At 40.6% G+C, this 57177-nt stretch carries 49 protein-coding genes, 1 tRNA gene and 2 pseudogenes; 22 read left to right on the top strand and 30 right to left on the bottom strand.

All coding sequences use genetic code 11. From position 1 onward, the window contains the following. Positions 1–659 (bottom strand): annotated as a pseudogene (locus H6G26_RS23130) (photosystem II D2 protein (photosystem q(a) protein)); the annotation flags it as partial. A 343-nt stretch (positions 660–1002) separates the two neighbouring features. On the opposite strand from H6G26_RS23130, the gene H6G26_RS23125 reads away from it, so the two are divergent. The 5 genes and pseudogenes from H6G26_RS23125 to H6G26_RS23105 all read left to right on the top strand — a co-directional run bounded on the left by H6G26_RS23125 (position 1003) and on the right by H6G26_RS23105 (position 4097). Further along, positions 1003–1275 carry a hypothetical protein gene (locus H6G26_RS23125; RefSeq protein WP_190731518.1) on the top strand — a complete coding sequence of 91 codons (273 nt, stop codon included), beginning with the start codon at positions 1003–1005 and terminating at the stop codon, positions 1273–1275. Between the two features lie 13 nt (positions 1276–1288). Then, complete coding sequence (locus tag H6G26_RS23120; RefSeq protein WP_190731516.1) at positions 1289–1966, top strand: energy-coupling factor ABC transporter ATP-binding protein; 678 nt, start codon at positions 1289–1291, stop codon at positions 1964–1966. Positions 1967–2257: 291 nt separating this feature from the next. After that, positions 2258–2809: an NYN domain-containing protein gene (locus tag H6G26_RS23115; RefSeq protein WP_190731514.1), complete on the top strand. Its 552-nt coding sequence runs from the start codon at positions 2258–2260 to the stop codon at positions 2807–2809. 144 nt (positions 2810–2953) lie between these two features. Further along, positions 2954–3025 (top strand) — tRNA-Asn (locus tag H6G26_RS23110). A gap of 24 nt (positions 3026–3049) precedes the next feature. Next, positions 3050–4097 (top strand): annotated as a pseudogene (locus H6G26_RS23105) (aminotransferase class V-fold PLP-dependent enzyme). A gap of 451 nt (positions 4098–4548) precedes the next feature. On the opposite strand, the gene H6G26_RS23100 reads toward H6G26_RS23105, so the two are convergent. Continuing rightward, positions 4549–5388, bottom strand: a complete 840-nt coding sequence (locus H6G26_RS23100) for a M56 family metallopeptidase (protein WP_190731530.1) — start codon at positions 5386–5388, stop codon at positions 4549–4551. Beyond that, positions 5388–5807 (bottom strand): BlaI/MecI/CopY family transcriptional regulator, encoded by a 420-nt coding sequence (locus tag H6G26_RS23095; RefSeq protein ID WP_190731512.1) that lies wholly within the window; start codon positions 5805–5807, stop codon positions 5388–5390. Before H6G26_RS23095 ends, H6G26_RS23100 begins: the two co-directional genes overlap by 1 nt. A gap of 334 nt (positions 5808–6141) precedes the next feature. On the opposite strand from H6G26_RS23095, the gene H6G26_RS23090 reads away from it, so the two are divergent. Then, positions 6142–6876, top strand: coding sequence for a 2-phosphosulfolactate phosphatase family protein (locus H6G26_RS23090; protein WP_190731510.1), 735 nt, complete (start codon positions 6142–6144; stop codon positions 6874–6876). 17 nt (positions 6877–6893) lie between these two features. Here the strand turns inward: H6G26_RS23090 and rfbD are convergent, their stop codons facing one another. The 16 genes from rfbD to H6G26_RS23010 form a co-directional block, all read right to left on the bottom strand. Further along, on the bottom strand, positions 6894–7814 hold the full coding sequence (rfbD, locus tag H6G26_RS23085; protein ID WP_190731508.1) for a dTDP-4-dehydrorhamnose reductase: 921 nt from the start codon (positions 7812–7814) through the stop codon (positions 6894–6896). A gap of 162 nt (positions 7815–7976) precedes the next feature. Continuing rightward, a complete protein-coding gene (rfbC, locus tag H6G26_RS23080) occupies positions 7977–8522 on the bottom strand; it encodes a dTDP-4-dehydrorhamnose 3,5-epimerase (RefSeq protein ID WP_190731506.1) in 546 nt (181 codons plus the stop codon). A gap of 114 nt (positions 8523–8636) precedes the next feature. Continuing rightward, positions 8637–9713, bottom strand: coding sequence for a glucose-1-phosphate thymidylyltransferase (locus H6G26_RS23075; protein WP_190731505.1), 1077 nt, complete (start codon positions 9711–9713; stop codon positions 8637–8639). 98 nt (positions 9714–9811) lie between these two features. Continuing rightward, positions 9812–10906: a glycosyltransferase family 1 protein gene (locus H6G26_RS23070; RefSeq protein ID WP_190731503.1), complete on the bottom strand. Its 1095-nt coding sequence runs from the start codon at positions 10904–10906 to the stop codon at positions 9812–9814. Next, entirely contained in the window at positions 10906–12066 is a 1161-nt protein-coding gene (locus H6G26_RS23065) for a glycosyltransferase family 1 protein (RefSeq protein ID WP_190731501.1), read from the bottom strand. The genes H6G26_RS23070 and H6G26_RS23065 overlap by 1 nt, the downstream gene beginning before the upstream one ends. An 8-nt stretch (positions 12067–12074) precedes the next feature. Continuing rightward, positions 12075–13046, bottom strand: a complete 972-nt coding sequence (locus H6G26_RS23060) for a GDP-mannose 4,6-dehydratase (protein WP_190731499.1) — start codon at positions 13044–13046, stop codon at positions 12075–12077. 354 nt (positions 13047–13400) lie between these two features. Next, the gene (locus tag H6G26_RS23055; protein ID WP_190731497.1) at positions 13401–13769 is read right to left on the bottom strand and encodes an EamA family transporter; all 369 of its coding nucleotides are present in this window, start codon (positions 13767–13769) and stop codon (positions 13401–13403) included. A gap of 40 nt (positions 13770–13809) precedes the next feature. Next, a complete protein-coding gene (locus tag H6G26_RS23050) occupies positions 13810–16125 on the bottom strand; it encodes a hypothetical protein (RefSeq protein WP_190731495.1) in 2316 nt (771 codons plus the stop codon). Between the two features lie 110 nt (positions 16126–16235). After that, positions 16236–17222, bottom strand: a complete 987-nt coding sequence (locus tag H6G26_RS23045) for a glycosyltransferase (RefSeq protein ID WP_242053835.1) — start codon at positions 17220–17222, stop codon at positions 16236–16238. A 460-nt stretch (positions 17223–17682) separates the two neighbouring features. Then, a complete protein-coding gene (locus H6G26_RS23040) occupies positions 17683–18987 on the bottom strand; it encodes a glycosyltransferase (protein WP_190731493.1) in 1305 nt (434 codons plus the stop codon). Then, positions 18984–20030 carry a glycosyltransferase family 4 protein gene (locus H6G26_RS23035; protein ID WP_190731491.1) on the bottom strand — a complete coding sequence of 349 codons (1047 nt, stop codon included), beginning with the start codon at positions 20028–20030 and terminating at the stop codon, positions 18984–18986. The genes H6G26_RS23040 and H6G26_RS23035 overlap by 4 nt, the downstream gene beginning before the upstream one ends. Further along, on the bottom strand, positions 20027–21577 hold the full coding sequence (locus H6G26_RS23030) for a methyltransferase domain-containing protein (RefSeq protein WP_347242495.1): 1551 nt from the start codon (positions 21575–21577) through the stop codon (positions 20027–20029). The genes H6G26_RS23035 and H6G26_RS23030 overlap by 4 nt, the downstream gene beginning before the upstream one ends. 30 nt (positions 21578–21607) lie before the next feature. Next, on the bottom strand, positions 21608–22123 hold the full coding sequence (locus H6G26_RS23025) for an acyltransferase (RefSeq protein ID WP_190731489.1): 516 nt from the start codon (positions 22121–22123) through the stop codon (positions 21608–21610). Then, positions 22111–23463: an ABC transporter ATP-binding protein gene (locus H6G26_RS23020; RefSeq protein ID WP_190731487.1), complete on the bottom strand. Its 1353-nt coding sequence runs from the start codon at positions 23461–23463 to the stop codon at positions 22111–22113. Before H6G26_RS23020 ends, H6G26_RS23025 begins: the two co-directional genes overlap by 13 nt. Positions 23464–23635: 172 nt before the next feature. Further along, positions 23636–24484, bottom strand: a complete 849-nt coding sequence (locus H6G26_RS23015) for an ABC transporter permease (protein ID WP_190731523.1) — start codon at positions 24482–24484, stop codon at positions 23636–23638. A gap of 375 nt (positions 24485–24859) precedes the next feature. Beyond that, complete coding sequence (locus H6G26_RS23010; RefSeq protein WP_190731485.1) at positions 24860–25102, bottom strand: hypothetical protein; 243 nt, start codon at positions 25100–25102, stop codon at positions 24860–24862. 254 nt (positions 25103–25356) lie between these two features. Here H6G26_RS23010 and H6G26_RS23005 point away from each other — a divergent pair, with 254 nt between their 5' ends. The 5 genes from H6G26_RS23005 (at position 25357) to H6G26_RS22990 (ending at position 28809) form a co-directional block, all read left to right on the top strand. Continuing rightward, a complete protein-coding gene (locus H6G26_RS23005; protein ID WP_190731483.1) occupies positions 25357–25548 on the top strand; it encodes a DUF2862 domain-containing protein in 192 nt (63 codons plus the stop codon). A gap of 120 nt (positions 25549–25668) precedes the next feature. Next, positions 25669–26769 (top strand): ArsA family ATPase, encoded by a 1101-nt coding sequence (locus H6G26_RS23000; protein ID WP_190731482.1) that lies wholly within the window; start codon positions 25669–25671, stop codon positions 26767–26769. Between the two features lie 84 nt (positions 26770–26853). Beyond that, entirely contained in the window at positions 26854–27900 is a 1047-nt protein-coding gene (gene chlG / locus H6G26_RS22995; protein ID WP_190731481.1) for a chlorophyll synthase ChlG, read from the top strand. Between the two features lie 81 nt (positions 27901–27981). Then, positions 27982–28269: a hypothetical protein gene (locus H6G26_RS42740; RefSeq protein ID WP_229560871.1), complete on the top strand. Its 288-nt coding sequence runs from the start codon at positions 27982–27984 to the stop codon at positions 28267–28269. 180 nt (positions 28270–28449) lie between these two features. After that, a complete protein-coding gene (locus H6G26_RS22990; protein WP_190731480.1) occupies positions 28450–28809 on the top strand; it encodes a cupin domain-containing protein in 360 nt (119 codons plus the stop codon). Positions 28810–28882: 73 nt separating this feature from the next. Here the strand turns inward: H6G26_RS22990 and H6G26_RS22985 are convergent. The 5 genes from H6G26_RS22985 to H6G26_RS22965 form a co-directional block, all read right to left on the bottom strand. Further along, positions 28883–29643, bottom strand: a protein-coding gene (locus H6G26_RS22985; RefSeq protein WP_242053834.1) for an IS5 family transposase whose coding sequence is annotated in 2 segments (ribosomal slippage) — positions 28883–29302 and positions 29305–29643 — 759 coding nt in all. Because the reading frame shifts where the segments join, the coding sequence is not laid out codon by codon here. 73 nt (positions 29644–29716) lie between these two features. Then, positions 29717–30256: a hypothetical protein gene (locus H6G26_RS22980; protein WP_190731479.1), complete on the bottom strand. Its 540-nt coding sequence runs from the start codon at positions 30254–30256 to the stop codon at positions 29717–29719. A gap of 218 nt (positions 30257–30474) precedes the next feature. Continuing rightward, on the bottom strand, positions 30475–31281 hold the full coding sequence (locus tag H6G26_RS22975; RefSeq protein ID WP_190731478.1) for an inositol monophosphatase family protein: 807 nt from the start codon (positions 31279–31281) through the stop codon (positions 30475–30477). 70 nt (positions 31282–31351) lie between these two features. Beyond that, positions 31352–32785, bottom strand: coding sequence for a BCD family MFS transporter (locus tag H6G26_RS22970; RefSeq protein WP_190731477.1), 1434 nt, complete (start codon positions 32783–32785; stop codon positions 31352–31354). A 140-nt stretch (positions 32786–32925) separates the two neighbouring features. Next, the gene (locus H6G26_RS22965; protein ID WP_190731520.1) at positions 32926–33543 is read right to left on the bottom strand and encodes a Uma2 family endonuclease; all 618 of its coding nucleotides are present in this window, start codon (positions 33541–33543) and stop codon (positions 32926–32928) included. Positions 33544–33992: 449 nt separating this feature from the next. Between H6G26_RS22965 and H6G26_RS22960 the strand changes: the two genes are divergently transcribed. Further along, positions 33993–34217 carry a hypothetical protein gene (locus H6G26_RS22960; RefSeq protein ID WP_190731475.1) on the top strand — a complete coding sequence of 75 codons (225 nt, stop codon included), beginning with the start codon at positions 33993–33995 and terminating at the stop codon, positions 34215–34217. Between the two features lie 383 nt (positions 34218–34600). Next, a complete protein-coding gene (locus H6G26_RS22955) occupies positions 34601–35548 on the top strand; it encodes an aldo/keto reductase (protein ID WP_190731473.1) in 948 nt (315 codons plus the stop codon). A gap of 9 nt (positions 35549–35557) precedes the next feature. On the opposite strand, the gene H6G26_RS22950 is transcribed toward H6G26_RS22955, so the two are convergent. From H6G26_RS22950 to rimO, 3 genes are all read right to left on the bottom strand, one after another. After that, positions 35558–36136 carry a Uma2 family endonuclease gene (locus H6G26_RS22950; protein ID WP_190731471.1) on the bottom strand — a complete coding sequence of 193 codons (579 nt, stop codon included), beginning with the start codon at positions 36134–36136 and terminating at the stop codon, positions 35558–35560. Positions 36137–36333: 197 nt separating this feature from the next. Then, positions 36334–37863, bottom strand: a complete 1530-nt coding sequence (locus H6G26_RS22945; RefSeq protein ID WP_190731469.1) for a DEAD/DEAH box helicase — start codon at positions 37861–37863, stop codon at positions 36334–36336. Between the two features lie 258 nt (positions 37864–38121). Continuing rightward, complete coding sequence (rimO, locus tag H6G26_RS22940; RefSeq protein ID WP_190731467.1) at positions 38122–39441, bottom strand: 30S ribosomal protein S12 methylthiotransferase RimO; 1320 nt, start codon at positions 39439–39441, stop codon at positions 38122–38124. A 677-nt stretch (positions 39442–40118) separates the two neighbouring features. On the opposite strand from rimO, the gene btpA reads away from it, so the two are divergent. The 4 genes from btpA to H6G26_RS22920 all read left to right on the top strand — a co-directional run bounded on the left by btpA (position 40119) and on the right by H6G26_RS22920 (position 45484). Further along, a complete protein-coding gene (btpA, locus tag H6G26_RS22935; protein WP_190731465.1) occupies positions 40119–40967 on the top strand; it encodes a photosystem I biogenesis protein BtpA in 849 nt (282 codons plus the stop codon). A gap of 91 nt (positions 40968–41058) precedes the next feature. Beyond that, a complete protein-coding gene (locus H6G26_RS22930; protein WP_190731463.1) occupies positions 41059–42042 on the top strand; it encodes a vitamin K epoxide reductase family protein in 984 nt (327 codons plus the stop codon). A 420-nt stretch (positions 42043–42462) separates the two neighbouring features. Next, entirely contained in the window at positions 42463–44673 is a 2211-nt protein-coding gene (locus H6G26_RS22925; protein ID WP_190731461.1) for a CHASE2 domain-containing protein, read from the top strand. Between the two features lie 652 nt (positions 44674–45325). Next, positions 45326–45484, top strand: coding sequence for a hypothetical protein (locus H6G26_RS22920; protein ID WP_190731454.1), 159 nt, complete (start codon positions 45326–45328; stop codon positions 45482–45484). A gap of 56 nt (positions 45485–45540) precedes the next feature. On the opposite strand, the gene nadB is transcribed toward H6G26_RS22920, so the two are convergent. The 3 genes from nadB to H6G26_RS22905 all read right to left on the bottom strand — a co-directional run bounded on the left by nadB (position 45541) and on the right by H6G26_RS22905 (position 49236). Further along, positions 45541–47217: an L-aspartate oxidase gene (nadB, locus tag H6G26_RS22915; RefSeq protein ID WP_190731453.1), complete on the bottom strand. Its 1677-nt coding sequence runs from the start codon at positions 47215–47217 to the stop codon at positions 45541–45543. Positions 47218–47439: 222 nt separating this feature from the next. Beyond that, a complete protein-coding gene (psbU, locus tag H6G26_RS22910; RefSeq protein ID WP_190731452.1) occupies positions 47440–47865 on the bottom strand; it encodes a photosystem II complex extrinsic protein PsbU in 426 nt (141 codons plus the stop codon). Between the two features lie 591 nt (positions 47866–48456). Beyond that, positions 48457–49236, bottom strand: coding sequence for a DUF3120 domain-containing protein (locus H6G26_RS22905; RefSeq protein ID WP_190731451.1), 780 nt, complete (start codon positions 49234–49236; stop codon positions 48457–48459). 457 nt (positions 49237–49693) lie between these two features. Here H6G26_RS22905 and H6G26_RS22900 point away from each other — a divergent pair, with 457 nt between their 5' ends. From H6G26_RS22900 to H6G26_RS22885, 5 genes are all read left to right on the top strand, one after another. Then, a complete protein-coding gene (locus tag H6G26_RS22900) occupies positions 49694–50518 on the top strand; it encodes an undecaprenyl-diphosphate phosphatase (protein WP_190731450.1) in 825 nt (274 codons plus the stop codon). A gap of 86 nt (positions 50519–50604) precedes the next feature. Continuing rightward, on the top strand, positions 50605–51945 hold the full coding sequence (locus H6G26_RS22895; protein ID WP_190731449.1) for a TIGR03279 family radical SAM protein: 1341 nt from the start codon (positions 50605–50607) through the stop codon (positions 51943–51945). Between the two features lie 97 nt (positions 51946–52042). After that, entirely contained in the window at positions 52043–54844 is a 2802-nt protein-coding gene (locus tag H6G26_RS22890) for a family 10 glycosylhydrolase (RefSeq protein WP_190731448.1), read from the top strand. A 464-nt stretch (positions 54845–55308) separates the two neighbouring features. Beyond that, on the top strand, positions 55309–55527 hold the full coding sequence (locus H6G26_RS42095) for a hypothetical protein (RefSeq protein ID WP_206757554.1): 219 nt from the start codon (positions 55309–55311) through the stop codon (positions 55525–55527). Between the two features lie 278 nt (positions 55528–55805). Beyond that, positions 55806–57002, top strand: a complete 1197-nt coding sequence (locus H6G26_RS22885; RefSeq protein WP_190731447.1) for an EAL domain-containing response regulator — start codon at positions 55806–55808, stop codon at positions 57000–57002. Positions 57003–57177: the final 175 nt, after the last annotated feature.

The raw sequence follows: 57177 nt of genomic DNA, 5'->3' as shown, positions 1-57177 counted from the left end.
GTATTTTCGACTGTGGCTCCGTGAATGGCACACAACAAAGCACCACCTAATACACCAGCAACACCCATCATGTGGAAGGGGTTGAGTGTCCAGTTGTGGAACCCTTGCAGGAATAGCAGGAACCGGAAGATTGCAGCTACGCCAAAGCTGGGTGCAAAGAACCAGCTTGATTGTCCCAAGGGGTACATCAGGAATACACTGACAAATACTGCAATGGGAGCGGAGAAGGCGAGAGCGTTGTAAGGACGGATACCTACTAGACGCGCTATTTCAAACTGCCGCAACATGAAGCCAATCAAACCAAAGGCTCCGTGTAGGGCAACGAATGGCCACAACCCACCCAATTGGAACCAACGGGTAAGGTTACCTTGAGCTTCTGGTCCCCACAACAGCAATAGGGAGTGTCCCATGCTATCGGCGGGGGTAGATACTGCCACTGTTAGGAAGTTAGCGCCTTCTAGGTAGGAGGAGGCTAACCCGTGCGTGTACCAAGAGGTGACGAAGGTGGTGCCAGTTAGCCAACCGCCTAGTGCTAGGAAGGCGCAGGGGAACAATAGTATCCCTGACCAACCTACGAATACGAAGCGATCGCGCTTGAGCCAGTCGTCTAGAACGTCAAACCACCCTCTACTGGGAGCGCGTCCAACTGCGATGGTCATTAGAGCAAATCTCCAAATGTTTATAAGTACAGGTTGTATCTGTATTATAGATGGCTAAATAAAAGCCTTCCATAATCAGAAAGTTAACCGGGTTATTAACCTAGTTTACAAATTTTTACACACCTTTAATCATATTAGGTGAAAATCGTTAATTTTTCCAGGGGTTTTGTAATAAAAATTATTTTTTGATTGAGATTGAGGTGGGGAGATGAGGGAGCAGGGTAGAGAAAAATTAATAAATGTTCCATGCCCAGTCCCCAATCCCCAGTTCTCAATGCCCATTTCCCTAGAATCAGTCAGCTGACGCTAAAATGAGTCCACAGTTAAATTTGATTATTGCTAAATGTTTACCATCGATTTAAGCATCAGAAACACTGCTTTCCCGATCTCAGTACAACGTAAGTCAGCAGAGGATGCTGAGGCTATCTATCAGCTAATTTTGGCAGCAATACGCTCTGGTAACCCTGACATTGTAGAACTCAAGTGTGAGGGCAAGACAGAGAAAAAAATTGCTGTTCGCGCTAGTGAAATTTCTGGGGTGCAGATTGTTCAGAAAGATGGTACAACCCCAGGTGGTGGCAGACCACCTGGCTTTTTTGCTGTAGCTGCTGAGTAACCAAGGTTGACAAATGGCTCAAGTGGGCATTGAGGTCAAGGATTTAAATTTCAGTTGGCCTAATGGAGAGAAGGTTATCGAATCTTGCTCTTTAGAAGTACCCAAGGGCGAGTTTTGGATGCTCTTGGGTACAAATGGCAGTGGTAAATCAACCTTACTTAGACTGCTGGCAGGGCTATTAGTTCCTGAATCAGGCGAAATTAAAGTTTTGCACCCCGTTGGCTTTGTCTTCCAGAATCCGGATCATCAATTGGTCATGCCAACGGTTGGTGCTGATGTGGCTTTTGGATTAGTGGAAGAAAAGTTGCCACCTGCTGCCACTAGAGCAAGGGTTGAGGAGGCGCTAGGAGCTGTAAATTTGCTTACCTTTCTACGACGTCCCATTTATGCGCTCTCTGGGGGACAGAAACAGCGAGTCGCGATCGCAGGTGCGATCGCCCGTCGCTGCGAAGTCTTATTATTAGATGAACCAACTGCTTTGCTAGATCCAGATAGCCAGTTGGATTTAGTTGCTAGTGTGCGCCGCCTTGTCAAAAGTCGAGGTATAACAGCTCTGTGGGTGACACATCGATTAGACGAGTTAAATTACTGTGACGGCGCTTTCTTGCTAGAAAAAGGCTCTCTGGTAGATAGGGGTGAAGCTCAACGCCTCAAAGAACGTCTAATGGAGGTACACAGTGAAGCTCCTTAATTGAGTGCTGAGTGAAGTAAAAAGTACTCAGCCTTTAATAGCCGTACATATTCCGCCCTTAATAGCTGATCTTTTAACTCAGCACTCTTCATTTTCATCACTAGTGAAAAAAACTAAAACGCGCCTTTTAAACAAAGGCGCGTTTTGAGTTGGTGCGTCTGTGTGAGGTTTTAATTTTGTGAGGCTGCCATATTTTTTATTCTATGTAGCATAGTGTTACATACAATGCATCAATTATTATAAAACTTATGAATGAATTTTGTTAACTCTAGAAAATTGTGATCAAAAACCATGCCCCGTTCCTTACTCCAAGCCGTTTTGTTAGTAGACGGCTACAATATAATAGGCGCTTGGCCTTGCCTTAAAAAAACGCGTGATAGTGTTGGACTAGAGGCAGCACGGGGTGAACTTGTGGAAGCGATGACTGGTTATAGTGCGTTTCAAGGTTATGCAACTCAAATAGTTTTTGATGCCCAATATCAGAACTCCTCTAGCAATAAAGAAATAATTACTGAGCTTTTATCAGTTTATTACACTGATTTTGGGCAGACAGCAGATACTTATATTGAAAAATCCTGTGCGTCTATGCGCCAGCAAATAGCCCAATCATTGATTTCGCGTGTGATTGTTGCTACATCAGATCGGGCACAGCAGTTGATGATACAGGGTTATGGGGCTGAATGGCTGTCGGCACAACAACTTTGTGGGGAAGTGGAAGCTACTGTCTGTCGAATGCGGCAAAAGTATCATACGCGCAAACAATCTAAGAGTAGGTTTTTAGCTAATGCCATTGATGCTAAGGCGCGACAGCGTCTGGCTGAATTACGAATGGGATTACAGTAAATAGTTAGTATTTAAGAGTCTCTGCCTAAGTTTTTGAATTGATTTTGGCTGTAAAAATTCTATTAATTAAGTATCTAAAAAAAATATTGGCGAAAGTACTTGCCAAATCCAATTTTTAGCCCTAAGATTATAAATCGTGAGTGGTCCTCAGTAGCTCAGTGGTAGAGCGATCGACTGTTAATCGATTGGTCGCTGGTTCGAATCCAGCCTGGGGAGTTTATCAGTTTTGGATTTTAAATTTTGGATTCTAGATTATCCATTAGAGACTTATGGTCGCTTGATTCGGCTGTGACGTTTCTGAATCATGGGTCTTTTGGTGCTTGTCCTAAACAAGTGCTGGAGTTTCAACAACGTTTGAGGTTGAAACTAGAACAAGAACCCCTACGCTTTTTTGGTAGAGAGTGGGAACCATTATTAGACGATGCAAAAAGTAAGCTAGCGGCGTTTGTGGGTGCTGATACCCAAGATTTGGTATTTGTCCCCAATGCAACCACTGGCGTTAATTCTGTGTTAAGGTCGCTGACGTTTTCACCAGAGGACGAAATACTTACAACCAACCACGAATATAATGCTTGCCGCAATGCATTTGATTTTATTGCCAGTCGTATTGGGGGCGGGTGGTAGTGGCAAAAATTCCTTTCCCCATTGACTCGCCATAGCAAGTAATCGCAGCAGTAATTAAGCAAGTTTCACCAAAAACCAGATTAGCACTTTTGGATCATGTTACCAGCCAGACAGGGTTAATCTTCCCGATTCAAGAGTTGGTAAAGTAGTTGCAACAACGGGGTATAGATACATTAATAGATGGTGCCCGTGCACCTGGAATGATCTCCCTTAATTTACGAGAAATTGGCGCTATTACACCGGGAATTGTCATAAATGGCTGTGTGCCCCCAAAGGGGCAGCATTTTTGTATGTGCGACGAGATAAACAGTTAGAAATTCGTCCTCTGACAATTAGCCACGGTACAAATTCGCCACGCACTGATAAAACCCGCTTTCAGCTGGCGTTGCAGGGAAGACGGCTACTTTGTGAAACGCTGGAAGTGCAGCCGCCTTGTCCAGAGGAGATGATTGGTTTAATGGCGGTTGTGCCATTGCCTACGATTTTGGAAAACCGCGATTTCATGTCTATACATGATGAGTTGTTTGATAAGTTTGGTATTCAAGTACAGGTGATGCCGTGGCAAGAACAACCTCGGCTGTTGGTAAGGATTTCGGCGCAGATTTACAATACTTTAGAGGAGTATGAGTATTTGGCAAAGGTGTTAAAGGGATTGTGCTGTTAATCTAGTTTAGGAAACTGGCGATCGCTCTCTCCTGCGCCAAATAATCCACGGGGAAACTCCCACGCAGCAAGACAAAGGTATTATCCGCAAACTAACGCGAAAAGAAATCTTGACTCAAGAAGGCAATGCTTTTCAAGTGCCTTTGGTGCAAAAATATATAGAACAGTTAATAGAAGAAGAATAAGCGTAATTCCTAATTCGTAATTACCGCTTGTTAATTTGTTCCGATCGCAATATTTGTTACAAACACTACGATTTTCGTTACAAACAATACGTTTTCATCACCAACGCTACGATTTTCGTTACAATCACTACGATTTCTGTTACAAACAATCTGATTTTTGTTACAAACACAATAATTTCGTTACAATCAATACGTTTTTATTACCAACGCTACGATTTTCGTTACAAACATCACGATTTTGTGCTGTAGTAGCTTGCTAAATTCAACTTAACTATGAAATATCACAGTCAGTAAAGGCAGGAACGCCAACAGAAAGCCATGCCAGGATTGTAATTGAGCTTCTGGTGTTGGTTCTGGTGGTGCTAATAGAGCTTCTACTCTTTGTTCTAAGCGATCTGCACCAGAGGAACCTAATGCAGCACAGCAAATTTCTGATAAGACGGGGCCGCTACTAACTACTAATAAAAGTGATTCTGCTAACACCAGAGGATCTACCTGCAATGCTGCATAACCATCAGCACGGAGTTCGCGCAAAGCTAAAAGTTCTTCCCACAAAGGCTCTGTATTTGGCAACCATGCAGTGCAAGAACGCACCCAACCCAGCCAGAAAAACCAGAATGTATCCCTGTAATAGTGATGCCCTTGTTCATGGGCTAAGACGCTTTCTAAATGAGCGGGTGAGAGAGTTTGCACTAATCCTTGGCTAACCACTAGTTCTGGTTGCCAAAAACCGATTTGACCTGCAAACAACGCGCCCGTTTGCAGCAGTCTGGCTCGTCTATCGCCAACAATCACTAAAGGGCAGTTACGGGCAGATTTTACAGACTGCCAACCCTGCAAGGCAAGTTTAATGCATGAAATGGCAAAAAATGCTAAATAAATTAATGCTAGTAAATAGCTAATTGAGCCTGTGTACATTCCGCCCATTTGTCCTTGAGGCCCCATGAACAGCACAGCGATCGCAGTCATGAAAATTAGCAAGGGCGGAAAGAGAAACAAAAATAGTGATCGCTGCCACCGCAGATTCCAATTACCTTGGCGTTGATTCCAAGCGGATCTTAACCACCAAGCAACTGCCAAAGCATTCAAAATCATTATCAGATGCATCATTTTTCCTCCCTAGCTTGGCGTGCAGATTGAATACGTTTGGCGATCGCTGCTATTTGCTCACTAGCTGCTTCATCTAGGCTATCAGCAAAGGCTGCGACAACATCGGGGTTACCCACCGCTAGAAATCGCTGTAACTGTTCGTGAGCTTTGATAACTTCTGATTGCTGCTTACTTAGCATTGGTCGCCAATAGAATGCCCGCTCTTTTTTGTCGCAAGCTAGCCAACCTTTATCAGTGAGGCGACGTAAGACGGTGGTGACAGAAGTATACGCTAATTCGCGGTTGGGATCAGCCAGAATGCGATCGTGTACATCCTTTACTGTGGCTGAACCAAGTTCCCAGATGATATTTAAAATTTCCGCTTCCAACGGGCCTACTGATAGTTGTTTAGGGCGGTAGTCGGGTAAAGGTGCCATAGCGATTTCGATTTGAGATTTTGGATAAGCAAAGTGGAGGTGAAAATTTCGGTTTTGTTTAGCAAACTTAGTCAGTATGCGTAGTGGTGCTAACTAAGCTTGCCAAATACAGCTTTGGAAAGCCTGTTCTTGTTTTAGATTACAGGATAGTGCAGCAAGTCTGAAAGTATAGAAGCATAAAAATGCACTTTTTGAATATTTATCTATTGAATGGGTTACATAATGCATTCTGATGATAAAAAAAGTTCTGGGAGTAATTGTAACTATAGTTAGTGACACCAACTAGGTAAAATGTTATTTGCGGCAGTAGTATTAAAGCAGGTGTATCCAGCGCGTGAAGCTATTCGTATACCACACTCCTGAATTGACTCCAACGGGTAAAGCGCCAGAATGTGCGATCGCAGTCGATGTCTTGCGAGCCACTAGCACAATTGCGACAGTTTTGGCAGCTGGAGGCGAAGCTGTACAAGTATTCAGCGATTTAGATCAGTTAATTGAAATTAGCGAAAAATGGCCCTCTGAAAAACGTCTGCGAGCTGGAGAACGCGGTGGCGCTAAAGTACCTGGCTTTGAGTTGGGCAACTCTCCCCTCGATTGCACACCAGAATTAGTGCAGGGGAGGCGTTTGTTTATCAGTACTACAAATGGCACTCGTGCCTTACAAAGAGTACAAGATTCCCCAAATCTATTAGCCGCAGCCTTGATTAACCGGGCGACGGTAGTGCAATTCCTTTTAGAGAAGCAACCAGAGACAGTGTGGATTGTCGGTTCTGGCTGGGAAGGCAGTTTCTCTTTAGAGGATACAGTTTGTGCAGGTGCGATCGCTCATAGTCTTGTACAACAAACCAAGCTATCACAAGAGGAATTAGCTGGTAATGATGAAGTAATTAGTGCGATCGCTCTTTACTCTCAGTGGCAAGATAATTTATTGGGATTACTTCACCAAGCTAGTCATGGCCAACGATTGTTGCGTCTTGACTGTCATGAAGATTTAAAGTATTGTTCCCAAACTGATATTTTAGATGTCTTGCCAATACAACAAGAGACAGGAGTTTTAAAAAGGGGATAGCGACTAGGGACTGGGGACTAGGGATTGGGGATTAAGGAAGAGTTTTCCCAATCCCCAGTACCCACTACCCTATCTTTAAGCATTTGCCGGAGTCTTTGTCGCCAATGGGGGGGATGTGTTTCTAGAACTGCTGAAATTTTTCCACAAGCAAGGACAGAATAAGCAGGGCGACGAGCTGGTGTTGGATATTCGGCAGTTGTAATGGGGACAATACGTTCAACTTTTAAAGGGAAGCCTAGCTGTTGGGCTTCTTCAAAAATGGCAACGGCAAAGTCATACCAGCTAGCAACGCCGCTATTTGTGTAGTGATAAGTGCCGCTAGTTTTTGGGGTTAACTGGGGAATTGCCTGGCCTATTACTGCGGCTATATCTTGCGCCCAAGTCGGGCTACCAATTTGATCGGCGACAACACGAATTTCTTGGCGTTCTGAACCTAGTCGCAGCATAGTTTTGACAAAGTTACTTTTGCCAAAGGTTCCATAAACCCAAGCGGTACGGAGGATGAGATGATGGGCGCAAGTTTCCCGAATTGCTTCTTCTCCAGCGAGTTTGGTTTTACCATAAATACTCAAGGGATTAGTCGCATCGATTTCCTGGTAAGGGCGATACCCATTACCATCAAAAACATAATCGGTCGAAATATGAATTAAGAAAGCTCCTAAGTTTTGGCTTTCTTGGGCAATAATTAGGGGTGCGATCGCATTAATAGCCCTAGCAAGTTCCGATTCACTCTCTGCTTTATCTACAGCAGTATAAGCAGCAGCGTTAATGATGATTTGTGGCTGCTTTGATCTGATAACGTTGCGGAGGGTATCGGGTTGAGCAAGGTCTACTGCTGGGCGTGCTACTGAGATAATATTGCCATAGGATGGAAGTATTTGTTGCAGTTCCTTACCCACTTGACCGTTGCTACCAATCAGCAAAATTGATTTAGTCATTTGTCATTTGTCATTTGTCATTTGTCCAAGAGAAGCCACGCCCACTCTTTAACTTGGTTTGGATTAGTTCGATGAAAGACAAAGGTTTTCCGCAGACTATAAAAGTAAGCTTAGGGTATAGCAAGAAGCTGGGTATCTGACAACGAATGACCAATGACTACGTTAATCAAATACTTCAGCAGTTCTCAAAGGTTTCCCGGCTTCGTCTTTAGCTGATAAAATCGGTAGCGTACTCAAAGGCCAATCTATAGCTAAATCTGGATCGTTCCATAGGATGGTGCGATCACCTTGCGGTGCGTAGTAATCTGTAGTTTTGTAGAGAACTTCGGCTATCTCTGAAAGCACAAGAAAGCCGTGAGCAAAGCCTGGTGGTATCCACAGTAGGCGTTTGTTCTCAGCACTGAGTTCAGAACCCACCCATTTACCAAATGTAGAAGAGCTTTTTCTAATATCTACAGCTACGTCAAAGATAGTACCAACAACAGCACGGATGAGCTTACCTTGAGGTTGTTGGATTTGGTAGTGCAATCCACGCAGAACGTTTTGTTTAGAGCAAGAGTGGTTATCTTGGACAAAGTTGGCAACAATACCAGTCTCTTGGGCAAATTTTCGATTGTTGTAAGCTTCAAAAAAGAACCCGCGATCATCTGCAAATACTTGAGGTTGAAATTGTAGAACTTCGGGAATTTTGCTAGGTACAATGCTCATTAATATTATAAGTAATCTGCCACAATGCTAATTGTGAGAATAATTTAATACTTGTATTTTACAGGTATTAGAATAATATTTTGACTGTGGTTTTTCTTGTTCTTAATAAGTAAATCACGTTAATTCAATTTGACAGTCATCGCCAATTAGAAATCGCAAAGCTTTGGGGCGACGGGGTGCAAGAGTTAATTGTGCCCGTTGTCCAATCACGCTATCAATAATGCGGTGATGGATTCCGGCAATTCTAGCACCTTCTAAAATGACACTGTGTTCTAAATCAGTATCAATGAGTGTCGCATTGTTGGCAATACTACTATAAGGGCCAATAAAGCAGTTTTCTAAATGACAATTGCTACCAATAATTACTGGTCCACGAATTGTGCAGTTAATTACTTTAGATTTTGCACCGATTTGGACTCGTCCTATAATTTGACTTTGGGCATCGGCTTCGCCAACAACTGATGCTGTCAGATAGGTGTCGAGAATCAATCGGTTAGCTTCTAATAAGTCATCTTTTTTACCAGTATCTAACCACCAACCTTGGAGATTGTAAGATAAAACTTGCTTTTCCTGATTAATTAGGTATTGAATAGCACCAGTAATCTCCAGTTCGCCTCTGGCGGAAGGTTGGATATTTGCAATCGCATCAAAGATGAGGTGAGAAAAGAAATAAACTCCTACCAATGCCAGGTTTGAAGGAGGAACTTTGGGTTTTTCAATTAGCTGTAATACTCGTCCTGTTTCATCTACCTGAGCCACACCAAAGGCGCTAGGGTTGACAACCGAACGCAAGAGAATCAGAGCATCTGGCTGTTGTTGGCTAAATTGTTGCAAAAAGTAACGTAACTCACCTAGTTGAATGAGGTTATCGCCCAAGTACATGACAAAGGGAGAATCGCCTAAAAAGGGACGGGCGATTTGGACTGCGTGAGCAAGTCCAAGTGGCTGGTCTTGTATAATGTAGGTGATGTTCGCTCCAAAGTATTCTCCATTTCCGGTTTTTCCTTGGACTTCTGCCCCAGTTTCTGGGCTGATGATAATGCCAATATCAGTAATACCAGCAGCGACCATTTCTTCAATGCCATACCATAAAACAGGCTTATTTGCAACTGGTACGAGTTGTTTTGCTCCGCTATAGGTGAGGGGACGTAAACGTGTACCTTTCCCACCTGAGAGAATTAGTGCTTTCATAAGGATTGAGGATTAGTTGTAAGTCATTAGTCAAGATAATCTGAAATCTTGACAAAATCCAAAATCCTTACATCTAAATTCTGGCGTTAGGTTATCTTTTACAGGTAGCGCGATAAAACTTCGCTGGTTGCTTTTCCTGTTTTTTCCCAACTGAATTGTTGAGAGTGAGTAATACCTTGGCTAGAAAGGCGCGATCGCAATGCCGAATCGGTAGCAATAGCTTGCATTGCCTCTGTAATTTCTCCGGTGTTGTAAGGATTGATCAGAATCGCCGCATCACCAGCTACTTCTGGTAAAGAGGAGAGATTGGAGGTAATGACGGGAGTACCACAAGCCATTGCTTCGAGAACAGGTAAACCAAAGCCTTCCCAGAGACTGGGGAAAACCAGAGCGATCGCTTGATTGATGATTTTTGGTAATTCGTTGTAGGGTACATAGTCAAGGAACTTTACCTGATTAGTTATACCTAGTTCTGCAACTTGGGTTTTTAAAGTAGGGGTGTAACGCAAATCACTTGGCCCTACTAACCATAGTTCATAGTCTTTGCAGTTAGGTAACGCAGCAAAAGCAGTGATCAGTGGCTGTATATTTTTGTAAGGGTCTTGGCGACCAATGTAGAGAAAGTACTTACGGGTAGGTAGATTTATAGGGAAGAAGTGAGTGCGATCATAAGCAAGGGGAATAGAGGTAATTTTGCTGGCGGGAATTTGGTAAAAATCGGTAATATCTTTAGCCGTAGTCTGAGAGATGCAAACAATGTGTTGTGCTTGTTTAAGAACTTGGGGAGTGTAGTAGCGGTGGTAGGCAGTGAGTGGTGAAAAGCTTTTAGGAAAGCGCAACGGTATCATGTCAAAACAAGTGACGACAAAACGACAATTGCTATAAAGGGGTGCTTCCGGTAACGGAGAGAATAAGAGACTAGATTTGAGGTTTTTATATATTTGTGGTAGTTTAAATTGTGTCCAAAGCAGGCGGTTAAAATGACCTTTTGTGCCGTGGTGTGGGGTTAAGTTTGGCGGGATTGAATAGCAATCAAAATCAGGATATTTTTGCGCTACTAACAGAGTAGGTTGGAAAGATTTTAAATAAGGAAAAAGGTTTTGAGCATAGTTGCCTATACCTGTTGGTTTAGACAAGAGAATAGATAAGTTAATAATTAATTGTTTGGCAGAGGTATTATCTATTATATTCATTAAATAATGGTTCTGTAAGCGTTTAATGTTTCTTTTGCTGTTCTTTCCCAGGAAAATAATTTTGCTCTGGCTTTCCCTTTATTAATTAATTCTTGGCGTAACTGGGAATTACTGATTACTCTCAGTATCGCTTCCCCTAACTCGATAGGGTTATTAGGGTCAACTAATATAGCAGCATCTCCTGTAACTTCTGGAATTGAAGAAGTATTGGAACTAATCACAGGAACACCTAGAGTCATTGCTTCCAATACGGGTAAACCAAACCCTTCATAGTGAGATGGATAAACGAAGACATCAGCTTTTGAGTAAAATAATGCAACTAATTCATTAGATAGGTAATTAAGATGATAAATTTGGTTTGCCCAAGGCGAATTTTCAATAGCCGCAAATATCGGTTCGTAATTCCATCCTTTCCTCCCAATCAATATTAATTGATGTTCAATTTTGTACTTTTCTTTTAAAAAATTAAAGGCTGTAATTATATTATTAATATTTTTTCTTGGCTCTATTGTGCTGACAAAAAGTAGATATGGCTTGGAAAAATCATAATTAGCTTGTTTTTCTAGAATTTGGGCAACTTCTTCAGACAAGTAATTAGGAGAGTAGCGACTAGCTAAAGGTGTGACATAGACTTTTTTGGGGTCTAGTTCCAAATATTCAATAATATCTTTTTTAGAGCTTTCTGAAATAGTTAAAACTAAATCTGTCCACTGTAAACATCGCTTTACCCTTTTTGTATATGTTTTTACGACTGAATCTGTATAGTTAGGATATTTAATAAAAGTTAGATCGTATATATTCATTACCTTTAAACTATTTTGACAAGGATAAACTGAGTAATTTGTACCATGTAATATATCCGGAGAACCAAAATATTTTTCCAAGTAAGATAAACTAGGTTTAAAAGCTAAATCTAATAATAAATCTGAGATTCTTACAGGTAAAGGTAAGAGATATTGTTGAGAAGAATTTTTAAAGCATTCAGGAAAAATGAAGTCACCCCGAAGCCAATTTTTTAACCCTGGTTGATAGACTACTCCTAACTGAAAACTTTCCTCTTTTTGTAATACATCAAGAGCGCGTATTAAATTAGTAATATAAAAGCCAACCCCACTAGGTTTTGAATCCACTGGGGTGGCATCAACTACAATTTTTAGCATTAGAATATTTAAGCTCCGCCGATGCTCAATTTTTTTAGATCGTAATCAACCATTAACTCAACCAATTGCTCAAAGGAATGCTGAGGCTGCCAACCTAACTCCGTCTTAATTTTATTAATAGAACCAACTAACTGCACAGGTTCATCAGAGCGATAAAAAGCAGGATCAACTGAGACATAATCTTGCCAGTTTAGACCAACGCTGTTAAAAGCACACTCAACGAGTTCTCTGACAGAGTGAGTTTCACCACTAGCGATGATATAGTCATCAGGTTGTGCTTGCTGCAACATCAACCACATAGCGTAAACAGCATCTTTGGCGTAGCACCAATCACGACGGGCATCTAGATTGCCTAATTTTAGTTCATTTGCTAAACCTAATTTAATTTGGGCAGCTGCGTGCGTGATTTTGCGAAATACAAATTCTGTCCCACGTCGAGGCGATTCGTGAGTATAAGTAATACCACAGCAGTTATAAAGGTTGTATTTCTGCCGATAGTTGACAGTCATCCAGTGAGCGTATGCTTTGGCAACACCGTAAGGGTTACGCGGACGAAAGGCGGTGCGTTCAGCTTGAGGCGATTCATCAGGTTGACCAAAAACTTCACTACTAGATGCTTGATAGAACCTGGCATCTGGCTTGCAGCGACGAATAGATTCTAAGAGGCGGGAGACACCTAGAGCTGTATATTCAGCAGTGAGAGCAGGTTGTGTCCAAGAAAGAGGAACGTAGCTTTGAGAGGCGAGATTATAAATTTCGTCAGGTTGAGCTTCCGTAATCACATCCATTAATGATGACTGATCTAAAAGATCACCAGAAAGGATTTGGATATTGCCCGAAAGGTGATTGACGCGCTCAAGATTACTGGAACTTGAGCGGCGGACTAAGCCAAAGACTTGATAGCCTTTGGTTAATAGTAGTTCAGCAAGATAAGAGCCATCTTGTCCTGTTAAACCTGTGATTAGAGCTTTTTTAGTCATGTGCTACAACAAAATTATCAAGATTGTAGAGATGTTAGCTATAAGGTATGAAAATTAGTATGGTAGCAATTAACATCTCTGGTTAAAAGTATCATGTCTACAATGGCTATATAACCGCCTGTGCAAGAGTGGGGTAAAGGTGATCAAGCTCGTTAGGCTTTTTTGAGGATATTGAACAAAGAATTTTCCTGTCAAAAACGCTGATTCCCAACATAAGCTTAAACAGTGAAAAAATTTATAGGTAAAATGGCTTGTAGTTGTTTATCTTTTCAATGCATATTTTACAAATAGTGCGGCAATGAGAGGTTTTTATTATTGATTTCTTTGATGAGGTTCATTAAATGCAACTGGGTTTTATTTTTGCCAAATTACCAAAATAACTCCACCCACGATAAAGCTCAAACCGATAAGACGGGTTACGGAAATAGTTTCTCTAAATATAAAGTAACCTAACAGAACTGAGAAAACATAAACTAAGGATATAGATGGGCCAGCAATACTTAGACTGACTCTGGTTAAAAGCATGATGTATGCTAGCGCACCCAGACCGTAGCACGCTAGTCCTAATACAAGTTCAGGTGTTGTAATGATGCTAAGAATGTGACTAACAACATTTCCAATATGAACTCTACCTAACTTTAGCGCACCTGCTTTTAAGAAAAATTGTCCTCCTACACTAGCAAGGACTGACATTAACAGTAAACTAAATTCTTGTGGTGTCACAGAAATATCCTTTAGATTCTTTAAATTACAATTTATCTTGCTATTCCTCTTCAATCGCAAGTTGCGTAAAATTAACAGTCATCTTGCGCTCATCATCTGGTGCAAAGGTAACTTTCCCGTTATTCCAATCTTTGTATTTAAAAACTACTGTATTCCATCCTGGAATACTTTGAAATTTAAGTCTACGCTTAATATTAGTATCTTTGCTGATATTAACCAGTTTGTCCAAAGTTACTCCATTAGCTTCCACAAAAACATCCTGTCCATTAATGGGATTCATAAAGCTGAAAGCTAAGGTTACTGATTTAGAATTTAGCAACTTAAATTTGAGTAAAGTTTCTGGACTTAAACCCCAGCGCCATCTACTGCCTTCATGGGTTTCTATTGTACCTAGAGTTAGCCCATTTACACTTAAGCCATAGGGTACTTGAAACTTAATTAAGTCAGCTTCGGAGAAATCTAAAAAAGGTTCAAATTTCAGACGACTTCCCAAGTTTAAGTCCACTTGATTTCTTAATTTAGAAGATTTAGGTATAAATTTAACTAGGCCAGCTCCAGGGACTTTTGTTTCTACAGTTGGCTTGCCGAAGCGTGTATAAAAATCGTTAACACAATCTTGTGGTAAAAAATCTAGATAAAGATTAATTCCTGCAAAGTCATTCAGCTTATAAAAATCCGTAAAAAAAGCCCATTCGTCTGAACTAAAACAGCGTTTTTGATGGCTTGCCTTGAAAATATCTTGAATGTCAGGAGCAAACAGTTTATCCCAGCCAGCATCAAGATATGGTTTTATTTGAGAAGTATGTAAACGCCCGAAATAGTGCCCCATAACTTTTTTCTTATGAAATCTTCTTAAAGTAGAAATTGCCATATTCTTCGAATAATATGGGCAAAGACTGTTGCCACCTACTCCATTACCTCCTACTACACAAAATGGCCAATCTAGAACTGCTTCTCCTGGTTGTTTGTTAACATAGTTCATATATTGAAGGAAGTTATTGTCAAAGGAGTAAAAAGGCCGATCGCTTAGTTTGAGTGAATAAGCAGTATAAATCTCAGTGCAAGCTAAAAATACTAAGAGCGCTGATAGTAGCTGTCTACTATATAAACGTAAGGCATTCAGATTGATACTTAGGGCAAAAATGCTAAGTATGATCGGGTAGAGAACAGTAAAACGACCTTGGACGCGACTGAAGGCAAACCAGGGAAATATCTTCAGTATGGGAAAGTGAGTCGGATGGTAAAGCAGACAAAGGAAGAAAATGAGTAGCAGAGGTATAAAAATAATAATTTTTTTGCGCCCTTGCCATAACCCGACAGATGCAATAATCAGTAAAAACCAGCCTGGACTACCAGCACCTATACCTTCTGGTGAATCGTTAAAAAATTGATCGAGATTAACTTGCCCTGGATGAAAAAACGGTAGAAAAGGAATTAGTATTCTAAGAGGATTAGCCCACCAAGCTCCACTAGGAATTTCAGTAAAGTCAAAGCTTTTTGCTTCTCTCGCAATTTGGAAAACTAGGGGTAAATTAATAAAGCTTGAAATCAGGCATAACCCCAGTAAAGTTAGGGATATACGGGGATGGGCAAAAAACTCATTTTTATAATTGCCTGCTGTATTTTTGATAAAGCTTACTAAATTCTGTCTTTTATTTATAAAATACCTGTAACCAAGGAATAAGGCAGCAAAAATAGTAGAAATTGTGAACGATGTTAAAGCACAACCAGCTATGTATCCTAATTCTTGTCCTAGAGATAGAATAAGTAAACAAGCTCTTAATAAAATAAGTCGTAGAGATACATACTGTCCTGATGTTACTCTTTTGAGTATGAGGAAGTCAGCGATTAAACTGAGGGCAGTCCAATGAAATATTGAATAGCTGACATGCTCTGGATATTTAAGAATTGCATAGAAGCTAAAGAAGGGAATCAGGAATGCAGCCCCACTAGCGCGGGCAAAGCTATAATCTTTGAAAAGTAGAATGAAGCTTCCGATACCTGTAAGCAAAACACTTAAAAGATAATAGATTTGTATCCAGGGACCAATTCCAAAAACTGAGTAGAAGATAGCATAAAAAATATCTCTTTCAATTGACCAAGGCTGAAAAACGCTGCTAGTTCCGTAAGGATAAAATACCTGATTATTAATAATATCTAGATGAGGAAAGGGTGTAAAAATTATATTATTTTTCAGGTAAAATCCTGCATACTCCCATTGCTCTGTATCACCAAATCCAACAAGTGGATCAGATAAATTTTTGATAATTAATAAACTAAAAGCCAGAGCAACACCAGAAAAAGCTAAGATTGTTAGTAAAAAATTTATATTTTTTAAATATAATTTTAAATTCATGGTTAATATTTCATTATTTTGTACAAAGTTCTTTCTCTAATTTTAGCGATTTGACTTGTCTCAGTATGTACAAAAAGCAATTACATTTTATCAATTGTAATCAACATCAATTAAGATTTAGGAATAATTTGTTGTACTTTTAAAACCAAGTATTGATAATCTCGCTGTGGCAAAAAGCCAAAATTATTTCTTCCGCTCAAAATCAAAAATACAAAAGAAAGAGATATAGTCAAAGATTGTAGTAATATAATGAAAGACAGTCCAGCTACATAAGGTGCCCAATTAGGAATAGCTACTCTAATGAGTATAACGGTTGCAATTATGGCAACACTGAACAGCATCAGCAATAAGGTTGCAATCAAAAATCTTACACCTATAATGTCTCCATATACAGAAATGGCGCTGAGTCCATGTATTACTAAAGAAACAAATTTCATCTTTGACTGTCCAGCCAAGCGCACACCACGGTTACACGGAATTTGTGTCCAGGGTATTTTTGCTTTTAGAATTCCAGCAGTATAGTGGTTCCATATTTCTGAAACAACTACAAGTCTAGATAATATCCTGTGAGGAATAATGCTGAAATTTCCTACATGTATCTCCTGACCAGTTAGCAGATGATAAAGCAATTGGTAAATTTTATAAAACACCTTGAATATCTGATTCTCAGAACGCTGATTCCTTCGAGCAAAAACTATCTTTTTATATTCTTCTGCGCTACATTTATCTATGAGTCTTAACACATCTCGAGGAGTATCTTCTCCGTCTCCATCCATCACAACAACTGCTTGACATATTATATTGGCTTCAATATAAGCTAATCCAATCGCAATGGCTCTTTGATGTCCTAAATTTCGCTTCAATTCTAAACAATTCACTTTTTGAATAGCGTTAAAATGTGCAAACATGAAACTATCATGAGCAGGTATGGTAGATGCGTCATCTATAACTAAAATTTCACATTGTATTCTTTGATTACTTAGAACTTTGTCTAAATCTCTCAGCAAAATATCTAATGATTGCCAATCATTAAAAACGGGAATTACTATCAAGATTAATTCATTAATAGATTTTTTATCATTCATAATTTGCAACAAATTATTGCTCCTTAATTTAAAAATTTACATAAATTGATAACCCAATTAAATACTTGAATACATTTTTAGAGATCGCCTACAAATCCATCTTATTTTTTTTTGGAAACATTACATCGTTGTGTCTTCCTAAAATTAGTTAATAAATTATCACAATAGTAGCGATCGCCTGACAAAATTATCCTATCTTTACAACTACATTTGCAATTAATCCAGTAATTTTAAATAATACTTCTCTATCTTCGACCACACATAATTCTTTCAACAAACCTTTTTCCCTGCAACCCTAGTTGATATCTAAATTTGCTTATCCATTTTTTCTATAGCCACCTGGAACTCATCTGCATTGGTATACCCAACTCCAGCCTGGGGCTTCAAAGATTGTCCCGCCGAAAACATTAAATTTTCCATTGACTATGAGAGGCTTGCCCATCATCCAAGCTTCCAACAACACTGTGGAGAATTAATTACTAATAAAGTATATGGCTTCCGCAACTTTTTTTATCTGCATAATATCCAGTGTTTTGTAATCCATCCAATTACTTAGTTCTTCTCCTATCTTGTGGATTAACTTATACGCTACTACACTACGTCTATACCTTTGAATCTTTTGCCCAAAGCTAATGATCGCCTGAGCATAAAATTCTGGGTTATGTTGCTTTTGTAAAAGTTGCTGGCCATTTTCTCCCATTTTTGTAAAGGATTCGGGATTCGACAAAAAACTTTTGAGGTGCTGTTGGATATCCTCAATTTCATAATTTGGACGCACAAATGCAACAGTGTCTTCTGGTTGTTCTGCATACCAGCCAACCTGTGTAACTAGACTGGGAAGTGCATGACTCCAAATCCGAAGTTGGCTCAGTGATGCTTCTCCCATAGTCGGATGGCGTAAATTAATTGCTAAATTAGCATTTGCCAAAGCTAAGTCTAACTCAGTATCCGCAACAAAATCATGTATTTTTACTAGATTACTAAGTCCTAATAGTTTTATTTGTTGCTCAATATAACTTTTATTCCAAACTTGCCCATATATATCTAAGAAAAACTGATTTTTTTCAGAAAGAGTAGATAGCGCATTGAACAAAAAATCTAACCCCCGGTTGGCACCAATATAGCCAAATACGACTAAGCGATAGGGTGCTTTATTATTTTTACTTTGTGAATTTGCTTGCCATTCAGCCATGTACGGTAGTGGTGCATAGCCGACAAACCATCGTTTCTCTTGCTTAATAGTTTGGAAATCCGCTTTTGTATGTGTGACAACTCCTACTGCATTCTCTAAAGCTAAAAATGTTAGCGGATAGAGTTCATCCATGTACTCAGTTGAAATATTACCACTCAAAAATTTCACGGTGGCTTGCTCACCCTGAATCCCGTAGTATTTTTTCATCTGAAATAAATAAGCATCTGGATTCGACTTTTGTTCTCTATGTAGATAGATACTAGTAAAAAAGTGCTGTAATTTAACATCATGTAAAACAACTAAACCTGGGCATTGACGACTAACCTGCCATATTGCTACGTGAAACTCTGAATTATTGCCTATGTGATATATATTTAAATCCGCTTGGTTAATTTCAACCCAAGGAGTATTAGCCAAATCATAATGACGCACTGTGGCGTACTTCTCTAAAAATGAACTCCAGTGCTGTTGATCTGTCCACAACACAATTTCAGCATATTTTTGCAAAGCAGGAATCAATTGAGATGTATACTCAGCAATCCCTGACTTTGCAGGCGGTAGTGGGGAAAACCAGTTAATTTTCATGAAACTAGCTTTTGAACAACTGTAGACCATGAAATGTTGAGGCTATCATAATAATCTTTTCCTGCCTTACCAAGAGTTTGTGCCCAAGAGCGATTTTCCCATAATTGATCCATAGCTGCGGCAAGAGATGTAGAAGTAGGTTCAGCAAATAAACCCGTTTCTTCATGGCGAATAAATTCTAAGGAGCCTCCTGAATCTGTGCAAGTAATAACGGGTTTAGACGCTAGCATTGCTTCCAGGGTGACATAACCATAGTCTTCATCCAACGGGGGATAAATAACTCCTAAACTTTTTGCATAAGTTCTAATTTTTTCTTCTTCACTAATTTGACCTAAAAAAACTACTCTTTTAGCAATATGTAATTTTTTAACTAAAGACTTTAAGTGTTCAGCATAAATTACTGTATCTGCTTTACCTGCAAACAATACTTTTATAGGATTCTTCGTTTCTACAAGAGCTTTAATTACAAGTTCCTGTCGTTTAATAGTTGTAAGCCTACTGGGAAAAAAGAAATAATCATTTATATCTTCACAATAAAAAAGTTCTGAATTTTTAGGAGGGTGATAAATTGGTATAGAATCTACTTGATTAAATTTCTTTAATCTTCGAGACACATTTCCAGCAATAGTATAAATAGACTTATACTCTTTTAATGCTTGATTATCAGCATTGATAATTGCTTCGCGAATTTGCACTCCGTTGGCAAAATGCATTAAATCACAATAATGTGTATGCCATAAATCATACGCTGTGCGATGTTGATGTAATAGCCACATTACTTTATTAGAATGTGGAATTAAGTATGCAGGAAATTTTAAAGCTATAACTCTATCTACCGCTTGCCCACAAGATTCTGATATATCTAGTAAGCGACAAGCCAACATAGTATCTAGAATTCGTTCAGGAGGATACCATTTAAAAGGAACTGCAACTATCTCAGCTTCATAACCAGCAGTACATAAAGCTTCAACTAAACCATCTGCTAGTATTTCAGCACCACCTCGCACAAAGGGAACTTGAGTCGTAACCACTAATATTTTCATGATTTAAATCCTATAACTGCATAGTCCATAGAACCATAAAAATATTCGTTAAATCGTTGTGTTAATTCTGAATTATCTGCTACTCTGTTCTGCTCTGAGGGGTTAAGCTTTAATATCTGTACATGAGAAAAACCATAATATTGAGCTATATACTCTATGGTTAAAAATGGTAGAGGGTTACGATGAGTTGGATCATAATAAAAACTACAGCTACCCACTAATACATTTTGTGGATTAGGTGTTTCAAAAATAACCAAACCTCCTGTTTTTATAACTCTTGCAGCCTCACCAAACAACTTTAATAGGTCTTCAAAGGGGAGATGTTCAATAATATGAAAACCTGTCACAGCACCTAAACTAGAATCAGGCAAAGATTGTAAATAAGAGAGGGCATCTTTTTCTATGACTTCCAGTCCTCTAGCTTTACACTGCTGTATCATTAGTCTGTTGATGTCCAAACCTCTAGCTGTATATCCTGCCTCTTGCAGTAACTCTAGCCACTCACCCCGCCCACAGCCCACATCTAAAATAGGTGATTCTGGCTTACCAATCTTTGCTCCTGCAATCAAGGGCAAATAAACTTTTAATCTATTTAAAATGTCTTGACGGCTACCTCTAAACTGATCTTCAAAAGCGACATAAAAAGCATCAAAAAAATGTGTATTTTCATTAACTAAGGTTTGCAACTGCTCTTGACTAAAATTTTCTGGTAAACATTTTCTTGCTTCTTCCAGAAATACTGTTATTAAATGCTTCTGCTGAATTAGATCATTTTTGAGATAACTATCGTTTCTGATGTAACGCTCATTTATTTCTTGAATTCGGGTATCTGCTGTAATTATACGATTATCTGTTGTAATTAAATGTTCATTTAGTTTCCCCACGCGAGCATCCACAGTACTTAGATGTTCATCTAAGTATTGTACTTGCATATTCATGGTATCCAAACCTTCTTGAAGACCAGTTAGCCAGTTATTAATTAAAGTATCAATAGCATTTAAGCTGTCTTCTATTCCTTGGATGCTAGTATCGACATTAACTAGGCGCTCATCCAACGCTTGGATGTGAGTATCGACATTAACTAGGCGCTTATCCAACCCTTGGATGCGAGTATCGACATTAACTAGGCACTCATCCAACCCTTGGATTCGAGTATCTACTTGCGCTTTTAAAGTCGTAATTTGTTCTATTAGCTGATAATTAAGTGCTACAGACTCTTTTAGAGAACTGATTATATTGAAATTGACTTCTCGCTCATCTTTAAAGAGAAAATTGATGATTTTTAGAATCAATTTTTGTAACTTAGTACTAAAATTAAAAGGAAAGATATTAAGCTTATCTGGCCACTTTGTACGTACACCTGAACGAGATTCGGCATTTTTAAGAAAATTTTCAATATAACTAATACTTAATTTCAGTTTTGATGTGTCTAGATTAGATTGTAAATCTATTTGTTCACAAGGTACTCGACGTTTAACTACCTCTTCACAAATTTTATGCATTAATTCGTCAACATTAATTTCAGGATTGTTTGATTCAATCATCATTTATACTTTTAAAATAAATATATAAAAATTTCACTTTGAAGAGATTATTTTTTTGACTATTTTTGCTGGAATTCCTGCTACAACATGATAACTAGGAACATCGCATTTAACAACGGCACCTGCCGCTACTACAGAATTCTTTCCAATTTTACAGGGACCAATTATAGTGGCATTACTTGCGATCCAAGCTCCTTCCTCAACTACAATATCATTTCCTTCTGTTGGAAAATTGTTCATCCTCTCTTGCCCAAAATTTTTATAGTCATGAGTTCCAGTTATTACACAAACATTATGCCCAAAAAACACATATTCTCCGATTACTATATTTCCAGAAGATAAGTTAAATAATGCATTATTTACAACGCATGTCTCTGACAATCTTAGTCTTTCAGGTTCGCCAAAAACTAAGTATTGTTTTAAACTTACATCTTTGATGCGCTGATCAAAATAGCCTTGCACTAGAGATTGCTTGAGGTAAATATCAAAATATAATTTAATCCAGCTTTCGAGCTTAGATTTAAAATAATTTTTAACTATTGTGTACATAGTGATTCCTCATAGAGTCTTATCTTTCTTCCCGATACTTGAAAGACTCCTTCTACTAAATCATTAACTGCTGCTTGTATAACTATGGCATTCTGAATCCAGTCCAGCATTTCTAAATTTTCGTGTGTTCCATCTCCGAATGCTATATCTAAGGCATAGTTACCACCTGCTAAATGGGGCCAAATAAACTCAAAGTCAACTGTTGCTCTTCCTATTTCTGATTTAGATAGCCAGTAGCTGGCAAAATTTTTATCTAAGAGTTCTGTACTCCATCCTGATAAAACAGTCCTCAATCTATCCAGTAGCGCTATACCAACATTTGGCTTTCTAACTTTGTCGTGTCTGAATGTAGTGATTCTAATTTTTAATACATCTCCAGGATAAACCAACTGAATAGGTTGACCCTGACTATCTAACACAGAAATATACTCAATTTCTGCACGTCCTGTACCAAATCGTTCAAATCCATAAAAAGCCATATACGGCTTTTTAGTAAAAGGATTTGATTGTTTAATGGTGATTTTAGTCAAATCAATTTCTTCTTCATTAGCACCAATATTCTCATTCTTATTTGAATCCAAATTTATGTTAGTCCTTTTATTTACTTCTTCATGCACCCATGCTTGATAGTGTTTACATACTTCAGCAGGTTGCCCTGTATCTACAAGAATTCCTTGATTAATCCACATAGCTTTAGAGCAAAGACGTGACACAGATCCTACATCATGGGAGACAAATAAGATTGTTCCTCCGGAATCTTGAAAATCTCTAATTTTTGCCATACAACGATGGACAAAGATACCATCACCTACTGCTAAAGATTCATCTACAATTAAAATTTCTGGGTTAACGTTAATTGCTACTGAAAATGCTAAACGAACAAACATACCGCTAGAGTATGTTTTAACTGGTTGTTCCATGAAATCGCCAATTTCAGCAAAGGAAGCAATTTTGTCAAACTTTGTTTCTATTTCTGCTCGGCTTAATCCTAAAATCTGCCCATTAAAAAATACATTTTGTTTGCCTGTAAATTCAGGATTAAATCCGCTACCTAGTTCTAGTAAAGCTGAAACTCTGCCATGAACCGATACCTCTCCTATGGTTGGTGTCAAGGTTCCAGCAATAATCTGTAGCAATGTACTTTTACCAGAACCATTTTGACCAATAATTCCTAGTGTATCTCCTTTAGAAATCTCCAAGTTAATATTATTTAATGCCCAAAACTCTTGAGCGTGGCTCTTACCTGGTAGTAAAATTTCTTTGAGTCTATCTACCGGACGACCATAGCGCTTATAGCTCTTTGAGATATTCTTCAGGGAAATTGCAATCTCCTCACCCATAACACCGCATACTTAAACTACTAAATAATTTTACACGCTACAACTTTATTAATTAACAAATATTTACGTCATTAAAATTTTGGCTTTTTATCGAATCAGATCGCTATCTATTTACTATATAGGTCACATTAGCATTTGCGTGTTTTAAAAGCACTTTAATAATGAAAGCTGTCTATAAAACATCTGCAAAAGCTGGACGCAAACGCTTGTACACTGTAAAACCAAAACAAAATATAATTGTTGCGATCGCAGAAGCAACTCCCCATTCACCCCAATGCTTCACCTCTCCAATTAAAACTATGTCGCGATAAACTTCAGCGATCGCTGCCATTGGATTTAACCAGAATACCAAACTCCGCCATTGTTCTGGAATTAATGATGCTGGATAAACAAGCGGTGTCACATAAAACCAAATATTTAAAATCACTCCTAAAGTCTGCGGGATATCTCGCAAAAACACCGTTAGTCCTGCGGCTAAATAGCCCAACCCTGCTGTTAGCAATAACTGCGTTAGCCAGATCAAGGGTAATAGCGCCAAGGTAGTATGTAAAGTATGAGCATTGACCGCCACGAAAAAAATCAATGCCACTAAACCAAAGGAACTCTCAATGATTGTTGACAAAACTGGCACTAGGGGTAATAAAGCTAGAGGAAACACCACCTTCTTGACTAAATTCGGTTGTCCTAGTACCGAACTAGCGGACTGCATTAGACCTCCCGTAAAAGCAATCCAAGGAAGTAACCCTGCAAATAGCCACAAACCAAAGGTGAAATTATTTGCTGGTAAACCCTTGAGAGTAGTCAGCTTCACCTTCAGTACAGTAGAGAATACATAAGTATAAATCAGTAATTGTGATAGCTGATTTAGCAAAGGCCATAAGTTACCTAAAACAGAACCCTTGTAACGCGCCTCTAAATCCCGACGTACTAGAGTTCTCAGTAAGTCGAACTTTACCCACAACATCTCATCTATGGGCAAGATGCGCTTCCATCTGCCTACCTTACGTACAACTCCCCGCATTGTCGGCAACAATTTTTGCTTCCTCGCTGACTACTCACTACCCAATCACTTAACTGATCTTACTGAAGCCTATTATATTTATGAAAGTTCCTTTTTTAGAGGCTTTCAAATAAAAAATATCCAACTACTTCTTGTGGAATGGGTATCTCAGCCGCCTTTGGCTGAGGCAGGCATTCCGGCTCACCCCACAAGATTGGATAATTTATTTGTTGGAAATCCCTTTAGTGATTTTATAGATTATAAAATCACTAAAAAATTATATCCAAATCATCTTCGTTATTATACTATGAATTGGCTATTGTCAAGTGTATTTTTACTACAAATATAACTTCTGTTTGCAAAGTTGCTTTCCTTGTTAAGGATGCGAATTTTTGCTTAACTCAAGCTATCTGGATCAACTCCTTGTGATCGCAAATACTCTGTTAATTTATCAGCCTGTTGGCGTTCTTGTTGTAATTGTTCAGCTAACTCCGTCGGTGTTAGTAATTTCTCAACTGTATCTAGACGATAAAATCCTAATAATTCCCTCTCTACCGCCACTCTTAACCTCAGAGTTTGAGATATACCATCCGCAATTAACTGGTAAGTCTTACCGTCTATTTTGATGGTTGTAATCATGGCTAACTTTTACTAGGGTAGGTTGTTTGGATAAATTCTTTGCTGCGATCGCAGCCGTTCTTTACTATCTTCTTCCTGGACTACCCAGGAGTTACGCGATCGCTTTTCGGTGTCTTTGACAAAAAAAGTTTGGGTCTCGACAATCTCGATTTCGCAACTTTGGAATTTTCCCCCTCATCTCCCCTGAATTTGTGAAAGCTGAGTCACGGATTCCGCTACACTTAGACTTGGTTTATCTGAAATTATAATCAGGCATGGAAATCGGACAAAAGGTTAAAGTCTTTCGTTTGCGCGATCGCGTCTCTGCCCCTGTTGTAAAAAAACTAGGACAAGTGGGTATCATCCAAGGCTACAAAGTCACAGATGGGCGTGGGATTGGTGTAGTGGTGATGTTTGACGACAACACTTCTACTTGGTTTTTTGAAGATGAAATCAAACCTGTGTAACCGTAAATAACTCAGAACCGGGTTTTTCTACAAATCTGAAACTTAAAGTACAGGCTGAGAATCGTTGTTGAGTGCTAAGTTGGAGTTGAAAAAACCGGCGGTGAAAATAGGAATCAAGTAATGGCTCTAATATTGACATTTTTGGGCAAAGGCGGCACCGCTCGTACCAAAATTGCGATCGCCGCCGCCAAATTATTGGCAAGTCAAGGCAAGCGTGTACTTTTAGCAGGACATCCAGAACCAACGTTACCAACCCTTCTGGGTACCCCCATTGCTGCCGATCCTCAGGAAATCGCCTCCAATTTGCAAGTAGTTCAGTTTCAAGCATCTGTACTGCTAGAGCGGAACTGGGACGAAGCCAAAAAAATTGAGGCGCAATACCTCCGCACGCCCATTTTCAAAGACGTTTTTGGTCAAGAACTGGTAGTATTACCGGGGATGGACAGCGCTCTAGCCCTAAATGCTATCCGCGAATATGATGCCAGTGGCAAATATGACGCGATCGTATATGATGGCACAGGCGACTCTTTAACGTTGCGAATGTTGGGTTTGCCAGAATCTCTCAGTTGGTATGTCCGGCGATTTCGGCAATTGTTTGTCAACTCCGATTTGGGGAAGACGATTACTGAATCGCCTTTGATTCAACCGCTGATTAGCAGCTTTTTCAATGTCAACTGGACAACAGATAATTTTGCAGGCCCCACTAATCAAGTCAATAATTTATTAGAAAAGGGGAGAGCCGCTCTTACTGACCCTAAACGTCTCGCTGCTTTCTTAGTGACCACAGGAGATCCCATTGAAGTAGCAAATGCTCGTTATTTGTGGGGTAGTGCTCAACAAATTGGTTTAACTGTCGGTGGTGTTCTGCTTGTGTCTCCTGAGACAAATATCAACCTGTCAGAGCAATTTATCCCCTTACCTGTGAGCGTCGTTCCCGACTCGCCCACAGGTGACTGGCAACCGCTAATAGACGCTTTACCAAACTTTGAAGCACAAGCTCTACAGGCTCCCAAACCGATTGAAATAGACATCCACAATCGTCAAGTACGCTTATTTTTGCCAGGATTTGACAAAAAGCAGGTCAAGCTCACCCAATATGGGCCAGAAGTCACCGTAGAAGCAGGAGATCAGCGACGAAATATTTCTCTACCCCCTGCTTTGAGTGGCAAACCTGTTGCTGGAGCAAAGTTTCAGAATAATTATTTGATAATTTCGTTTTAAGTTAGTTAGGAGTTAGGAGTGAAGAGTTAGGAATAAACAATAATTCATAACTCCTAACTCCTCACTTGAAAAAAAATACGCCTTATGTCAGAATCAAATCCCATTACCCCAGACCCCAACCCAGCTGAGGTATTAGACTCAGTGGCAAATAATCCCAACGAGCAAGCGAACGCATCTGCCGATCGCAATGCCAAAACTAGGCAGCTACTGGGGATGAAAGGTGCAGCTGCTGGGGAAACTTCAATTTGGAAAATTCGTTTGCAGCTAATGAAGCCGATCACCTGGATTCCCCTAATTTGGGGCGTAGTCTGTGGTGCGGCTTCTTCTGGTAACTATACTTGGACACTGGAAAATGTGTTAAAAGTAGCAACCTGTATGCTGCTGGCTGGGCCATTGATGACAGGTTACACCCAAATCCTCAATGATTACTACGATCGCGAAATCGATGCTATCAATGAACCCTATCGCCCTATCCCCTCTGGGGCAATTCCTTTACCCCAGGTAATTACTCAAATTTGGGTATTACTGATTGCTGGCTATGGTTTAGCGTTTGTGCTAGATGTGTGGTCTGGTCACGAATTCCCGACAATTACAGCGATCGCAATTATCGGTTCTTTCATCGCCTATATTTATTCTGCACCTCCTCTGAAACTCAAGCAAAACGGCTGGCTAGGTAGCTACGCCTTGGGTGCAAGCTATATCACCCTACCTTGGTCTACAGGACACGCTTTGTTTGGCGATCTCAATTCCACAATCGTGATTTTGACAATGTTCTACAGCTTGGCTGGATTGGGTATTGCCATCGTCAATGATTTTAAGAGTGTAGAAGGCGATCGCCAGTTAGGATTACAGTCACTACCCGTAATGTTTGGCATCACCACTGCGGCATGGATTTGTGTAGTAACGATTGATGTATTTCAAGGATTGATAGCAGCTTATCTCGTCAGCATCCATGAGAATTTGTATGCAACAATACTAATACTCTTAATCATTCCGCAAATCACCTTACAGGATATGTATTTCCTGCGTGACCCGGTGAAGAATGATGTTAAGTACCAAGCCAGCGCCCAACCGTTTCTTGTTCTAGGAATGCTCGTCACTGGTTTAGCGCTGGGTCATGCTGGCGTTTAATATACTTCTATAGTAAGAAGTTAACAGTTAGGAGTTAAGAGTTAATATACTTTTAACTACTAATTTGTATCAGCGAATGCCGTGTTAGAAATAATATCTTTTATCATTCATGGGATTCAACCTTTTTTAATCCCTATTTGCTTTATCACTGCTTGGACTGTAACTATTCTCTTTCTTTTAAGTCTCTGGACAGCGGTACGAGATAGTGTTACTACAGCCAAACAAATGCATCAAATACCCTGTACTGGTTGCCAATTTTTTACCGACAATTACCGTCTTAAATGTACTGTACGCCCATCTATTGCCAATACAGAAGAAGCGATCCATTGTTTGGACTATCAACCGAAGACCAATCCTTATTTGTACTAAGCTAGGACTTATGCAAACTCTAGGATTCTTCTCTACGAGACGCTGTGCGTTGGCAAAATCCTCTAGCAGACAAGACGGTTCGATAAATTAAGGTTTTTAGGATTTTTTGCCTAAGTACTATAAACAAGGGAAGATGAGGGAGTCTTAACTAATTCAAACCTTCAAATCAAAAATTAATTGATGCTAGTTCAAAAACTTCAAGACTGTGCAGAATTTCTCGCGGGAGATAACACCATTCTGCGAGAACTGCTGCATCCAGACAAGCAATCTCTAGCATTGCGCTATAGTTTGGCTCATGCAACACTGCCAGTAGGAAAAACCTCTCAACCGCACTCGCTCTCTACCTCAGAAGTCTATTATATTCTCAGTGGCATGGGAGAAATGCACATTGATGATGAAACCCAGATAGTTCAGCCGGGAGACGCTGTGTATATTCCTCCTAGTACGCGGCAATTTATTTGTAACTCTGGCATCGAACCACTGGTATTTATTTGTATTGTTGATCCGGCATGGCGTATCGAAGATGAAACAGTTTATTAAAAACCAATTACAGCCATAGTCTCAAAGTCTAGAAAAAATCTCAGCATTTTTCAACTATTACTAGGGCGTGTCATCAATTAAGCCAAATAACAGAAGCAACAAGATAAATTGCACCCAGAAAGTTGGTAGCGCGTTTATCGTAGCGCGTCGCAATCCCTCGATACTGCTTGAGTTTGGCAAAAAAGTTTTCAATAAGATGACGGGCTTTGTACAAATCCCGGTCGTAGTCACGAGGACTAGTGCGGTTGCGCTTGGGAGGAATCACTGCGGTTTTGCCCAGAGACTCAAGTCGCTCAATGACTCGTTCATCGGCATCATACCCTTTATCTGCTAGTACTGTGTCTGCCACAATATTAGGTAGCAGTTGGTCGGCTCCATCGAGGTCGCAAATTTGCCCTGGTGTCAGGTGAAAACTTAGAGGGTTGCCTAAAGCGTCCACTACAGCGTGAATCTTAGTACTCAATCCACCTTTGCTACGACCAATGGCCTCTGTGGATGGCTCCCCCCTTTTGCACCCGCACTATGCTGATGGGCGCGGACAATTGTCGAGTCAATCATCGCATATTCATTATCGGCATCGTCTGCTAACTGCTGAAACACCTTCTCCCAAATCCCTGTTTTTGACCATCTGCTGAAACGAGTATGAATCACCCGAAAATCTCCAAAGCGCTCCGGTAGGTCACGCCAAGGAATACCTGATCGGTAACGATACAACACTGCTTCTACAAACAATCGATTATCTTTAGCCGTGACTCCCACATAGCCCTCTCGCCCCGGCAACAGGTTTTTGATTTTCTCCCACTGGTCATCTCGTAGTGCGTATCGGCGTGTCATGCTTTTCCTATTGTTTATCGCACATTACACCTTTCTAATTTCAGTTTACCTAATTGATGACACGCCTTAACTTTCAACCGTCAATTTTGCTTAACCAGGTAACCAAGTCATCTGAGTCAAGTGCTATCTCACTTCCTAAAGTTTTGATATAGAGAAGTCCGTCGCTAATAACTAAATCTCTAATGGGATACCATGAATTTCGTTTTCTAATCAGAAGTTCTAACGGAATCCCTAGGCTTGAAGTATATTTGCGATATTTCCACCAAGCTCGCCATAAAATTACAGACCTAGTGCAGTGCATCTCATAGCCCTTGGGAACTTCACAGTATTGAAACTGATAGAAACCTCGACTATCTACTTCTCCTTTAAGGAGATAAGCATATTCTGCTAATGCCTGATTTATCAATTCCCACTGAGATGATTTTGGAGAAATCGAGAATTCAGGTAGTGTGTTAGATAGTTGAACGATGGCTATCACACCTTCAGATTTCGCTGTCAGTTGGTTTGTTTTATATACTGTTTGGGCTGTCAAAGCAGGATTTGACAACAAAACGTCTTTTTTATGGATAGAGTTTTGCACAAACTCTCGAATTAAATCTAGATTAGACAACATAAAATTACTTGTACCAAGTTAATCAGTGTAACCGAAGCTACAATACTGCTTAAATTAGTAACTACACTGATTTTGCATTTAAATCAGGATTATCACCAGCTTTATTTATACTCAATTATTTGTTTGACTAGGGTTTTGTTAAGTTTAATGTCAGGGATGTCACCGCCTAGTTGCCTGTTGGACAAAATGGCTGTTTCCAAATATGGACTGGCGAATTACTAAATTTTTACGCTATCTAAAAAAGGTGTAAATACCGAAACTAATTCGGGGCGACTAACCACAAGGGTGGGAAAAGAGCGATCGCTATAATCTTTTCCCGGTGACAACGGAAAGGGTTCTGACTTCAGCGATAACCAGGCCCCACCAGCAGCTTGGACAATTACCCAAGCCCCGGCTAAATCCCAAACTTTTGGTGTCGCCTCAATACCACCCAGAGTAGCCCCAGTTGCAACCGTCAAAAAGTTATAGCTAGCCACACCCAACATCCGAATTTTACAGGGAAAGCCGTTTTGGATAGCTGCGGTGCTGCGGGAACAGAGGTTGAAAAAGTGATTGTTGCTGGGACTATCAACACTGGTGTGGATGGGGTGGAGGTTGAGAAATGCTCCTATGGGCGTTGCTAAGCCAGATGAACCTGCCCAGAAACCATGAAAAGCTTGATTTAAGGTTGGTGCATAAATATAACCAAAAATGGGTGTGCCTCGATATAGCAAACCCAGAGATATTGTCCAGATAGGAATGCCGCGTGTGAAGTTGGTTGTACCATCGAGAGGATCAATTACCCAGCACCACTCAGTACCGGGAAATGACTGATCGCTCTCTTCGCTCAAAATACCGTAACCAGAGAAAGTAGAAGCGATCGCATCCCGAATTTCCTGATCTGCCCATTTATCTGCTTGCGTCACCAAACTACCATCAGCTTTTTGGGAAGCCTGTACTTGCCCAAAATCTTGCATTAGCTGCTTGCCCACTCTGGTAGTGGTGGTTTGGGCAAAATCAAGAATTGTTGTCCAAAAATCGTTCATTGGTTAATTCTCGCGCAAAGACTCCCCTGAGCCAAAATTAGGCAGATTCAGGTTGGTTTAAGTTTCTAGTTTAATCCAAATCGCTTTCTAAAACCGAAGCGATCGCTTGCTTTGTACTTGTTTGAAATTCTGTGATGTTTACCCGATTCAGAAACCAAATCGACAGCACCATTCCCACGGCTTCTAGAACGAATACCATTCCATAAGCTAACTCTAGGTTTGGTAAAAACTTGCGTCCAATATCCAAAACGGTACCTCCAATTACCACCGCCACTCCTCTAGAGAGTGACTGCGCTAATCCCCATGCCCCAATAAACGTACCTGCAGCTTCCGCTGCGGTGAGATCCAACATCAAGCTAATTGCTGCTGTAGTTAAAAAACCTGCGGCTAAACCGAAAAATAACAAACCTAGTTTGAGAACTGCTGCATTAGCTGTGAATCCTGATATACCTAGCAATATTGCACAGAATGCTACTAACATACAGCCTAGACGTGCAGTTCTGCGCTTACCCAAACGCGGGACAATGTAAAAGCCAGTAACGCCGTAAGCAATCAGTAAACCCGTTCCATAAAAAATATTTAATTTGGTACTTTCTGCTAGGGGCATTTTAAACACTTGACCCGCATAAGGTTCCAAAATTGGGTCTTGCATAAACAAACTGATAGTCATCACCAATAAAAAGGTGAAAAATATACCCGTTTGGGGGCTAGCTGTCAATATTTTCCAAGCATTGCCTAGAGTAATGCTGTCTTCCCGGTTCACTAGTGTGGAACGGGTTAAGTATTGGGAGTACTTTTTTTCTACGCCAAACGTGGCTGCGATCGCTAAACTAAAAACAATTGCTGGGACAATAGTAAACAATCGGTTGATTGCTGGTTGCAAGGTTTCTACAGTTGCTTCTGGAGTTAACTGCCTGAGCAAACTGGCACTGATAATCGCCCCAACAATAATCCCTACCATTAGCATCGACCAAACTACACCAACTACTTTGGAACGGTTATCTTCTTCAGATATATCCACCAACAAAGCAGCAAAGGCAGTACCACTAGCACAAATTCCTAAACCGTATACAGCGAAAACTAAAGCCAAAAGTGCTGTCCAACCCATTGTTTGGGTTGTCCATACCCAAGTACCTGCACTATTTCCAGCAACATTCATCTGCCACATCACTTGTACAGCTAAAAAGGCTGCGATCGCAAATATTGCCGCGCCTACCCAGACATAAGCTGTGCGATGGTATCCCCATAACGGCTTGGCATCGGAAATCTGGCCGAACCAGACACGGGAAGGAGCAACAAATAAAGGCAGTGCTAGAACTACTGATACCAGCGTCGCCGGAATTGCTATTTCTTGAATCATGACTCTGTTGAGTACGCCCAGAGTCAAAATAGACATCATGCTCAACCCCATTTGAAATAAACCTAGCCGGAACATGGTCAGCAGGTTGACCCTTGGCACAGATAGGGATTTTGTTTTGGTATCAAATATTTCACCGCTTGCCATAGCTAATTTTTCTTATGGTTTATGGAATATATTCTCTCTTTAATTAAAGATAAACTGTTCCATAAAACTTAAATCCAAATTTTAAAAAAATTATTTGTGTCATTTTGCTTGCAATGACATCAATAATTTTGCTTAACCACTTATCCCCCAGCTTGAAAAATCTGTTCGGCTGTTAAATCTAATTCTGCAAAAGTAGGCGAAACAATGCGTTCTCCGCCTCGAAACTGGCTAACCTGGTATTCTTCTTCAACTAACGAGTAAACCCAGATATTTGGTTGTTTGGGGTTGCCAATAAAGCGCTTACCACCTAAAGCTGCGTAATCTACAATCCAGTATTCGGGAATGCCTACTGCTTCATAGTCAGCAACTTTTTTTAAATAATCATCTCTCCAGTTTGTACTAACTATCTCAACTACTAAAGGAATTGATGCTGCTTGACTAACAGTCGATTCTTTTTTCCACAGAGGCTCATTTACTAAATTAGGACGATTTAATATCAGCACATCTGGAGAATAAGCTGATTGACCTTCCAATGGTTTAATGAAGGCTGTTTTAGGAATAAAGTAGGGAAGTTTTAGTCTTTTAATTTCCGCAGATATTTCTAGCGCCAAAAATCCCACAACCTCTTCATGGTCGCCTGTTGGTGGTGCCATCTCAACAATGACTCCATCATGCAGTTCATAACGTGGTTGTGGGTTTTCTGGATACCAAGCGATAAATTCATCGAATGTTACTAGTTTACGTAAGGCTTGAATCATATTTGGCACGGATACTTCTTTCATAAAGTTCCTTTTTACGTCGAGCCACTTTTTGGCTACTGAGCGTAGGGTGGGACATAAATCAATCCCCTGTTGAAGCTGCTAGATTTTTCACTTTATTCTAGAGCAGAAGTTACAGAGGTTAGAGAGCAATGCTTAGTTCTGTAAAGCAGCGATCGCCTCAAAGCAGCAAATGGTAAGAAAACTTGAACAAAGGCTAAAATAAGCATTCATGCCAGTTTTATTAATGTAAACCTAATAGTAATCTTTCCTAGAGTTATAGTATTAATATGTAATTTTATCATACACAATTAAGCCACATAAAAATATCAATATGAAATTGTGTTTTTAACTACGCTATTGCATTGAATTAGTAAGATAAGCTTGCTATATGTAGGTTAGGTCATCAAGCTACTTAACTTCATCTAGTAAGAAAACAGGCATAAGCAATGAGTAAAGAAGTAATCAAAGTAATATTATGGGAAGAAAATCAAAAAGATTTTCTCAAAAAGTTCTATGATCTCCAATTTACTCCCAGAATAGGAGAGGAAGTTTACTTAAAAAAGGAGAGATGGAAAGTAACCAGAGTTGAGCATGATTTAGAAATTAGTGAGATTAATGTCTACATGGAATTAATCAAAAAAGCCAAGCAGGAGAAATCATCTAATTCATAAATATAATTAAATACACTCAACTATCATAAAAGGGAGGTTATTAGCCTCCCTTAATTCTTAAGCTGCTATGCAGCTTGTTATTAGGTAATGTCTCACAAAGAATATACCCAGGTTGACGAGTTTCGACACTTCTCTATGAGAGGCTACGCCCCAAAAATGGTTCAAGGCTACTATCGCTGGCAGGAATCGTAGAAAATGCTCCTACAGATGCTTTAGTTCATGAAGACTATTTGATACAAGCATGAAGCGTCTCGTTTTGGATGCAGGTCCCCTGATTGCATTGGTTTCTGTCCAAGATGACTACCATCAGGAATGCAAAGCGGGTTTTAGTAAACGATAGACTATAAAAGTAAAGAAATGTAAATAAATTAAATTTTGCAACCGTGGAAAATATCACATTGGGGCAAAATGGCCCAGTTGTTACACCTTTATGCATAGGCACTTGGGCTTGGGGTGATAAACTATTTTGGAATTACGGCAATTCCTACGGGCCAGAACAGTTACAAGAAGCCTTTACAGCAGCTTTAGAAGCTGGTATTACCTTCTTTGATACTGCCGAAGTCTACGGAATGGGACTATCAGAGAAATTTTTGGGGCAATTTCTGCAACAGACACAACAACCTGTACAAATTGCCACAAAATTTGGCCCCTTACCGTGGCGATTTACAGCCCAATCCGTCTCTGATGCTTTAACAGCAAGCCTCAAACGCTTACAATTAGAGCGAATTGCCCTGTACCAAGTGCATTGGCCTTTTGCCTTCTTTTTAAGCCAAGAAACTTTGATGAATGCCCTAGCGGATGAAGTGAAGCGGGGCAGAATTGGCGCAGTCGGTGTAAGTAATTACTCAGCAGAGCAAATGCGAGACGCGCATCAAATATTGGCAGCCCGTGGAGTACCTTTGGCTGTAAACCAAGTCCGCTATTCTCTACTCACTCGCCAAATTGAAAGTAAGGGTATTTTAGCAACTGCCCGTGAGTTAGGTGTGACTATCTTGGCTTATAGTCCTTTAGCTCAGGGATTACTCACAGGTAAGTACAGTATTGATAGTGCTGAAACTCCAACTGGAGCAAGAAAAATAGACCCACGATTTAAGAAAGAAAATCTGCAAAAAATTGCCCCAGTCATATCTTTGCTACGCAACTTCGGGGAAAAATACGATCGCACCCCCGCCCAAGTTGCTCTCAACTGGTTAATTGCTCAGGGGAACGTTATTCCTATTGCTGGGGTGAAGACAGCCGAACACGTGCGTCAGAATGCTGGTGCTTTAGGCTGGAAATTGAGTGACGAAGAAATTGGAGAGTTAGAACTAGTTAGTCGTCCTTGGCTGTAGTATTTTTGACTACTCAAACACAGGAGGCCAAATTTCTGACACTACTAGCTCCCAACCAGGTAATAAGTCTGGTAGTGTCAGTTTCTCGTTATCCTGCAAAACTATTGGTTCTTGGTTAAGCCGATAAACTGTAAGCGTCAATTTGTCAGGATCAATCAGAATACCAACTGTAGATCCGAGTTGTAAGAATAGCTGAATCTTTTCTACTAGTGGTTTGATCCGGTCTGACTTAAATTTTATTTCTACCATCAAGTCAGGTACAAGTTCTACAAAGTCGCGCTTGCTTGTTTTCAGTCTATCAGCACGAACAAAAGACACATCGGGAGCGCGAAGATTTCGTTTTTCGTTATCAGCTTCTTTCCCGTTTTCAGTTTCTAATGTAGGCAAAATGAAACCCGCGCTAGAACCAGTTACCCGTCCTAGTCTCTGTGGGCGTACCCAATTACCCATTTGCCGTGCAAACTCAGCACCTATTTCCTCTGACTCATAATCTGATGGGCCCATAACAACTATATTTCCATCTACCAGCTCCATTTGCCATTCTGGATGCTCTGCTTGTAGTTGCTCTAAGTCTGGAATAGTGAACATAAGACCACGAAAAATGCATCTTTAATTGATTTTCCTACAAACGGGTAAAAAAAGTTACCTAAAAAGCCAAAAAGTCAAGAGCCAAAGTCGTAATCCTGACTCTTAACTCTCAACTCTCTAACTTTATATTTGGATTTTGGATTGAAGAAAAAATCTAAAAATCTAAAATCCAAAATTGATTAACTTCTAACTGTTGACTAAGAAGCTGATTCTCTAGCTGTAGGTGAACCTATCTTTTTACTAGGGGATGGAGAAGAATCCTGCCCACTTGTCCGCAGTTTTGGCTTGGGAGAAGAATGTCTTTCTTCACCATTGTTGCTATCTGATTTCCATGCAGTACGAGGGCGATCGCTAGAAGATTCACGACGCTTACCGAGTCTTGGTTTGGGAGCGGAGGATTCCTCTTGGGGAATTTCCACGTCTGAACTCAACCAAGCGGGACGAGTTTGATCGTAAGCGATTTGCAGTGCAGCTGCGGCAATCGCTTGAGCATCATATTCTTCAATCAATTCGCTGACAATTGGCAAGAATGAAGCCAAACGCTCACCTGTCAAAGCTTCCCGAACCTGTTCTTGCAGTTTCAGGATGTGCCGCGCTTCAATTTGTGCGCGTGTAGGAATGGTCAGCAATTGCCAACTTTGGCGATTATGACGTTCAAATGTTTGCTGTTTGCGCCGCTCAAATGGTTGTACTAAAGAAATTGCTGTTCCTTCTTTACCAGCACGACCAGTACGGCCAATGCGGTGGACGTAGGTTTCTACGCTATCGGGTAAGTCGAAGTTGATTACATGGGAAAGTTGATCGACATCTAACCCTCGTGCTGCAATATCAGTTGCTACCACCCAACGGACTTGACGGTTACGGAATCTGATTAATAACCGTTCTCGTGCTTGTTGTGACAAGTCACCGTGGTATTCATCTACACTGTGACCAGCGCCTTGTAACTGACTGGTGAGTTCGGCGGCGGTGCGTCTGGTGCGAACAAAGATTAAAGCTGTTTCTGGATCTTCCATTTCCAAAATCGGCTGTAAAGCTTTGGCTTTTGTCCAGTGGCGAGGAATCAGGTAAGCTACTTGATTAATCTTGTTGGGAGCAGCTTTTGGTTGCTCAACGGTGACAGTTGCAGGCGATCGCAAGAACTTGTTCACCAACATCCGAATCGATGGTGGCATTGTTGCCGAGAATAGAGCTGTTTGGCGATCTACGGGCGCTTGCGAGAGGATTTTGATCACATCGTCAATGAAGCCCATGCTCAACATTTCATCGGCTTCATCCAACACAAACCACTTCACTTGATCGAGCTTTAAACAGCCGCGATCTAGCAAATCGATCACCCGTCCTGGAGTGCCCACAACCATGTGAACGCCACGTTTGAGTTGTAACATTTGGCGGTCAATCGATTGACCACCGTAGATTGCTAACACCCGCAATCCCTCATTGCCAATGAATTGCGCGATCGCATCGTGAACTTGCATTGCTAATTCACGAGTTGGTGTTAAAACTATGGCTTGTACAGCTTTTTGATTAACATCCAGCCGTTCTAAAATAGGCAGCGAGAAAGCTGCTGTTTTGCCTGTTCCTGTTTGAGATTGACCTACTACATCACGACCACCCAGCAATTGGGGAATTGCTTGGACTTGAATGTTAGTTGGTTCGGTAAAACCGATTTTTTCTAGTTGTGCGACACGTTCTTGGGAAATGCCTAATTCTTGAAATGAAAGAGTCATTAATTCGTCCTAAATTTTATGTAAGGATTTTGGATTAGTCGTTAGTCATTAATCATTAGTCATTAGTCATTGGCTAGTTAGTGAGCCAAGGGCGATAGCAAAGCCTCAACTTTTGGAGAAACTATGCCCACAAGTGAGTCTCTGAACTTCGGGTAAACCCTCATGAAAACTGCTATTAATGCAGCATTGACCTTAATATAAGGATGAATCTGTAAGGGTCATTTAACAAAGGACAAAAGACAAAAGACGAATGACAATTTAGTTATTGACTACTTGACCATAGAGGTCGTATGTATCAGCGTGGTGAATCGCTATTGGCACGATGGTTCCTAACTTTGCCTGGCCTTTGACATACACCAGACCATCAACCTCTGGGGAAAATCTACCTGAACGACCTATTAATTCACCACTTTCAGGATTTTCTTGCTCAATCAGGACATCGACGATTTTGCCTACTTCCTGCTGATTTTTCTTTTGAGAAATCGGTTGCTGGAGTTCCATCAGTTGGTATCGCCGATCGTCCATCAGGTCTTGGGGCAACTGATTTTGTAGCTTATAAGCTGGGGTTCCTTCTTCAGGGGAAAAGGTGAAGACGCCAACATGATCGAATTCATGCCGTTGAACGAACTCTAGTAGATGCTCAAAATGCTCAGTTGTTTCTCCTGGAAAACCAACAATAAATGTTGTCCGCAGTACGGCTGTTGGTAGCGCCGTTTTGATGCGATCTATAATCCCATCATTTACCTGTCCTTGCCAAGGACGGTTCATGGCGCGGAGAATCTCTGGATGAGAATGTTGCAAGGGCAAATCCAGATAAGGCAAGACGTTTGGTGTTTCTTGAATCGCCGCGATCACATCTGGGGTCAGTCCCGTGGGATAAGCATAGTGCATTCTGATCCACGGTATATCTACTTTCCCCAAAGCGCGAAGTAGTTCGGCTAATTTTGGCTTACCGTAGATATCCAAACCGTAATTAGTTGTGATTTGGGAAATTAGAATAATTTCCTTTACCCCTTGACTAACTAACTGTTCGGCTTCGGCGACTATAGATTCAATAGTACGCGATCGCTGGTTCCCTCGAAGATGAGGAATTATACAAAATGCACAACGATAATCACATCCTTCCGCAACCCGGAGGTAAGCTACGCCCTCCGTTGTAGTGCGATAGCGCGGTGTAGTTTCGTCGGCAATATAGGTTGGTTCGATACTAACCTGTTTGACCCGCTCGCCAAGTTCAACACGCTCAATTACATTTACAATTTTGTGATAATCGCCTGTACCCACTACTGCTACTGCTTCAGGCAACTCCTCCAAAAGTTGTTCTTGGAAATGTTGCGCCATACAGCCAGTGATTACGATCTTTTTATTTGCCTCTGCCAGTTCTACTAAAGTTCTGACAGATTCTTGCCGGGCTGCTTCAATAAAACTACAGGTATTAACAATAACGTAATCAGCTAATTCTTCATTTGTATCTACACCGTAGCCTGCTTCTACGAGCATTCCTAACATGTGTTCTGTATCAATTCGGTTTTTCTCGCAGCCCAGGTGAGAAATGGCAATTGTTGGCTTGTCACCCATATTTTGAAAAAATCTTCATTTTCTTCTTCATTTTGTAGTCAAACATTCCGGCGCTAACTTGGCTTTTTTGCTATCAGCATCCTCATGAAAACAGGGCAGTGGCAAATTCCCACTGTTAGTAACTGTACGTGGACTCATAACCTTATCAATAAATAAAAATAGAGGTCATGTTATGATATTCCTATCAATCTGTTCCCCAGGGTAAATTGAAGTGTCTTTGGGTACATTTGACACTTGTAATCTTTTTTAACAATTCGCCTATTGGTATTTTACATTACCACAGCGTGTGCGTTGTTAATCTACCCATCGGGAAGCCGCCCAAAGGGCTTGTTGTTGAGAAGTCGCTACCCTCAGGGAAATCGACGAAAGCGACTACGCTTATAAAGCAGTAATGCTAGCCTGGCGTTTGGCAAGTCCTACGACTGGGCGCGGACAAGATGCCTAAACCACGGAAAGCTGCCTTGCGTCTAGTGAGTGGCAAACTCCTCTTGTAGCCAAGTTTTATCTTAACATATCTTATGGGAGGTTTGAGGCCAATTTCCATCTGAGGAAGGAGGCAACAAACCGACCATCATAAAACACATTTGACTAGTTAATGAAAAAGTCAAGAGTCAAGGGTCATACATTCAATAGTCAAAAAATTCTAGACTCTGGACTCCGCGAGGCGGATTAAAGACGTGGACTTATATCAATTATTTAAAACTCGCTCACCGATTATTGGCGTGGTTCACCTGCTACCACTGCCGACCTCACCTCGTTGGGGAGGTAGCCTAAAAGCGGTGATTGACCGCGCCGAACAAGAAGCCGTCGCCCTGGCAAGTGGAGGGGTTGACGGGCTGATTGTGGAAAACTTTTTCGACGCGCCTTTTACCAAAAACCAAGTTGATCCCGTGGTTGTGAGTGCCATGACCATTGTGGTGCAACGGATACAAAACTTGCTGACTTTGCCTATAGGGTTAAATGTTTTGCGAAACGACGGCAAAAGTGCAATGGCGATCGCTAGCTGTGTGCAGGCGCAATTCATCCGGGTCAATGTTCTCACAGGGGTGATGGCAACCGACCAAGGATTAATTGAAGGAGAAGCCCATCAACTGCTCCGCTATCGACGGGAGTTAGGCTGCGATGTTAAAATCCTGGCCGATGTGTTAGTAAAGCACGCCCGCCCTTTGAGTTCTCCAAATCTCACAGTTGCTGTGAAAGACACTATTGAAAGGGGTTTAGCAGACGGAGTGATTTTATCTGGTTGGGCTACTGGTAGCCCTCCTAACTTAGAAGATTTGGAACTAGCTTGTGATGCAGCAGCTGGCACACCAGTATTCATCGGTAGTGGAGCCAATTGGGAAAATATTGATACATTGATGCAGGCAGCAGATGGTGTAATAGTTTCCAGTTCCCTGAAGCGTCACGGACGTATAGAGCAACCAATTGACCCAATTCGCGTCAGTCAATTTGTAGAAGCCGCACGTCGCAATTGGAACTCCAAAAGTGAAAGCAAATCAGCAGAACAAGTGAAGTTACATTCTTAAATGGGGCATGGGGAGAAATAATTAATACTCAATTGATCAATGCCCAATGCCCAATGCCCAATGCCCAATGCCCATTAACCAATAACAGTTTATGATTCGCCGCCGTTCTACTCCTTGGATTCATAAATGGTCACGTCCATTGATTGCCGCGATCGCTGGATGCGGTGCCTTGATCACAGGTTATCTCACCATAGAAAAGTTAACAGGAGGCAGTGCAGCTTGTGTAGCAGAGGCTGGTGCTAAGAGCTGTAATGATGTGCTTTCTAGCCCTTGGGCAACAGTTTTTGGTCAGCCATTAGCTTTGTTTGGGTTTTTGGCATATATCACTATGGTGATATTGGCTTTAGGTCCCTTGGTATTTAACTCATGGGAAAACAATAGCCGCAAACAATTGGAAAATTGGACATGGTGGCTGCTGCTGGCGGGAGCGATCGCAATGTCGGTTTTTAGCGGCTACTTAATGTACGTGCTCGCATCTCAAATCCAAGCTACTTGTCTTTACTGTATTGGTTCAGCTTTATTCTCCCTCAGTCTTTTGGTACTGACGATTATCGGTCGAACTTGGGAGGATATTGGACAAATATTATTTACCGCCCTTATTGTGGGGATGGTAACGCTGATTGGGACTTTAGGCGTCTATGCTGGCGTGAATCAATCAGATGTTACGTCTGGAACTCCTGGACAACCTGCAAAAATTACCTTTACTCCCAAGACAAATCCTAACCCAGCGTTCGGTTGGGAAGTTACCACCACTTCTGGTGAGGCCGAAATAGCCCTAGCTCGCCATCTAGCAAAAGTAGGCGCAAAGGAATACAGTGCTTACTGGTGTCCTCACTGCCATGAACAAAAGCTGCTTTTTGGTAAAGAAGCCGGAGAAATAATCAGCAATGATATTAAGGTAGAGTGCGCTCCCGATGGGCTAAAAGCTCAACCCGAACTGTGTAAAGCCGCAAAAATTGAAGGCTTCCCCACTTGGATTATCAATGGTGAGAGCTATAGCGGAGTCCAAAATTTAGAGGAACTAGCGAAAGTTTCTGGTTCCACGGGCCCTCGTAACTTCAAGTATTTCAGGTAATCGCCTTGAGAAAGCTTCATCTGCGCTTCTCAATGATTTGAAATGCTACATCGGAACATCGATGTAGTTCACATCCTATAGCCAACTGCATGAATACAGCAAAGTCTGTTTCCAGTTGGCTTTTTTGTTTTTGGTAATAGATAATAGCTATTGTCCAATACGCAATTACTAATTTTCCTGCGGCTTTTATCTTCAAATATCTCAAGCGGAAGGAAATTAATTAAGTATATTTACTTTACTACAATGTATAGTTTAATTTGTTATTACAGCAATTGGGAGCTACCTTGGGATGTAATCATGTCAGAGCCGAATCCAAAGGTGTATCTATTGAAAGCTATTTAGCTCCCGCTTGAGCTATGTTAGTCCGATAGTTAATAGCTTAAGGAAATAGAGAATATTTCTCGCCACTAGGTAATGGGAATGAATCAGCAGCTAGGCAAGCGTCTTGTGAAGTTAATCTTTGGACTGAAACAATCGCTTAGTCGAGGACACAGGGAGTTGATTACTGCTGCCAGCGTTGCAGTCTGCGTCCTGGTTTTGCACTCCATTGGATTATTGCAATCTTTGGAGTTGACAGCTTTGGATCAATTTTTTCGTTTACGTCCAAATGAACCGCCAGAAGAGCGTATTACAATCGTAGCGATTGATGAAACCGATTTAAAGCAAGTAGGTTCGTGGCCGATTCCAGATATAAATATTGCCCAGTTATTGCAAAAATTAAATGTCCACAAACCCCGTGCTATTGGCTTAGATATTTATAGAGATTTGTCAGTAGAGCCTGGTACTAAAGAACTTAATAAAGCTTATAAATCAATGCCCAACTTGATTGGTATTGAACTACTAGCAGAGGATGAAAATAAAAACATTAGGGTTTCACCTCCGCCGGGGCTAAATCAGGATCAAGTGGGCTTTAACAATGTTCTATATGATCTCGATGGTAAAGTACGTCGCAGTTTGTTGTATTTGCATCTTAATAATCAGCCACACGAAAGTTTTGCTCTGAAGTTGGCTTTATTGTATTTAAAGTCAGAGGGAATTATCCCCACTAATGCAAAAAATAACCCTGAGTATTTGCAATTGGGTAAGGCAGTATTTACTCCTTTTAAAGCTCATGATGATGGTTATGTGAAAGCTGGTAAGGAAGGCTACCAAATTTTGTCCAATTTTCCCAAACCCAAACCCAAATGTCAAAGTTCATCTAAAGAATTTTGTCATTTTCGTCAGGTATCGATGAGAGATGTACTGGCAGATAAAGTCAAAAAAAACTTGATTAAAAATCGGATTATACTCATTGGCTCCACTGCACCCAGTCTTAAAGATTTTTTCTTTATTCCCTACTCCAGCAGTCTAATGGGTAAGGCAATACCTGTACCTGGTATTCAACTGCAAGCTTATTTTATTAGTGAGTTAATATCAGCGGCTCTGCAAGGACGGCCCTTACTCAAGGTCTGTCCTGACTTAGTGGAATACTTGTGGATTTTTATCTGTTCTTATCTGGGAGCCGTGACCACATTGCGAATAGGACACGCAACAAAAAGCCTACTCAGCATTCTAGTTGGTTGTTTTATATTAACCCTGAGTGCGTATCTTGCTTTTTTGTCCGGTTGGTGGATACCGCTCATTCCCTCTCTGTTGAGCTTTGGCAGTTCAGCTATTTGGATGATCAGTCATATTGCCCATATGCAGGAAGAGTGGAAACGTTCCAAAGAATTTTTGTACCACGTAATCAATACAATTCCTGATCCAATTTTTGTGAAAAATGAACAACATCAGTGGATTGTTTTAAATGAGGCGTATTGTCAATTTATCGGTTATCCAAATAAGTTATTAATTGAAAAGTCAGACTATGACTTTTTCTCTAAACATGAAGCCGATGTGTTCCGACAACAGGATGATCTTGTTTTCCGAACTCAGCAACCCCAAGAACATGAAGAAGAATTTACAAATGCAGATGGACAGACTCATCAAATTGCTACTAAGCGATCGCTCCACAAAGATTCAGCTGGTAATTTATTTTTAGTTGGAGTCATCAGAGATATTACTCAGCGCAAGCTCATGGAAGAGCGGCTTAAACGTACTGCTGCTAAACTATTCCGCTCTAATAACGAATTAAAACTCAAAGAAGACCACTTGCGTCACTTAGCATATCACGACCCCCTGACAGGTCTATCCAATCGCAAGTTTTTTGCCGAACAACTTGACGAGTCGTTACAGTGGGCGCAACACAACAACCTATTGCTAGGGCTGCTGTTTATTGATTTAGATGGCTTTAAGCAAGTCAATGATACTCTGGGACACGAGACGGGCGATCGCTTGCTAATGACTATTGCGAGACGACTAAGCAACTCTTTACGCGCTAGTGATACAGTTTCTCGTTTGGGTGGCGATGAGTTTACTGTGATTTTACGGGCAATTCCTAATGTTCAAATAGCTGCTAAAGTCGCCGAAAAAATTTTAAACAGTATTACTAAGCCAATTGTTTTGGACGGCTATGCAATCCGAGTTTCTGCCAGTATTGGCATTAGTGTTTACCCATACAACAGTCAAGATAGTGAAACTTTGATTAAACAAGCAGATGCAGCAATGTATCGTGCCAAGCACCAGGGCAAAAATCGCTACGAATTTGCTTAATTAGCCAAGACTTAAGCTTTCAGACTTTTATTACTTTAGTCAATATTTTTATCTCACAACTAAGAAACTAACTGTGATAAGTGTTTTTACTCCCAAAAAATATACTTATGCTTCCTACTGGCATTACAGTATTTCGTAGTTTCATAGTTTTTTAAATCCTTTTAAAATAGCAATTTTGCTGTTTTCTATTTAAATATACTGAATACATACAAATCATATTATACAAATAAAGCAGCATTTTTAATATTTTTCTGAGCCTCGATATTCACTTAACATAGTGTTTATACTTAAAAGATTTAGATACATATTAATAAATAGGGATTTAGGCACAATCCTCACAGTCATTTATCAACATATCTAACTTTGGGCTGATGTAAAAACAACACATTAAGAATATCACTTAAGTATAAAGACTATTCAATACCACCATTTCTTCTAAACTAATAGTACTAATAGTAAGAATTTAATAAAGTTGAAATTTATTTTTCTAGTAAATAAGTAAATATACGGTAGAAAAATAAAAAATACATTTTTAAGTAAAAAAGTAGTAAATTTACCAAAACCTATGAAGGCTAATTTGCGAATCACAAAGTTTATAATATTCTGTATAGGGGCTTACATCCTAATACCGAAAATTGCAGCTTCCACAGGTATGTTCACTATTGCAAGTGCTAATACTTTTGGGGCTACTAGCAGCAATAGTTTAATTGCTCCTAAAGTTAACGATCAAAAGTTAAAAAACATAAAAGATATGTATATTCCACCAAATTATGGTGGCCCCAACAGTCAGCATGGTAGCGGCACTCGCTGATAGTAAAGTGCAATAAAAAGTCTAGTTGTCAATAGAAATCTATTGGGGAAACTTAATCAAGATAATAGTGGAGACTTCCACCAATGATGTTTTTGTACAAGTGTATGAACCTGCCAATTTGGATTTGGTTGAGGATAATCTAAACGGTAGTGTCCGCCTCGACTTTCGGTTCTAAAAGCAGCACTTTTGAGAATTAAATCAGCCACATCTAATAAATTCCGGGTTTCTGCCCAAAGTCTCAATTGCCGTTCAACATCTGGTATGTCAAAACTAGCTGGTTCTGCGGGACGTAAAGCAAGTAAGAATTGACTTAAAGGCAAGATAGCGAAATCTTGCTGCCAAGATTCAACAGTGGCGATCGCACTTTCCAATCTTGATTGCTCTCGACAAATACCAGCACTTTCCCAGACTAAACGTGGTAACTTTTCCCTGAGTGCTTCTAGCTGTGCCTGCTGGATGTGCCACTCACTAGGATCAGCACTAAATTTCTGTAATGGTAATAATCGTGTTTCTGACGGCAGCCCAATATTTTCTAACTCAATTTTGCCCATCTGGGCCCCAAACACAATACACTCCAGCAGGGAATTACTCGCAAGGCGATTTGCCCCATGCACGCCAGTACTAGCGGTTTCACCCACCGCGTACAAACCGCGAATATTCGTGCGATTCATTAGATCCGCGACAATCCCACCCATCCAGTAATGGGCAGCAGGCGCTACAGGAATTGGTTCATGAAAGACATCAATGCCCCAATACTGACAAACTTTGATGATGTTGGGAAAGCGGTGACGAATTTTCTCGGCGGGGATGGGGCGCATATCCAACCACACATGGGCAGTCGCCAAATCAACGGCGGTACGTTGTAAATGACTGAAAATTGCTCTACTGACAACATCTCTGGGTGCAAGTTCACCGGCAGGGTGATAGTCAAAAGCAAAACGCCGCCCTTCATTATCGATAAGGTGTGCGCCCTCGCCGCGTACAGCTTCGCTAATTAAAAAGTGATCGGCACCAGGTTTAGTGAGGGCTGTGGGGTGAAATTGCACAAATTCCAAATCGCGGAGGGTAGCCCCAGCGCGAGATGCGATCGCTACCCCATCACCTGTACTTACAGCCGGGTTAGTCGTTTGGGCAAATATTTGACCGCCGCCGCCAGTTGCCAGTATCACAGCACCAGCCTTTATCCATGTGATTTCACCTTGATAAAACAAGCTTATTCCCTGACAGCGACCACTTTCGGGTTCAATCCACAAGCTCAAAGCTAAAGCTTGCTGAATGACTTGAATATTCTGGCGACGTAATACTTGGGCCGTGAGGGTGGTGGTAACTTCCCTTCCTGTGGTGTCTGCGGCGTGAAGAACACGGTTGCGAGAATGGGCAGCTTCTAAAGTTAAAGCCAAGGCTTGACCATGACGGTCAAAAGCAACTCCCAAGTTAACTAGGGATTGAATGCAGTTAGGAGCAAGTTGGGCGAGAAATTCTACAGCAGTGCGATCGCACAAACCCGCACCTGCCCGCATCGTATCTTCAATGTGCAGCGTCGGAGAATCTTCTGGGGCAACTGCTGCGGCAATGCCACCTTGCGCCCAATCACTGGCAGACAAAGCAACAGTTTCTTTGGTAATCAAGCCGACTTGCAAAGACTCTGGTAGACACAACGCGGTGTATAGTCCAGCAGCACCAGCGCCGACTACTAGGACATCAAATTGGCTAGGAATATCTATCTGAGGCAAGGTAATGGTGAGGGGAGAGGGGGCAGGGGGCAGGGGGCAGGGGGCAGGGGGCAGGGGGCAGGGGGCAGGGGGTAAGAAAAAAGTTTTACTTTGTTTATCTGAATCTCCCTGATCTTCCTTGTCTTCCTTATCCTCCTTGTCCCCCCTTATCTTTAATAGAAGAATCCCACTCCCTAGAATCAGGAGTGGGCTACTATTTGCTACATTAACTGCAACGTGCAGTTATCTGTAGATGCCGTTGTTAAAGCGATCGTCTCCCTCGTTGAAGGCAGGTTCTAGTTCTGTCACGGTGAACTTATCCAAGTTCGCTTGCAGGGTTTGTTTCTGGCGATCGCTCAATCCTGGAAGATCCAATACATCCTCTACATTTTTGTAGGGAGCATTTGTAATGATTTTCTTAGCCAGGGTGGGATAAAGCCCTGGAAACTGTTGAAAAGCTCGGACGTTGGTATTATTCAAATCAATTTTTTTACCAAATTCGGTTCCTAGCTTCTTATCTGCTCGATTCTGCCGTTCAAGTGCCAGAATTGGGACTTGTGGAAAAGCAAAATTGAAACTAGCAGCTTGGGCTATCTGAGTTGTTCCCAGCCATCCCCAGCAACTAAGTAACAAACTAAACACTGTTAATAAACGCGCCAATCCTTTCACAATTTTCTACCTCTTTCCATCAAACAGAAACAAAAGTTTTAAGCTAACAGCAGCCATTAGTCATTAAGTCATCAGTCAAAGCGCCAAAGACAAAAGACAAAGGACAAACATAGAAGTCTGTAGACGCTTCTGCGGGAAGCCGCAGGGTGCGTCAGCTTCCGGCGAACAGAACTTCAAAGACAAAACCTGATAGCTTAATCAACACAGCAGTCATCAGAAACTAATATACAGCGTATTAATATCCACAATATTTGCCGTTACTGGGTTTGACTATACTTTTGCCAAAAATTTTTATTATGGGAAGAGTGCCCGCATAGCTGCAATAGGGTTCCATCCATTATCCTGGTAGCATTTCCAGCTAGACGAAATCTTTTTATGGTGGCTGATTCTACCTCTGAGCCAGATACGAAATTATCCGATGGCTAATACCGAAAACCCTAGCAAGAAGACTTGATGGTGATGGACTGTTATGTAATATTTCTTAACTAATTTATTATCTACAGCATCATTCTTGATGTGCTGTAGACTAGGCTGGAAAAAGTTTCGGTAAAGAAGCCTATACGCTTAGTGACTTCCTGCTTCCTGCCTTCTTTACGCTGCGATCGCAGCTAACAAAAATAGGCTGTCTACCAAAATTGTGCTTAAAACTGCCCCACTAAAGGCATACCAGTGTCTTTGCTTTAGACCTAAAGGTAAAATCCCGACTGTCAACAGGACTAAGGCAAGAATTATGGCCCAACTTTGTCCCCAAGGTGTTTGTACTTGCATCAGGGCATTATGTAATATTTGCCCTGCGCCATCTGCATCTACTCTCATAATTTGCCGCCAATAGGGCATCAAGTCTGCTGTATAGAAATATATGTCGGTTAAGACTGTACCTAGTAAAGAACCTAAATAAAACCAGTTACCTACTTTGCCCCAATTCTTCGCCAAACACCAGCAAGCAAACGGTAATCCTATAGACTCCACTGGCAGATGCCACGCAGGTTCCCAACGTAACCAGCCCCAGTAAATAGCTCCTGCTAACCAACTCCAGCTAAATCCTAAGAGTAAATCTCCCCATACATAAGTCGCAGGACGTGACATTAAGGTAAAACTTAGCCACACCCAAAATGCTGCCAGCGCTAAACTTAAGCTTGGTAGCGATCGCACTATTGGCGCTTCTACAAATACTGGTACTGTTACCAAAAACACAGCCGCCGCAAACACTAACCAAGTTTGTCGGGCCGAAATAGATAAGGGAAGAGACGGAGAACAGGAGAGTGTAGATTCCAATTGCCTAATACCCTTCTGCCCAGTAACAGTTAAATCTAACTCTGTATCAATAGAAGGGGTAGAAGCAGTGTAGGAAGACAGTGTATTATTAATCAAAGTTTTTAATATTTGTTACTAAACTTTATTTTATTTAAGATATCACATTTTAAAATCCCCCCCTGGGGGATTGCCCGGGGCATTGTAATTATACTGAAATTTCGAGGAGCGCTGGCGCAAACCAAACAAAACATTCTGTAGCAGCCTAATTCACTCAAGTTGCCTTATTTACAGAACTCCTCTGTAGTTCGCATTTACAAAGAACTACAGAGAGAGGGCAGGTAAATGTAACGGGTAAAAAGTCAATGGCATCAGTCCGCTAAATATTAAAGTTTGATGAATTGCCAAAATTTCGTTGACTTATTGAAGTGGGTGTAAGAACATGGCCAGCGTCTTGGATGGTGTTATTGATTTGGTAAAACGGAATTTTCTATAATATTGGGTGCAGCAAAAAGTATATAAATTAACATCACCAGCTAAGGAATGATTGTTTACAGCAGGAAAAAGGTATTAATTGATGGAGTTTATTCAAGCTTTTATTTTGGGTATTGTTCAAGGTATTACAGAGTTTTTGCCAATCAGCAGCACTGCACATCTTCTGATTGTGACAAAGCTATTTGGTTGGAAAGAACTAGGTTCTAAAGATTTTGTCGATGCAATTCAATTTGGCAGCGTTATAGCAATTGTGGGCTATTTTTGGTCGCTGATTTCTAATATTGTCAAAGGTGGAATTGAAGCAATAAAAGACAAAGACTGGCAACGTGAGGAGTGGAAAATTCTTGTCGGTATTGTAGTAGGAACAATGCCTGCCTTAATTTTCGGGTTTCTTTTGAAAGACGTTCTACCAGAGAGCGCATTAATTATTGCCATAATGTCAATTATCATGGCACTTTTACTAGCTTTGGCAGAAAAAGTTGGCACTCGCAAGCGAGATTTTAATTCATTGCAGATTCGGGATGGTATTTTAGTTGGATTAGGACAAACACTTGCTTTAATCCCGGGTGTTTCTCGTTCTGGCTCAACTTTGACGACTGCCTTATTTTTAGGATTAGAACGCGATACAGCAGCGAAATTCTCCTTTTTACTAGGGTTTCCAACTCTTACCATTGCAACGCTGTATAAAAGTTTAAAAATCTTCAAGTTATTTGAAGCCCAACAGTTGCCAGATAACATTGTTGGACTATTAATTGTAGGGATTATTTCAACCTTGATTTTTTCCTACCTATCAATTGCATTCTTAATCAAGTATTTAGCAACCAAAAACACTTTAGTTTTCGTTTGGTATAGATTAGCATTCGGCAGCGCTATTTTAGCTGCGATCACAGCAGGTTGGAAAGGATAATTACATAATAGTCATTAGTCATTAGCCATGAGTCCAAAGCAAATGACTAATGGCCAATGCGCCATACCCAATGCCCCATATACCCAATGAGTACCATTAATCCTGCCCGAATTACTAAGGTTCTTCCAGATTCAATAGCCGCAGAGATTGGCTTTGAGGCTGGTGATGCGATCGTTGCTATCAATGGTTCACGTCCCCGTGATTTAATTGATTATCAGTTTTTGTGTGCTGATGAAGTTTTAGAATTAGAAGTTTTAGACGCTGCTGGTAAAACTCATAGCCTAGAAATCGAAAAAGATTACGATCAAGACTTGGGGCTAGAATTTGAAACGGCCTTATTTGATGGCTTAATTCAGTGCAACAATCACTGTCCATTTTGCTTTATCGATCAACAGCCACCAGGTAAACGTACCACCTTGTACTTGAAAGATGATGATTACCGTCTGAGTTTTTTGTACGGCTCTTATCTTACCCTAACCAATTTGCCAGAACGAGAATGGCAGCGAATTGAGCAAATGCGCTTGTCTCCGTTGTATGTTTCTGTTCATGCTACAGAACCCGAAGTTAGAATTAGACTGCTAAAAAATCAGCGTGCAGGGCAAATCTTGCAACAACTCAAGTGGTTTCAACAAAGGCGACTACAAATTCATGCTCAAGTAGTTGTTTGCCCTAGCATAAATGATGGTAAACATCTAGAGCAAACTCTCAAAGATTTAGCATCCTTTCACACTGGTGAAGTGCCTACGGTGGAATCGATAGCAGTTGTACCAGTTGGGTTGACACGGTTTCGGCCTTCAGAAGACGAACTTATACCCGTTACTAGAGAAAAAGCCCAAGAAGTGATTTCCCAAGTGCAAATGCTCTCGCGGCAATTTCGTCAAAAATTCGCCTCAAGCGTTGTTTGGTTAGCCGATGAGTGGTTTTTGATTGCAGGTGAGGAATTACCCAGTGAATCTGAATATGAAGAATATCCCCAAATTGATAATGGAGTTGGTTCGATTCAATTATTTATTAAGCAATTCGCTACCGTTGCAGCAGAATTACTACCACCAAAGGTATATCCTCAGAGGAAGTTGACTTGGGTAGTGGGCAACGCTGTAGAAAAAGCATTTCAACCCATTTTGAAACGCCTAAATTCTGTTGAAGGTTTAGAAGTAAATATGCGTGCTTTATGTAGTGATTATTGGGGACAATCTATCAGTGTAACCGGATTACTAACTGGTCATGATTTGCTTTTAAATTTAGAAGGGCAAGATTTAGGTGATGGCATTCTGCTACCGAATGTGATGTTAAAACATGGAGAACTAGTGTTTTTAGATGATATGGGTATTGAGGAATTAGCTAGTAGATTAAATACAAAAATTTTTCCAGTAGCTGGAGTTGAAGATTTAGTTAAAAAATGTATTTTCAACTTTGTTCAAGTTTAGTGATCAAAGATCAGTCTTTTTCCGGAGGTAATTTATTGTTAGTCTGGATGATAAATAAGAAGTAATACCTAATAAATAATCCACTGGGGAGTCAGTAGTGAAGAATCAGGAAAAATATCATAAAAAGGCAAATTCACAAATCAAAAAAGCCGGATTCTTCATTTTAAGTTTTAACTTTTTAATTTTAAATAGTTTTAGTATTTTGCCAGTAACGGCGGCAACTGAAGAACCTGTATTGAGCGTAGTGCATAGCCAAGAAAATGCAAATCAATGGGTAGGGATCAGCGATCGCTTACAGGCAATGGGGGCAAAATATTGTGTAATTACCCTAGATAATGTAAAAAGTGTGGCAGATTGGGGCGATCGCCGAGTATTATTTTTGCCAAACGTCGAGACATTAACACCAACCCAAGCGATCGCTCTCGAAGAATGGATGAGTAAGGGAGGACGTTTGATTGCCAGTGGGCCTGTAGGTAGTCTGTCATCGCCAGGAGTGCGTCAGTTATTGCGATCGCTCTTGGGAGGTTATTGGGGATTCAGCCTTAGTGAAACAGAACAAATCAAACCTACAAAAACCAAAATCTCAGAATGGGCTAATCAAACAGAACTTTTTGGCAAAGTACGCGGCGGTGTTGTGATTCCTAATGAGATGGGCACTGAATCTCCTGCTGTTTGGAATTCCAAAGATAATCCTGCCGCAGTAGTAACAACTGAGCGTTCCACCTTTTTAGGCTGGCGCTGGGGAACAGATACAGCAACAGCCGCCGGATTAGATAATGCCTGGTTAAAAGCTGCTATCAATTACTATTTGACAGCGCCAGCACCATCGAATCGCATGAAAAAAGTAGCAGGAGGTTCCCCAAACTGTTCTACAACGGTGGCGGCTGCGCCGAGGAGACAGGGGGCAGGGGAGCAGAGGGGCAGTTCATCTCCCTCATCTCCCTCATCTCCTCCTCCTAAAACTGCCACTGCTCCCATAGCTAAACCGCTTCCTACAGTCAAACCTCCAAGTTCCCAAGAGGCTATTGACCAATTAGAACAAGCAGTGGGTCTGGATGTTGCACCTAACTCCAATGAGCCGATTGACAACAATCAAGCGATCGCTCTCCAGCAAGAGCTAGAAAATCTGATTGGTCGGGTAGAAAGCGCTCATTTGGCAGCGTCAGCCGATGCAGTTAACGAAAGCGTTGGAATATCTGAGGAAAAGCAATTCTCTAGGCATTTAGACACCTACGCCTCCCAGTCTGTCAAAGAGCAACCCACGCAATTGGCTTCAACTAAACTGGAAGCGCTAGGTATGAGTAAAGACCAAGCCTTAGTACAAGCAAGGGGAATTGCTAGAAACTTGCCCCAATTGATTGCCCAAAAAAACTACGCTTTGGCTCGTCAGCAGTGGCTAGTAGCAAAGACGATTTTGTGGCAGCAGTTTCCTGTTGATCAGAGACTCGCTCAACCAGAAATCCGAGCAGTTTGGTTAGACCGGGGAACGATTGTTCGTGCTGGTAACAAAGCAGGACTGTCCAAGATTTTTGATCGCCTAGCCCAAGCTGGGATTAATACCGTCTTCTTTGAAACTGTTAACGCTGGCTATACCATTTATCCGAGCCAAGTGGCAAAAGAGCAAAACCCATTAATTCGTGGGTGGGACCCACTGGCAGATGCGGTGAAATTAGCCCATGAGCGAGACATGGAATTACACGCGTGGGTTTGGACTTTTGCTGCTGGCAATCAACGGCACAATCAGATTATCAACGTTAATAGTAATTATCCAGGGCCAGTACTGGCGGCTCATCCCGATTGGGCAAACTATGATAACCTGGGCAACATGATTCCCGTCGGTCAGACTAAGCCATTCTTCGACCCAGCTAACCCCGAAGTGCGGCAGTACTTGCTCAAGCTGTATGAGGAAATTGTTACTCGCTATGACGTGGATGGTCTACAGCTAGACTATATTCGCTACCCTTTTCAAGATCCATCAGCAGGTCGAAGCTACGGCTATGGCAAAGCTGCAAGAGCGCAATTTCAGCAACTTACTGCTGTAGATCCAGTGAATATTTCCCCTAGCCAACCAGACTTGTGGCAAAAGTGGACGACATTTCGCACCGAGCAAGTTGATAGTTTTGTCGCCCAATTATCACGGCAGTTGAGACAAAAACAGCCGAATTTAATTTTGTCGGTTGCAGTATTTCCTTTGCCGGAACTAGAGCGGATTCAGAAAATTCAACAAAACTGGGAAACTTGGGCAAGACGGGGGGATGTAGATTTAATTGTTCCCATGACTTATGCTCTAGATACTTCTCGCTTCCAACGACTGGCCCAACCCTGGATCGCTTCTAAACAATTGGGATCTACCTTGTTGCTACCAGGAATCCGCTTACTTTCTTTACCAACAATTGGGGCATTCGATCAACTCCAGTTGGTAAGGGACTTGCCAGTTAGTGGTTATGCCCTCTTTGCCGCAGAGAACTTTAACAACGAGCTACAAAAACTCTTTATTAGCACCCAAGGTAGAGTTAAAGCCACGACATCCACTACAACTGAACCTATTCCTCACCGCCAGCCTTTTCAAACTGCCGCGATTCGTTACACTGCGCTGCAACGAGAATGGAAATTTGTTTTCCAAAATGACCAATTACAAAAACCAAATAAGACAATATCAGATTTTAATAACCAGGCAGAAGTTTTACGTAGTGCTTTAAATCAGCTTGGGGCTTCCCCTTCTTCTAGCAAGCTACTAATGGCTAGAGCCTCTCTAACCCGTTTCCAGTCTCAATTTCGGGCATTGATGAGCCAAGAGCTTAAGTCAAATTCTTATCAAGTCAAAGTTTGGGAAAATCGGCTTGTAACTATAGAAAGGCTATTACGTTACGGTGAACGGCGGTTGCAATTGCGCCCTTAGTGAAGAGGGAGTAGGGGAGGCAGGGAAGGCAAAAGAGTGTTATTGAGCAATAATTTTTTCTTCCCCTGCTTAAGAATTGTTCGCCTCAACAGATAACTTTCTCTTTTCCGAACCGTATTGGGGGAGAAGAACTATCGATTATTGGGCAATAGCCAATTTCCAACTAGCTAGATATAAGCTGGTTTGTAATTCTTAACACACCTTTTGTAGTGTTTATAACCTAAATATTACTACTTATTTAGCGTCAAAATATTGGAAAATCGAAGTAAAAAGCTTTAGATAACTACTTAAGTACAAATGGTTACTACTACGCGCTATAGTACTTAAAGATACGACAAGGCGAACCTGCCTACCTCATTGGAGTTTCTGTGGATAGTACCTCCTGTTTACAGGCAAAAGTATCATTTCGTGAGAGTTAAGGACGATTTAGCCCCATTTTCAAAGGTTCTTGCCAGTTTATCGGGTTGCTGACAACAGAGGGTATCGTGTTAGAAGCTAACCAAAAAGCATTCCACTTTGGAGAATTACAGCCACAAGATGTAGTTGAGTGTCCATATTGGGAAATCATATGGTGGACGTTACTTGTCAAGCAACAGTATCTGCAATACTTACTATCCTTCAGCCCAGCAGTAATTTACAACTGCAAGAGTTCTGCATATGGCAGTGGATTTATGATTTATTAGGAAAAATATTGTGGCTATCATGCGCTATCAAGCGCGCGAAATGCTGGAAGCTTCTAGCTTTTGGACTAGCGAACTCCATCCGTTATTGGAATCATTTTATCGCGCCGCGCCATTAATGTCGTTAATATACTAGGCATTGGATTAGAAATGGGAGTTTTAAAAAACTATATATATAGCTACTAAAGTTAAATATTTACATTTACCAAAACTATATAGAAGTTATATACAAAAATTATTGGTATTATCCCATAAAAATAAAACATGAATTGAGATAAGTTATGACCAAAATTTTAATAATAGAAGATCAAGAAGCCGTTCGTGAAAATATTTTGGATCTGTTAGAAGCTGAAGATTTTGAAACTATTGGTGCGGCTAATGGCAGAATTGGGGTAAATTTGGCTAGATCCGAAGTTCCCGATTTAATTCTTTGTGATATGATGATGCCACAACTTGACGGTTATGGCGTATTAAGAATATTACGGCAAGATCCAAGAACTGCAACAATTCCCTTCATTTTTCTGACTGCAAAATCTGCCAAATCTGACTTCCGCCAAGGTATGAATATGGGTGCTGATGATTATATAACTAAGCCTTTCACTCGTGCTGAGTTATTAAGTGCCATTATAAACAGATTGGAAAAGCACGCTACTTTAAAAAGGTATTTATCTCCTGCAAGTGTCATTAAAAACTTGTCTCCTAAGATGCAGCTATTAGAAATTAGCTTACACCGGGCTATCAAACAACATAATTTTCAAGAATTTGAAATTTATTATCAACCAATCATTGATATTGCTTCTGGTAAAATAGTAGCTGCTGAAAGTTTATTACGCTGGCAAAGCCCAGAATTAGGGCTGATTTACCCAACAGAATTTATTTCGTTAGCAGAGTCTACGGGTTTAATTGTTCCAATTGGTAAATGGGTATTAAAAAATGTATGTAAACAAATAAAAGGCTGGCGTGATGCCGGAATTTATTCTTTGACTGTTGCTGTTAATTTGTCAGTAATTGAATTTAATCAACCAGATTTTATTCATAGTATAGTTAATTTTATAGCTATGAATAACTTAGAACCAGATGACTTAGAGCTAGAATTAACTGAAAGCATGATTATGCAAGACGTAAATAGTGCGATCACTACTATGAGCAAATTGCAATCTTTGGGTATAAACATTGCAATTGATGATTTTGGTACAGGCTACTCTTCTTTGATTTACCTGAAAAATTTACCAATTAATACATTAAAAATCGACCGTTATTTTATTCATAATGTTGCTAAAGATTCACAAAAATCAGCCATTACTCAAGCATTAATTCAAATGGCTCACAATCTCAATCTAGATGTAATAGCTGAAGGTGTAGAGACGGAATCAGAACTGGCTTTTTTGCGCCAACACAACTGTAATTCTATGCAAGGTTTTTTATTTAGTCGTCCATTACCAGCAGCAGAATTTGAAAATTTTTTGTTAGCTAAATAAATGCTTATATGTATGAATATCGGGGATTGGACATTGAGAATAGGGAAGTAATTATTTTCCTAATACCTTAATAATAGACCTCTTGCAAAATTACTTTTATGTTATAGTCAAGGGTTTGCATTTTGGAATTGCTAAATTTAACTCATAGTTATAAATTGCTGCTAGTAAGTTACAA

Origin of the sequence: Nostoc sp. FACHB-888 (genome assembly GCF_014696655.1) — a bacterium.
Classification (GTDB): domain Bacteria; phylum Cyanobacteriota; class Cyanobacteriia; order Cyanobacteriales; family Nostocaceae; genus Nostoc.
This window is presented reverse-complemented; position numbering and strand designations above follow the sequence as displayed.

Excerpts from the sequence above, each read along its gene's own strand:
- H6G26_RS23040 (WP_190731493.1), bottom strand. The coding sequence starts at position 18,987 with ATGAAAATTAACTGGTTTTCCCCACTACCGCCTGCAAAGTCAGGGATT.
- H6G26_RS22895 (WP_190731449.1), top strand. The coding sequence starts at position 50,605 with ATGAGTACCATTAATCCTGCCCGAATTACTAAGGTTCTTCCAGATTCA.
- H6G26_RS22970 (WP_190731477.1), bottom strand. The coding sequence starts at position 32,785 with ATGGCAAGCGGTGAAATATTTGATACCAAAACAAAATCCCTATCTGTG.
- H6G26_RS22950 (WP_190731471.1), bottom strand. The coding sequence starts at position 36,136 with ATGTTCACTATTCCAGACTTAGAGCAACTACAAGCAGAGCATCCAGAA.
- H6G26_RS23115 (WP_190731514.1), top strand. The coding sequence starts at position 2,258 with ATGCCCCGTTCCTTACTCCAAGCCGTTTTGTTAGTAGACGGCTACAAT.
- H6G26_RS22960 (WP_190731475.1), top strand. The coding sequence starts at position 33,993 with ATGAGTAAAGAAGTAATCAAAGTAATATTATGGGAAGAAAATCAAAAA.
- H6G26_RS23075 (WP_190731505.1), bottom strand. The coding sequence starts at position 9,713 with ATGAAAGCACTAATTCTCTCAGGTGGGAAAGGTACACGTTTACGTCCC.
- H6G26_RS23070 (WP_190731503.1), bottom strand. The coding sequence starts at position 10,906 with ATGAATATAATAGATAATACCTCTGCCAAACAATTAATTATTAACTTA.
- H6G26_RS23030 (WP_347242495.1), bottom strand. The coding sequence starts at position 21,577 with ATGATGATTGAATCAAACAATCCTGAAATTAATGTTGACGAATTAATG.
- H6G26_RS22900 (WP_190731450.1), top strand. The coding sequence starts at position 49,694 with ATGGAGTTTATTCAAGCTTTTATTTTGGGTATTGTTCAAGGTATTACA.
- H6G26_RS23060 (WP_190731499.1), bottom strand. The coding sequence starts at position 13,046 with ATGACTAAAAAAGCTCTAATCACAGGTTTAACAGGACAAGATGGCTCT.
- rimO (WP_190731467.1), bottom strand. The coding sequence starts at position 39,441 with ATGGGTGACAAGCCAACAATTGCCATTTCTCACCTGGGCTGCGAGAAA.
- H6G26_RS23095 (WP_190731512.1), bottom strand. The coding sequence starts at position 5,807 with ATGGCACCTTTACCCGACTACCGCCCTAAACAACTATCAGTAGGCCCG.
- H6G26_RS22885 (WP_190731447.1), top strand. The coding sequence starts at position 55,806 with ATGACCAAAATTTTAATAATAGAAGATCAAGAAGCCGTTCGTGAAAAT.
- H6G26_RS22975 (WP_190731478.1), bottom strand. The coding sequence starts at position 31,281 with ATGAACGATTTTTGGACAACAATTCTTGATTTTGCCCAAACCACCACT.
- H6G26_RS23065 (WP_190731501.1), bottom strand. The coding sequence starts at position 12,066 with ATGCTAAAAATTGTAGTTGATGCCACCCCAGTGGATTCAAAACCTAGT.
- H6G26_RS23120 (WP_190731516.1), top strand. The coding sequence starts at position 1,289 with ATGGCTCAAGTGGGCATTGAGGTCAAGGATTTAAATTTCAGTTGGCCT.
- rfbC (WP_190731506.1), bottom strand. The coding sequence starts at position 8,522 with ATGAGCATTGTACCTAGCAAAATTCCCGAAGTTCTACAATTTCAACCT.
- H6G26_RS23000 (WP_190731482.1), top strand. The coding sequence starts at position 25,669 with ATGGCTCTAATATTGACATTTTTGGGCAAAGGCGGCACCGCTCGTACC.
- H6G26_RS22965 (WP_190731520.1), bottom strand. The coding sequence starts at position 33,543 with ATGATTCAAGCCTTACGTAAACTAGTAACATTCGATGAATTTATCGCT.
- H6G26_RS22920 (WP_190731454.1), top strand. The coding sequence starts at position 45,326 with ATGTTCACTATTGCAAGTGCTAATACTTTTGGGGCTACTAGCAGCAAT.
- chlG (WP_190731481.1), top strand. The coding sequence starts at position 26,854 with ATGTCAGAATCAAATCCCATTACCCCAGACCCCAACCCAGCTGAGGTA.
- H6G26_RS23100 (WP_190731530.1), bottom strand. The coding sequence starts at position 5,388 with ATGCATCTGATAATGATTTTGAATGCTTTGGCAGTTGCTTGGTGGTTA.
- H6G26_RS23125 (WP_190731518.1), top strand. The coding sequence starts at position 1,003 with ATGTTTACCATCGATTTAAGCATCAGAAACACTGCTTTCCCGATCTCA.
- H6G26_RS23015 (WP_190731523.1), bottom strand. The coding sequence starts at position 24,484 with ATGCGGGGAGTTGTACGTAAGGTAGGCAGATGGAAGCGCATCTTGCCC.
- H6G26_RS22990 (WP_190731480.1), top strand. The coding sequence starts at position 28,450 with ATGCTAGTTCAAAAACTTCAAGACTGTGCAGAATTTCTCGCGGGAGAT.
- H6G26_RS23025 (WP_190731489.1), bottom strand. The coding sequence starts at position 22,123 with ATGTACACAATAGTTAAAAATTATTTTAAATCTAAGCTCGAAAGCTGG.
- H6G26_RS23005 (WP_190731483.1), top strand. The coding sequence starts at position 25,357 with ATGGAAATCGGACAAAAGGTTAAAGTCTTTCGTTTGCGCGATCGCGTC.
- H6G26_RS22930 (WP_190731463.1), top strand. The coding sequence starts at position 41,059 with ATGATTCGCCGCCGTTCTACTCCTTGGATTCATAAATGGTCACGTCCA.
- H6G26_RS22945 (WP_190731469.1), bottom strand. The coding sequence starts at position 37,863 with ATGACTCTTTCATTTCAAGAATTAGGCATTTCCCAAGAACGTGTCGCA.
- H6G26_RS22980 (WP_190731479.1), bottom strand. The coding sequence starts at position 30,256 with ATGTTGTCTAATCTAGATTTAATTCGAGAGTTTGTGCAAAACTCTATC.
- H6G26_RS23010 (WP_190731485.1), bottom strand. The coding sequence starts at position 25,102 with ATGATTACAACCATCAAAATAGACGGTAAGACTTACCAGTTAATTGCG.
- H6G26_RS23035 (WP_190731491.1), bottom strand. The coding sequence starts at position 20,030 with ATGAAAATATTAGTGGTTACGACTCAAGTTCCCTTTGTGCGAGGTGGT.
- H6G26_RS23020 (WP_190731487.1), bottom strand. The coding sequence starts at position 23,463 with ATGGGTGAGGAGATTGCAATTTCCCTGAAGAATATCTCAAAGAGCTAT.
- H6G26_RS23050 (WP_190731495.1), bottom strand. The coding sequence starts at position 16,125 with ATGAATTTAAAATTATATTTAAAAAATATAAATTTTTTACTAACAATC.
- H6G26_RS22925 (WP_190731461.1), top strand. The coding sequence starts at position 42,463 with ATGAATCAGCAGCTAGGCAAGCGTCTTGTGAAGTTAATCTTTGGACTG.
- rfbD (WP_190731508.1), bottom strand. The coding sequence starts at position 7,814 with ATGACTAAATCAATTTTGCTGATTGGTAGCAACGGTCAAGTGGGTAAG.